This is a genomic window from Mycobacterium alsense (genome assembly GCF_002086635.1).
Lineage (GTDB): Bacteria > Actinomycetota > Actinomycetes > Mycobacteriales > Mycobacteriaceae > Mycobacterium > Mycobacterium alsense.
In genome coordinates, this window is the sequence record NZ_MVHD01000032.1 from 1 (window position 1) to 55511 (window position 55511).

At 69.0% G+C, this 55511-nt stretch carries 59 protein-coding genes, 1 tRNA gene and 3 pseudogenes; 34 read left to right on the top strand and 29 right to left on the bottom strand.

From position 1 onward, the window contains the following. The 5 genes and pseudogenes from BST11_RS17245 to BST11_RS17265 form a co-directional block, all read right to left on the bottom strand. A pseudogene (locus BST11_RS17245) lies at nt 1-200 on the bottom strand (MCE-family protein MCE1A); the annotation flags it as partial. Nucleotides 201-386: 186 nt separating this feature from the next. Then, nucleotides 387-1007: a hypothetical protein gene (locus BST11_RS17250; protein WP_083139142.1), complete on the bottom strand. Its 621-nt coding sequence runs from the start codon at nt 1005-1007 to the stop codon at nt 387-389. A gap of 38 nt (nt 1008-1045) precedes the next feature. Then, nucleotides 1046-1552 (bottom strand): hypothetical protein, encoded by a 507-nt coding sequence (locus tag BST11_RS17255; RefSeq protein WP_083139143.1) that lies wholly within the window; start codon nt 1550-1552, stop codon nt 1046-1048. Nucleotides 1553-1571: 19 nt separating this feature from the next. Beyond that, nucleotides 1572-2579: a phosphotransferase family protein gene (locus tag BST11_RS17260; RefSeq protein WP_083139188.1), complete on the bottom strand. Its 1008-nt coding sequence runs from the start codon at nt 2577-2579 to the stop codon at nt 1572-1574. A gap of 38 nt (nt 2580-2617) precedes the next feature. Next, on the bottom strand, nt 2618-2965 hold the full coding sequence (locus tag BST11_RS17265; RefSeq protein WP_083139144.1) for a nuclear transport factor 2 family protein: 348 nt from the start codon (nt 2963-2965) through the stop codon (nt 2618-2620). Nucleotides 2966-3065: 100 nt separating this feature from the next. Here BST11_RS17265 and BST11_RS17270 point away from each other — a divergent pair, with 100 nt between their 5' ends. Then, nucleotides 3066-4013 (top strand): class I SAM-dependent methyltransferase, encoded by a 948-nt coding sequence (locus BST11_RS17270; protein ID WP_083139145.1) that lies wholly within the window; start codon nt 3066-3068, stop codon nt 4011-4013. Here the strand turns inward: BST11_RS17270 and BST11_RS17275 are convergent. Next, nucleotides 4010-4867 carry a glycoside hydrolase family 25 domain-containing protein gene (locus tag BST11_RS17275; RefSeq protein WP_083139146.1) on the bottom strand — a complete coding sequence of 286 codons (858 nt, stop codon included), beginning with the start codon at nt 4865-4867 and terminating at the stop codon, nt 4010-4012. The two genes, BST11_RS17270 and BST11_RS17275, sit on opposite strands and share 4 nt — an antisense overlap. Nucleotides 4868-4981: 114 nt before the next feature. On the opposite strand from BST11_RS17275, the gene BST11_RS17280 reads away from it, so the two are divergent. From BST11_RS17280 to BST11_RS17295, 5 genes and pseudogenes are all read left to right on the top strand, one after another. Further along, nucleotides 4982-5392, top strand: coding sequence for an MmcQ/YjbR family DNA-binding protein (locus BST11_RS17280; RefSeq protein WP_083139147.1), 411 nt, complete (start codon nt 4982-4984; stop codon nt 5390-5392). Between the two features lie 109 nt (nt 5393-5501). Next, a pseudogene (locus tag BST11_RS17285) lies at nt 5502-5728 on the top strand (hypothetical protein). Nucleotides 5729-5749: 21 nt separating this feature from the next. Then, nucleotides 5750-5905, top strand: a complete 156-nt coding sequence (locus BST11_RS27970; RefSeq protein ID WP_165608027.1) for a DUF6131 family protein — start codon at nt 5750-5752, stop codon at nt 5903-5905. Between the two features lie 146 nt (nt 5906-6051). Then, on the top strand, nt 6052-6756 hold the full coding sequence (locus tag BST11_RS17290; RefSeq protein ID WP_083139148.1) for a response regulator transcription factor: 705 nt from the start codon (nt 6052-6054) through the stop codon (nt 6754-6756). Continuing rightward, on the top strand, nt 6734-8251 hold the full coding sequence (locus BST11_RS17295; RefSeq protein ID WP_083139149.1) for a sensor histidine kinase: 1518 nt from the start codon (nt 6734-6736) through the stop codon (nt 8249-8251). The genes BST11_RS17290 and BST11_RS17295 overlap by 23 nt, the downstream gene beginning before the upstream one ends. 2 nt (nt 8252-8253) lie before the next feature. On the opposite strand, the gene BST11_RS17300 is transcribed toward BST11_RS17295, so the two are convergent. Then, nucleotides 8254-8730 (bottom strand): lipoprotein LpqH, encoded by a 477-nt coding sequence (locus tag BST11_RS17300; RefSeq protein WP_067316485.1) that lies wholly within the window; start codon nt 8728-8730, stop codon nt 8254-8256. Between the two features lie 183 nt (nt 8731-8913). On the opposite strand from BST11_RS17300, the gene BST11_RS17305 reads away from it, so the two are divergent. Beyond that, the gene (locus tag BST11_RS17305; protein ID WP_244897690.1) at nt 8914-10809 is read left to right on the top strand and encodes an alkyl/aryl-sulfatase; all 1896 of its coding nucleotides are present in this window, start codon (nt 8914-8916) and stop codon (nt 10807-10809) included. 7 nt (nt 10810-10816) lie between these two features. Here BST11_RS17305 and BST11_RS17310 read toward each other — a convergent pair whose 3' ends face one another. Genes BST11_RS17310 through BST11_RS17335 form a run of 6 tightly spaced genes read right to left on the bottom strand, consistent with a single transcriptional unit; the run spans nt 10817 to nt 16218 of the window. Then, the gene (locus tag BST11_RS17310; RefSeq protein WP_083139151.1) at nt 10817-11788 is read right to left on the bottom strand and encodes an NADPH:quinone oxidoreductase family protein; all 972 of its coding nucleotides are present in this window, start codon (nt 11786-11788) and stop codon (nt 10817-10819) included. Continuing rightward, a complete protein-coding gene (locus tag BST11_RS17315; protein WP_276033891.1) occupies nt 11788-12414 on the bottom strand; it encodes a TetR/AcrR family transcriptional regulator in 627 nt (208 codons plus the stop codon). Before BST11_RS17315 ends, BST11_RS17310 begins: the two co-directional genes overlap by 1 nt. After that, nucleotides 12404-13687, bottom strand: a complete 1284-nt coding sequence (locus BST11_RS17320; RefSeq protein WP_083139153.1) for an acyl-CoA dehydrogenase family protein — start codon at nt 13685-13687, stop codon at nt 12404-12406. The genes BST11_RS17315 and BST11_RS17320 overlap by 11 nt, the downstream gene beginning before the upstream one ends. A gap of 15 nt (nt 13688-13702) precedes the next feature. Then, nucleotides 13703-14467, bottom strand: a complete 765-nt coding sequence (locus tag BST11_RS17325) for an SDR family NAD(P)-dependent oxidoreductase (protein WP_083139154.1) — start codon at nt 14465-14467, stop codon at nt 13703-13705. 1 nt (nt 14468) lies between these two features. Beyond that, entirely contained in the window at nt 14469-15515 is a 1047-nt protein-coding gene (locus BST11_RS17330) for a phosphotransferase family protein (protein ID WP_083139155.1), read from the bottom strand. Between the two features lie 58 nt (nt 15516-15573). Further along, nucleotides 15574-16218, bottom strand: coding sequence for a class I SAM-dependent methyltransferase (locus BST11_RS17335; RefSeq protein WP_083139156.1), 645 nt, complete (start codon nt 16216-16218; stop codon nt 15574-15576). Between the two features lie 79 nt (nt 16219-16297). Here BST11_RS17335 and BST11_RS17340 point away from each other — a divergent pair, with 79 nt between their 5' ends. Both BST11_RS17340 and BST11_RS17345 read left to right on the top strand, forming a co-directional pair. Continuing rightward, nucleotides 16298-16906 carry a histidine phosphatase family protein gene (locus tag BST11_RS17340; RefSeq protein ID WP_083139157.1) on the top strand — a complete coding sequence of 203 codons (609 nt, stop codon included), beginning with the start codon at nt 16298-16300 and terminating at the stop codon, nt 16904-16906. Nucleotides 16907-16941: 35 nt separating this feature from the next. Further along, on the top strand, nt 16942-17994 hold the full coding sequence (locus BST11_RS17345; RefSeq protein ID WP_083139158.1) for a phosphotransferase family protein: 1053 nt from the start codon (nt 16942-16944) through the stop codon (nt 17992-17994). 91 nt (nt 17995-18085) lie between these two features. Here BST11_RS17345 and BST11_RS17350 read toward each other — a convergent pair whose 3' ends face one another. Next, nucleotides 18086-18424, bottom strand: a complete 339-nt coding sequence (locus BST11_RS17350) for a LapA family protein (protein WP_067316466.1) — start codon at nt 18422-18424, stop codon at nt 18086-18088. Nucleotides 18425-18537: 113 nt separating this feature from the next. Here BST11_RS17350 and BST11_RS17355 point away from each other — a divergent pair, with 113 nt between their 5' ends. From BST11_RS17355 to BST11_RS17375, 5 genes are read left to right on the top strand one after another with little or no spacing between them, the layout of a single operon-like run. Next, nucleotides 18538-19491 (top strand): ABC transporter substrate-binding protein, encoded by a 954-nt coding sequence (locus BST11_RS17355; RefSeq protein ID WP_083139159.1) that lies wholly within the window; start codon nt 18538-18540, stop codon nt 19489-19491. After that, nucleotides 19488-20579 (top strand): ABC transporter ATP-binding protein, encoded by a 1092-nt coding sequence (locus BST11_RS17360; RefSeq protein WP_083139160.1) that lies wholly within the window; start codon nt 19488-19490, stop codon nt 20577-20579. The genes BST11_RS17355 and BST11_RS17360 overlap by 4 nt, the downstream gene beginning before the upstream one ends. A 2-nt stretch (nt 20580-20581) precedes the next feature. After that, complete coding sequence (locus BST11_RS17365) at nt 20582-21277, top strand: ABC transporter permease (protein ID WP_083139161.1); 696 nt, start codon at nt 20582-20584, stop codon at nt 21275-21277. Continuing rightward, a complete protein-coding gene (locus tag BST11_RS17370) occupies nt 21274-22044 on the top strand; it encodes an ABC transporter permease (protein WP_083139162.1) in 771 nt (256 codons plus the stop codon). The genes BST11_RS17365 and BST11_RS17370 overlap by 4 nt, the downstream gene beginning before the upstream one ends. Before the next feature lie 4 nt (nt 22045-22048). Beyond that, nucleotides 22049-22648 (top strand): putative glycolipid-binding domain-containing protein, encoded by a 600-nt coding sequence (locus tag BST11_RS17375; protein ID WP_083139163.1) that lies wholly within the window; start codon nt 22049-22051, stop codon nt 22646-22648. On the opposite strand, the gene BST11_RS17380 is transcribed toward BST11_RS17375, so the two are convergent. Continuing rightward, on the bottom strand, nt 22611-23549 hold the full coding sequence (locus tag BST11_RS17380; protein WP_264010396.1) for a prephenate dehydrogenase: 939 nt from the start codon (nt 23547-23549) through the stop codon (nt 22611-22613). The genes BST11_RS17375 and BST11_RS17380 overlap by 38 nt on opposite strands. 137 nt (nt 23550-23686) lie before the next feature. Here BST11_RS17380 and BST11_RS17385 point away from each other — a divergent pair, with 137 nt between their 5' ends. The 3 genes from BST11_RS17385 to BST11_RS17395 all read left to right on the top strand — a co-directional run bounded on the left by BST11_RS17385 (nt 23687) and on the right by BST11_RS17395 (nt 24785). Next, complete coding sequence (locus BST11_RS17385) at nt 23687-24208, top strand: tRNA adenosine deaminase-associated protein (protein ID WP_083139165.1); 522 nt, start codon at nt 23687-23689, stop codon at nt 24206-24208. Continuing rightward, complete coding sequence (locus tag BST11_RS17390) at nt 24208-24666, top strand: nucleoside deaminase (RefSeq protein ID WP_067316509.1); 459 nt, start codon at nt 24208-24210, stop codon at nt 24664-24666. Before BST11_RS17385 ends, BST11_RS17390 begins: the two co-directional genes overlap by 1 nt. 29 nt (nt 24667-24695) lie before the next feature. Continuing rightward, nucleotides 24696-24785, top strand: a tRNA-Ser gene (locus tag BST11_RS17395). A 94-nt stretch (nt 24786-24879) separates the two neighbouring features. Here the strand turns inward: BST11_RS17395 and BST11_RS17400 are convergent. Continuing rightward, nucleotides 24880-25581: a M15 family metallopeptidase gene (locus BST11_RS17400; RefSeq protein WP_083139166.1), complete on the bottom strand. Its 702-nt coding sequence runs from the start codon at nt 25579-25581 to the stop codon at nt 24880-24882. A gap of 48 nt (nt 25582-25629) precedes the next feature. Between BST11_RS17400 and BST11_RS17405 the strand changes: the two genes are divergently transcribed. After that, nucleotides 25630-27123 (top strand): serine hydrolase domain-containing protein, encoded by a 1494-nt coding sequence (locus BST11_RS17405; protein ID WP_083139167.1) that lies wholly within the window; start codon nt 25630-25632, stop codon nt 27121-27123. 3 nt (nt 27124-27126) lie between these two features. On the opposite strand, the gene BST11_RS17410 is transcribed toward BST11_RS17405, so the two are convergent. Both BST11_RS17410 and BST11_RS17415 read right to left on the bottom strand, forming a co-directional pair. Further along, nucleotides 27127-28284, bottom strand: coding sequence for a glycoside hydrolase 5 family protein (locus tag BST11_RS17410; protein WP_083139189.1), 1158 nt, complete (start codon nt 28282-28284; stop codon nt 27127-27129). A gap of 219 nt (nt 28285-28503) precedes the next feature. Further along, nucleotides 28504-28893 (bottom strand): hypothetical protein, encoded by a 390-nt coding sequence (locus BST11_RS17415; RefSeq protein WP_083139190.1) that lies wholly within the window; start codon nt 28891-28893, stop codon nt 28504-28506. A gap of 129 nt (nt 28894-29022) precedes the next feature. On the opposite strand from BST11_RS17415, the gene BST11_RS17420 reads away from it, so the two are divergent. Beyond that, nucleotides 29023-29409, top strand: a complete 387-nt coding sequence (locus BST11_RS17420; protein ID WP_083139191.1) for a DUF2237 family protein — start codon at nt 29023-29025, stop codon at nt 29407-29409. Here BST11_RS17420 and BST11_RS17425 read toward each other — a convergent pair. Next, nucleotides 29399-30307: an IclR family transcriptional regulator gene (locus BST11_RS17425; protein WP_083139168.1), complete on the bottom strand. Its 909-nt coding sequence runs from the start codon at nt 30305-30307 to the stop codon at nt 29399-29401. The genes BST11_RS17420 and BST11_RS17425 overlap by 11 nt on opposite strands. 55 nt (nt 30308-30362) lie before the next feature. Here BST11_RS17425 and BST11_RS17430 point away from each other — a divergent pair, with 55 nt between their 5' ends. The 5 genes from BST11_RS17430 to BST11_RS17450 all read left to right on the top strand — a co-directional run bounded on the left by BST11_RS17430 (nt 30363) and on the right by BST11_RS17450 (nt 37711). Next, nucleotides 30363-31643, top strand: a complete 1281-nt coding sequence (locus BST11_RS17430; RefSeq protein WP_083139169.1) for a sulfotransferase family protein — start codon at nt 30363-30365, stop codon at nt 31641-31643. 9 nt (nt 31644-31652) lie between these two features. Beyond that, on the top strand, nt 31653-32897 hold the full coding sequence (locus tag BST11_RS17435; protein WP_244897687.1) for an MBL fold metallo-hydrolase: 1245 nt from the start codon (nt 31653-31655) through the stop codon (nt 32895-32897). A gap of 8 nt (nt 32898-32905) precedes the next feature. Next, on the top strand, nt 32906-33388 hold the full coding sequence (locus BST11_RS17440) for a VOC family protein (RefSeq protein ID WP_142276411.1): 483 nt from the start codon (nt 32906-32908) through the stop codon (nt 33386-33388). Between the two features lies 1 nt (nt 33389). Next, complete coding sequence (locus BST11_RS17445; protein ID WP_083139171.1) at nt 33390-34337, top strand: LLM class flavin-dependent oxidoreductase; 948 nt, start codon at nt 33390-33392, stop codon at nt 34335-34337. A gap of 77 nt (nt 34338-34414) precedes the next feature. Continuing rightward, nucleotides 34415-37711, top strand: a complete 3297-nt coding sequence (locus tag BST11_RS17450) for a helix-turn-helix transcriptional regulator (RefSeq protein WP_276033890.1) — start codon at nt 34415-34417, stop codon at nt 37709-37711. Here the strand turns inward: BST11_RS17450 and BST11_RS17455 are convergent. The 4 genes from BST11_RS17455 to BST11_RS17470 are packed head-to-tail and all read right to left on the bottom strand — an operon-like array spanning nt 37670 to nt 41066. Continuing rightward, nucleotides 37670-38593 (bottom strand): PfkB family carbohydrate kinase, encoded by a 924-nt coding sequence (locus BST11_RS17455; RefSeq protein ID WP_083139172.1) that lies wholly within the window; start codon nt 38591-38593, stop codon nt 37670-37672. The two genes, BST11_RS17450 and BST11_RS17455, sit on opposite strands and share 42 nt — an antisense overlap. A gap of 36 nt (nt 38594-38629) precedes the next feature. Continuing rightward, nucleotides 38630-39226 (bottom strand): TetR/AcrR family transcriptional regulator, encoded by a 597-nt coding sequence (locus tag BST11_RS17460; protein ID WP_083139173.1) that lies wholly within the window; start codon nt 39224-39226, stop codon nt 38630-38632. Next, a complete protein-coding gene (locus tag BST11_RS17465) occupies nt 39223-39996 on the bottom strand; it encodes an SDR family NAD(P)-dependent oxidoreductase (protein WP_083139174.1) in 774 nt (257 codons plus the stop codon). Before BST11_RS17465 ends, BST11_RS17460 begins: the two co-directional genes overlap by 4 nt. Continuing rightward, nucleotides 39993-41066, bottom strand: coding sequence for an NAD(P)H-dependent amine dehydrogenase family protein (locus BST11_RS17470; protein WP_083139175.1), 1074 nt, complete (start codon nt 41064-41066; stop codon nt 39993-39995). The genes BST11_RS17465 and BST11_RS17470 overlap by 4 nt, the downstream gene beginning before the upstream one ends. An 89-nt stretch (nt 41067-41155) precedes the next feature. Here BST11_RS17470 and BST11_RS17475 point away from each other — a divergent pair, with 89 nt between their 5' ends. The 5 genes from BST11_RS17475 (at nt 41156) to BST11_RS17495 (ending at nt 46144) form a co-directional block, all read left to right on the top strand. Further along, nucleotides 41156-42013, top strand: a complete 858-nt coding sequence (locus BST11_RS17475) for an SDR family NAD(P)-dependent oxidoreductase (protein WP_083139176.1) — start codon at nt 41156-41158, stop codon at nt 42011-42013. Nucleotides 42014-42119: 106 nt separating this feature from the next. Then, the gene (locus BST11_RS17480; protein ID WP_083139177.1) at nt 42120-43475 is read left to right on the top strand and encodes a WS/DGAT/MGAT family O-acyltransferase; all 1356 of its coding nucleotides are present in this window, start codon (nt 42120-42122) and stop codon (nt 43473-43475) included. Between the two features lie 3 nt (nt 43476-43478). Next, nucleotides 43479-43973, top strand: a complete 495-nt coding sequence (locus BST11_RS17485; protein ID WP_083139178.1) for an NUDIX hydrolase — start codon at nt 43479-43481, stop codon at nt 43971-43973. Nucleotide 43974: 1 nt separating this feature from the next. Beyond that, entirely contained in the window at nt 43975-44880 is a 906-nt protein-coding gene (locus tag BST11_RS17490; protein ID WP_083139179.1) for a haloalkane dehalogenase, read from the top strand. A 31-nt stretch (nt 44881-44911) separates the two neighbouring features. Next, entirely contained in the window at nt 44912-46144 is a 1233-nt protein-coding gene (locus BST11_RS17495; protein WP_083139180.1) for a cytochrome P450, read from the top strand. Between the two features lie 11 nt (nt 46145-46155). On the opposite strand, the gene BST11_RS17500 is transcribed toward BST11_RS17495, so the two are convergent. Then, nucleotides 46156-46524 carry a hypothetical protein gene (locus BST11_RS17500; protein WP_083139181.1) on the bottom strand — a complete coding sequence of 123 codons (369 nt, stop codon included), beginning with the start codon at nt 46522-46524 and terminating at the stop codon, nt 46156-46158. Between the two features lie 42 nt (nt 46525-46566). Then, nucleotides 46567-47016, bottom strand: a complete 450-nt coding sequence (locus BST11_RS17505; RefSeq protein ID WP_083139182.1) for a hypothetical protein — start codon at nt 47014-47016, stop codon at nt 46567-46569. A gap of 176 nt (nt 47017-47192) precedes the next feature. On the opposite strand from BST11_RS17505, the gene BST11_RS28175 reads away from it, so the two are divergent. Both BST11_RS28175 and BST11_RS17515 read left to right on the top strand, forming a co-directional pair. Then, entirely contained in the window at nt 47193-47897 is a 705-nt protein-coding gene (locus BST11_RS28175; RefSeq protein WP_211284730.1) for a DUF2510 domain-containing protein, read from the top strand. A 367-nt stretch (nt 47898-48264) separates the two neighbouring features. Next, on the top strand, nt 48265-48669 hold the full coding sequence (locus BST11_RS17515) for a hypothetical protein (protein WP_211284731.1): 405 nt from the start codon (nt 48265-48267) through the stop codon (nt 48667-48669). Here the strand turns inward: BST11_RS17515 and BST11_RS17520 are convergent. Next, nucleotides 48660-49733 carry an ATP-dependent DNA ligase gene (locus tag BST11_RS17520; protein WP_083139183.1) on the bottom strand — a complete coding sequence of 358 codons (1074 nt, stop codon included), beginning with the start codon at nt 49731-49733 and terminating at the stop codon, nt 48660-48662. The two genes, BST11_RS17515 and BST11_RS17520, sit on opposite strands and share 10 nt — an antisense overlap. A 37-nt stretch (nt 49734-49770) precedes the next feature. Between BST11_RS17520 and BST11_RS17525 the strand changes: the two genes are divergently transcribed. Continuing rightward, nucleotides 49771-50820, top strand: a complete 1050-nt coding sequence (locus tag BST11_RS17525; RefSeq protein WP_083139194.1) for a DNA polymerase domain-containing protein — start codon at nt 49771-49773, stop codon at nt 50818-50820. On the opposite strand, the gene BST11_RS17530 is transcribed toward BST11_RS17525, so the two are convergent. Further along, nucleotides 50811-51620, bottom strand: a complete 810-nt coding sequence (locus BST11_RS17530) for a rhomboid-like protein (RefSeq protein ID WP_244897688.1) — start codon at nt 51618-51620, stop codon at nt 50811-50813. The genes BST11_RS17525 and BST11_RS17530 overlap by 10 nt on opposite strands. Nucleotides 51621-51812: 192 nt before the next feature. Here BST11_RS17530 and BST11_RS17535 point away from each other — a divergent pair, with 192 nt between their 5' ends. After that, the gene (locus tag BST11_RS17535; RefSeq protein WP_083139184.1) at nt 51813-52649 is read left to right on the top strand and encodes a mycofactocin-coupled SDR family oxidoreductase; all 837 of its coding nucleotides are present in this window, start codon (nt 51813-51815) and stop codon (nt 52647-52649) included. 11 nt (nt 52650-52660) lie between these two features. After that, a complete protein-coding gene (locus BST11_RS17540; RefSeq protein WP_083139185.1) occupies nt 52661-53863 on the top strand; it encodes a cytochrome P450 in 1203 nt (400 codons plus the stop codon). A gap of 1 nt (nt 53864) precedes the next feature. Here BST11_RS17540 and BST11_RS17545 read toward each other — a convergent pair whose 3' ends face one another. Both BST11_RS17545 and BST11_RS17550 read right to left on the bottom strand, forming a co-directional pair. Further along, complete coding sequence (locus BST11_RS17545) at nt 53865-54467, bottom strand: TetR/AcrR family transcriptional regulator (protein WP_083139186.1); 603 nt, start codon at nt 54465-54467, stop codon at nt 53865-53867. After that, nucleotides 54464-55303 (bottom strand): annotated as a pseudogene (locus BST11_RS17550) (HpcH/HpaI aldolase/citrate lyase family protein). The gene BST11_RS17545 and the pseudogene BST11_RS17550 overlap by 4 nt, the downstream one beginning before the upstream one ends. Between the last annotated feature and the right edge of the window lie 208 nt (nt 55304-55511).

Consider the following 55511-nt stretch of genomic DNA (forward strand, 5'->3'; position numbering starts at 1 on the left):
TAGGTGACCTTCGAACCCGGATCCATCACCAACCCAGCCCGCGACGCCAGCATCGACAGCTGGGTCTTCGCCGTGAATGCCCCGCGAAATTGCAAATACACCAAGACCATGATCACCGCCAGGACGATGAACACGCCGGCCGTGATCCAGCGGTACGGCGGTTCCCGCGACGGGTTGATCCGCGCCGCGAGGTTGGTCATGGTGTCTCAATCTAACCGGTTCCAGCGGTAGCTGCGCGGTTTGGCCGCTGCACCTCGCGGGGGGCCCGCGCGGCGACGGGTCGAGCCTCGACCGTGAGAATCCCGCCCGGCATTCACACCCAAAGCCGTGCGCTCACACCCAAAGCCGCGCGCTCACACCCGAATCCGTGAGCGCACACACCGCGTTCACATCGAAGCCCAGTCGTCCCACGACCCGGGGAAGTCGAGAGCCGTGCGCGGGATCTGCGCGGTGCCGACGATCTCGCGGAAGTGATCTTGCCAACCCCACCAGAGGCAGATGTGAAAGACGTGCTGGTACCAGCTGAGTTGGTAGCCGTCGGGGATGACCTCGCCCTTGTTCTCCGGCGAGAACACGGCGACGGCCAACAGGCCGATCACGGCCGAGGCGGGAAGCTGTATCTTCCCGGAACGCCAGATCTGCACGCCGAGGGGGCGGGGGCCGGGCGGGGTCAGTTCGAATCCCTTCGGCAGTTCGTCTTCGTGGCCGTGCCCCGAGCGGTGCACGCCGTAGAGGACGTCGGCGACGTCGGGGCGGCCGTCGGGCAGGTCCGACTTCGCCGCGACGGGAAAGCGGCTCCGGTCGAAGTCGATGCCCGGCGCCGCCATCGCGCCGAAGATGTCCAGGGAGTCGCGGATGGTGCGTTTGAACCGGGTCGCCACCCCCTGCTGCGGGTAGCGCTTCTTCGCGGTTCCGTCGACGGAGTTGCAGGCCTGACCCATCGCCGCGTCCCACTCGCGCCGCTCCCAATGGTCGAGCGAGCGCCTGACCGCGTCCCCGACGTCCACGCATGGAGGTTATCCACCGGGTCGCCGGCGTGTCCCGGCTATGGGCGTGGTTGGAACGGCCCCCAACGCGGCGGGATGGTCACCGTCTGGGTGACCGTGCTGGTTTCGGTGCTCGGCGAGGCGGTGACCGTGCTCGGCGGGACGGTCGTCGTCGGGGTGTCGGTGCTCGGCGGCGGGGCGGTCTCGGTGACCGTTTCGGTCGGCGCGTTCCCGCCGCCTCCGCCCCCATGGTGGCGGGGCGGCGCCGCGGTCGTCGTCGTGGTCGTCACCACCGAGGAGGACGTGGTGGGCGCCGTCGTCGTCGTGGCCGGGGCGGGCGTGGGCGGCCCGGCCACCAGCTTGATCACCGCGTACGCCGCGAGACCGAGCACGATCACCCCGACCGCGCCGGCGGCGACGAGCGCCCACGGGCGGCGATACCACGGCGCCGGGGGCTCGGGAGGGGAGCCGTAATCGCCGTAGTCGCCGTAATCCCCGTAACCGCCGTATCCGGCGGCGCGGGTCGGCTCCGAGTAGTAGTCGGGGTTCTCGGGGGAGGGCGGCACGGGGGGAGATGGTAGCCGGTCAGGCTTGGTTCTCGATAAGCGTCAGCGCCCGCTCGAAAAGATGCACCGTGGCCGCGTGCAGCTGGTCGCCCACCTCTTTTTCGGCCTGGCCCGCACAGGCCCGGGCCAGCGTGCCCTCGATCACGATCCCGAGCTTGAAGCAGGCCAGCACCGTGTACCAGGTGATGTGCGAGAGGTCGCGGGTGGTGTTGGCGGCGTACCGCTGGAGCAGGTCGTCGGTGCTGGCCAGCCCGTCCTGGCCACCCAGGGCGTGGCTGAAAACGCTGGACCCGTCGGGCTGGCGCCAGGTGGCCAGCAGCCAGCCCAGGTCCAACAGGGGATCGCCGATCGTGCACATCTCCCAGTCGACGATCGCGACCACCTCGGGCCCGGTGCGCGAGAACATGACGTTGGCGGCGTGGTAATCGCCGTGCATGATGCCGGGTGTCCAAACCTCCGGGCGGCGCCGCTCCAGCCAGGACGCGACCTGCTCGACCCCCGGGATGTCGGGCCCGGGGTAGTTCGCGTACTGCCGATAGGAGTCCAGCTCGCCGAGCCAGCGCGGCACCTGACGTTCCAGAAAGCCCTCCGGTTTGCCGAAGTCGGCCAGGCCGACGGCGACGTGGTCGACGGCGCCGAGCTTGGCCAGCGCATCGGCCATCGACAGGCCCATTTGGAAGCGCACCCCGGCATCGCCCGCGTGCAACGGCGGCAACCCCTCGCCGGCGTTGAACCCGTCGACCGGTTCCATCAGGTAGAAGACGGCTCCCTGATCCGAGCCGAGCACGCTGGGGTCGTCGCAGGTGGCGATCAGGTGCGGGTGCGGCACGTCCGAGCCGGCCAGCGCCGCAAGGACTTTGGTTTCCCGCAGGATCACGCTGTTGCTGCGCGGGCGCAGGTGCCGCGGCCCCCGCCGCAGCACGTAGGGACGCCCGGCCCGGGTGAAGCGCAGCATGACGTTCTGCGTTCCGCCGGTGACGTTGGCGACGTCCTCCAGGGGTCCCTCGCCGAGGCCCTGCTCGGACATCCATGCCGCGACGGCTTCGAGGTTGACGTGCTCCACGTTCAGCCCCTGGGATGCGGGGTGTAGCGGACGGTTTGGGCCCGGATCACGCCGTCGCCGAACAGGAAGGTGTCGACACCGTCGTCGACGCGGTTCACCGCCGAATCGGCGGCCCACTCGAGAAACAGCACCTCGCCTTCGAAGATCTGATTCTTCAGGTCCCACTTCGCGTTGGGCAGCTCGCCGCGCAGCTTGGCGAAGGCCGCGCGTATGCCGTCCCTGCCGCGCACGGCCCCCGCGGGCGTGATCAGCACGGAATCGTCGCCATAGTCGGCGACGATCTCGTCGAGGTTTCCCGCGGCCAGCGCCTCCCCGTGGTGGGCGAATACTTCCTGCGGTGTGCGCGTCATGCCAGCAGCCTAGGTCACCGGCGGCGGGCGGCCGGCGCCGCCGGAGGCTGGAACAATAGGCAGCGGAACTAACGGACTTCGGGCATGGAAGGACACGGCGATGCCGCGCACCGACGACGATTCCTGGGACATCACCCAAAGCGTGGGCGCCACCGCCCTGGGTGTCGCCGCGGCGCGCGCCGCCGAGACCGAGAGCGAGGATCCGCTCATCAACGACCCGTTCGCGCGGGTGTTCGTGGACGCCGCGGGCAAGGGCATGTGGAGCATCTACGCCGATCCCAAGCTGCTGGCAAAGGCCGCCGAACTCGAACCGGAGGTGGGGGCGCGGATGCAGCTGATGACCGATTTCATGGCCACGCGCACAGCCTTTTTCGATGAATTCTTTCTGGGCGCCGCCGATGCCGGCGTTCGGCAGGTGGTCATTCTGGCCGCCGGCCTTGACGCGCGCGCCTGGCGGCTGCCGTGGCCCGACGGCACGGTGGTCTATGAGCTGGACCAGCCCAAGGTGCTGGAATTCAAGTCCGACACGCTGCGCCGGTACGGCGCGCAGCCGAAGGCCCGGCTGGCCAACGTGCCCATCGACTTGCGCCAAGACTGGCCGAAGGCGCTGCACGAGGCGGGATTCGACGCGTCGCAACCGGCGGTGTGGTCGGCCGAGGGGCTCGTCCGCTACCTGCCGGCGCGGGCCCAGGACCTGTTGTTCGAGCGCATACATTCGCTGAGCGCCCAGGGCAGTTGGGTGGCCTCCAACGTGCCCGGCGAGAATTTCACCGACCCCGACCTCGTTCGCCGTCAGCGCGAGGACATGCGGCGCATGCGGGCCGCGGCCGCCAAGCTGGTCGACGTCGAGATCGCTGATCTCGACGACCTCTGGTACGCCGAGGAGCGCACGCCGGCCGACGCGTGGCTGCGTGAGCGTGGCTGGGAGGTGTCGACCGCGACCTTCCCCGAGCTCATGGCCCGCTACGGACGCAGCATCCCGGACGGCACCCAGAGCCTGATGCCGCCGACGCTCTTCGTGTCCGCGCAGCGCAGGGTGGCGAGTTAACTTGAGCCGGAAGCCGTTTCGGCGTCCGCCTGTGACCCAGCCCGGGATTCCAGGTCCTTCTTTATCGCCGCGAGCGCGTCGACCGGGGTGAGGTCCTGGCCCTGGCTGTTCCGGCCGAGTTGGGGCCAGCCGGCCCCGTTGGGCCCCCGCAGCTGGTCCCAGATGTCGCGGACCTTGCTCAACAGTTCGGCCTGCTCGTCGTCGGTGAGTGCCATCAACCATCCTCCGTTCGCCGTGATGCCGCACGCGGCCGCAAACTGTTGTGGGGTCAGCCCGTCGGCGGAGTTCATGTCGCAACGGCCGAACGGCGGACAGCCCTGCGGCAGGTTGGGACTGAAACCCGTGCCGTCGGTGTACTGATGGGCGACTTGGCCCGGAAGCTTCGGGTTGGACCCGTAGCCGGCTCCGATGACCCGCAGGCCCGGGGGGCGCGTGCGCCACATGTTGAAGAAGTCATAAGCGTTGGCGTAACCGATGATTCGCGCCGCAGAGCCTGCGTAGTCGGCCAGGTTCCAGTACAGTGCGTTGATCCACTGGGATCCGTCGCCGGGTGGATTGCCGCCCGCTTCCACGTCGAGCATCAGCGCGACGCGCGGGTGCAGGCCACCGCCGGCGTCGATCATCGAGCGCACGGTGTTGGCGTTGTCCAGCCAATTCGGGCGTACGTAGGTGTAGACGATGCCGAACGTCAGGCGCCCGCTGTCCAAGGCGCCGCGCATCCACGCGTAGTTGGACGCGAAGTTGTGATCGCGGTAGGTCCCGTCGCACACCCGAATCGAAAGGACCCGGTACGGGTACGAATCATTCACGGGCACTTGGTATTCGGAGACATCGGCGAACAGGGTATCGGTCATGACATCTCGCCTCGATCTTTTTTGTGGGCGCGACGCATCTCAATCCCCCTTTACCACAACGCCGCTCGCCATGTTACAGGCCCCCGGCGGCCTTCGAACGGTAATGTCGAGGGCATGGCTGATCGGCCTGCCCGGGTGAGCGACGTGCATCGGATCGCGGCGTCGATGCCCCACGTCAAACGCTTGGACGGCCCGAAGGGCAATCCGATCTACCAGGTGGGCGGGAAGTCGTTCGTGTTCTTTCGCACCCCCCAGCCCGACGCGACCGATCCGGACACCGGGGAACGCTACACCGACGTGATCATGCTCTGGGTGGAGTCGGAAGGCGACAAGCTGGCGCTCGTGCAGGACCCGGCGTCGCCCTTCTTCACCACCGGGCACTTCGACGGGCACCCGTCGGTGCTGGTGCGGGCCAGTCGGTTGGCGGAGATCAGCACGACCGAACTGGCCGAGTTGATCCAGGACGCCTGGTTGTCCCGGGCATCGAAGAGGCGCGCCGCGGCTTGGCTCGCGGATCATTCCTAGCCCGGGTTATCGCGGGGCGCGGGATACCGCGCATCAGCCTGGTTTAGGCATGCGTCAAATGGGTAAAGCTAGCCGCACGAGAAACCCTCTCGAACACAGTGGAGGTCACATGCGTGGTCGCGGAATAGTCAGCGCGATTGTCCTGGTGTGGCTAGTCGTAGGAGTCGTTGCCGCGTGGCAGCGAGGCTACTTCAGAATGACGAAACCAGTTGTGCCTCAGCGGGAACCGTTGCCGTGACGGTGATCGCCGGGCCGTTGAATTACGCGGGTGTCAACCCCAAGGTGAAGGACTGCCATTTGCCTCAACCCAGCTCGATGCAATCGATCGCCCTATAACCCTCAGCAAAGGAAGTTGAAATGATCATCTTAGGAATTGTCCTGCTGGTACTGGGATTCATATTCCACATCCCCATATTGACCACGATCGGCATCATTCTGCTCGTCATCGGTGCCATCCTGTGGATCCTCGGCTCTGTCGGCCGACCGGTCGCCGGCAGACGGTACTGGTACTAGTCGCCGGGTAACGGGGTCGCGTGACTGGCTCGCCAGTCACGCGGCCTTTTCACAGGACACGCAAAGGATTGCCATAGCGATGCCCCAGCCGGGCGCGGATACTGGACCCTGTGACACAGCCCCGAGCGTCGGTGGAACGGGTTGTCATGTGTCGTGCCGACGGCAACCCCATCAACGTCCTCGTCGTCGACGACGAGCCGGTTTTGGCCGAAATGGTGTCCATGGCCCTGCGGTACGAGGGCTGGAACATCTCCACCGCCGGCGACGGGTCGGCTGCCATCGCCGCGGCCCGGGCCCAGCGGCCCGACGTGGTGGTGCTCGACTTGATGCTGCCCGACATGAGCGGGCTCGATGTGCTGCACAGGCTCCGCGAGGAGAACCCGCAACTTCCGGTGCTGCTGCTGACGGCCAAGGACGCGGTGGAGGACCGCATCGCCGGCCTGACCGCGGGCGGCGACGACTATGTGACCAAACCGTTCAGCATCGAAGAGGTGGTGCTGCGGTTGCGGGGGCTGCTGCGCCGCACCGGGGTCACGACGGTGGACAGCGGCGCCCAGCTGGTGGTCGGGGACCTGGTGCTGGACGAGGACAGTCACGAGGTAACCCGCGCGGGGGAGCCAATCTCGTTGACCTCCACCGAGTTCGAGCTGCTGCGATTCATGATGCGCAACTCCAGGCGGGTGCTGAGCAAGGCGCAGATCCTGGACCGCGTGTGGAGCTACGACTTCGGCGGCCGCTCCAACATCGTCGAGCTCTACATCTCCTACCTGCGCAAGAAGATCGACAACGGCCGCGAACCCATGATCCATACGCTGCGCGGCGCCGGGTATGTCCTCAAGCCGGCCCGCTAGGACGCGGCGGGTCTGGTCACTTCGGCTCCGGCTGTTGGTCGGCCAGATCGTCATACTCGCCGTCGTGTGCGTCGGCATCACCGCCGCGACCGAGCTGGCGTTGCTGCACCACCTGGTGGCACAGCTCGACGGACAGCTGGCGGGCACGTCCTACCGCTCGGCGCTGATGTATCCCGAACCGAAACGTCCGGGCTGGCACCATCATGACTCGCACTACTATTCGCGGCCCGGCCCGGGCCCGCGCTTCCTCGACGCTCCGGGCCAGCCCGCGGGGATGGTCGCCGCGGTGATCAGCAAGGGCAAGGCCGTCGACGTCGGCTACCTGACCAGCGCGGGTGCGCGCGCCGCGTTGACCCCGACCGCGCAGGCGCAACTGGAACGCATCGCCGGCAGCCGCAAGCCGGTGACGGTCAACCTCGACGAACTCGGTCGCTACCGCGTCGTTGCCGCCCCGAGCCGCAGCGGGGGTGACGTCATCGTCACCGGCCTGTCGATGGCAGGCGTGGACGCCACGATGATTCGGATGCTGGTCATCCTCGGGGTCGTCACGGTGATCGCGCTCGTCGCGGCGACCAGCGCCGGCGTCGTCATCATCAGGCGGGCGCTCGCGCCGCTGCGCCGGGTCTCGCAGACGGCCAGCGAAGTCGTCGAGCTGCCGTTGGATCGCGGGGAGGTCGAACTGCCGGTGCGGGTGGCCGAATCCGACGCGAACCCCTCCACCGAGGTCGGTCAACTCGGGTCGGCGCTCAACCGGATGCTCGACCACATCGCTGCCGCGCTGTCGGCGCGGCAGGCCAGCGAGACCCGGGTGCGCCAGTTCGTCGCCGACGCCAGCCACGAGCTCCGCACGCCGCTCGCCGCGATCCGGGGCTATACCGAACTGACCCAACGGATGGGCGACGACCGCGAGGCGGTGGCGCACGCGATGAGCCGCGTGGCCTCCGAGACGGAGCGGATAACCCGCCTCGTCGAGGACCTGCTCCTGCTGGCCCGCCTGGACTCCGGCCGGCCGCTGGAACGCGAAGCGGTTGACCTGTCCCGGCTGGCCGTCGACGCGGTCAGCGACGCGCACGTCGCCGGACCGGATCACCAGTGGGAGCTCGACCTGCCCGAGGAGCCCGTGGTCGTCACCGGCGATGCGGCGCGATTGCACCAAGTTCTGACGAATTTGCTTGCCAATGCGCGCATTCACACCGCCGCCGGCACCGTGGTGACGACGCGGCTGAGCACCGAGCCGGCGCACAGCGTGCTACAGGTGATCGACAACGGGCCCGGCATTCCGGCGGCGCTGCAATCCGAGGTGTTCGAGCGGTTCGCCCGCGGCGACACCTCGCGCTCCCGCAAGGGCGGCAGCACCGGGCTGGGTCTGGCGATCGTGTCCGCGGTCGTCCGCGCGCACCACGGCACGATCACCATGGACAGCGCACCCGGTCACACGGAATTCACGGTGCGGTTGCCACTCAACGGGTGGCAACCGCCCGCGTCATCGAACTGAGGCTAGGAGCAAGTCACGTCGATTTCGAACGGCTTGTTCACCGGTTGCATGGGATTGGCCATGTCGACGCCGGTGGCGGTTCCCTTGATCGTGTACTTGTTGCCGTCCTTGGTTGCGTTGGCGTTGCCCTGGCCGGAACCCTGGGCATAGGCCAGCGTCACGCCGTTGACGTTGCCGAGCCCGACGGACTTCACCGTGTTGTCGCCGGTGAGCACGGCTGAGATGCCGGTCGCGGCGCCACCGATCGCGATCGTCGTGTCGCCGCCGACCGTCGTGCAGACGACCGAACCGGTCACGTTCTGGTTCTTCCCGTCGATGATCACCGTCGGTCCTGCTCCACCGCCCCCGCCCGTCGCGACCGAAGTGCCGGCCGAGGACGTCCCGGAACCGCTCGTAGTCGACTTGTTGCTCGAACACCCGGAAATACCGGCGGCCAGAATTGCTGCTCCAGCCACTGCGACAGTCAGTCCACGCTTCACCTGTTCTCCTTACCCGATCGTTGCGGTCCTCTGCATCGAGAACCGTCAAGGCAGTATGCGGGTTTGCTTAGTCGCGCAAAAGAGGTTCAGCGAAAATTCTTTCCGAGCGGTCAACGCGGCCGTGGGAGATTTGCCCAATAACGGGTTGGAAATATCATCGCGGTTCGCTCCGCCCCCCGGCGCATTGGTGGCAAGGTATTTCCGGTGGAACACAAACCCCCTTCCGCGGTCATCGAATCCGCCCATCGCGACCGCGCCCTGCCGTTCGACGACACCCGCGACTTCGACGACGCCGATCGCGGCTTCATCGCGGCCCTGTCGCCGTGCGTGATCAAGGCCGCGGATGGCCGCGTGGTGTGGGACAACGACGCCTACTCCTTCCTCGACGGTGACGCGCCGACGTCCGTGCATCCCAGCCTTTGGCGACAGTCCATCCTGGCCGCCAAGCAGGGCCTCTACGAAGTGGTTCCGGGCATCTATCAGGTCCGCGGGTTCGACATCTCGAACGTGACCTTCGTCGAGGGCGACACCGGCGTCATCGTCATCGATCCGCTGATCTCCACCGAGGTCGCCGCGGCCGCCCTGGCCCTGTATCGGGCCCACCGCGGCGGCGACCGGCCGGTCGTCGCGGTCATCTACACCCACAGCCACGTCGACCACTTCGGCGGTGTGCTGGGCGTTACCTCCCAGGCCGACGTCGACAGCGGTGCGGTGACTGTGGTTGCGCCGGAAGGCTTTACGGCACATGCGGTTCAGGAGAACGTGTATGCGGGACCGGCGATGCTGCGACGCGCGACCTACATGTACGGCTCGCTGCTGGACCGAGGACCCCGCGCCCACGTGGGGTGCGGGCTGGGCCAGGCCGCGTCCACCGGCGAGGTGGCCCTCATCGTGCCGACACTCGACATCCGAAGGACCGGTGAGCGGCACGCCATCGACGGCGTGGAGATCGAGTTCCAGATGGCGCCCGGCACCGAGGCGCCGGCCGAGATGCACTTCTACTTCCCGCGCTTCCGCGCGTTGTGCATGGCCGAGAACGCCACCCACAACCTGCACAACCTGCTGACCCTGCGCGGCGCGCTGGTGCGTGACCCGCGCGCGTGGTCCGGCTATCTCACCGAGGCCATCGACGCGTTCGCCGATCGCACCGACGTGGTGTTCGCGTCGCACCACTGGCCCACGTGGGGGCGGGAGCGCATCCTGGAATTCCTTTCGCTGCAACGCGATCTGTACGCGTACCTGCACGACCAGACGCTGCGGCTGCTCAACCGGGGGTACACCGGCGTCGAGATCGCCGAGATATTCCAGATGCCGCCGGCCCTGGAACGCGCCTGGCACGCGCACGGGTATTACGGGTCGGTCAGCCACAACGTGAAGGCGGTCTACCAACGCTATATGGGCTGGTTCGACGGCAACCCCGCCCGGCTGTGGCCCCACCCGCCGGAGGCCCTCGCGCCCCGCTACGTCAACGCCATGGGCGGCGTCGACCGCGTCGTAGAGCTCGCCCGGGCGGCGTTCGATTCCGGTGACTTCCGTTGGGCGGCAACGTTGCTGGATCACGCCGTCTTCACCGACAGCCAGCACGCCGCGGCGCGCGCCCTGTATGCCGACACGCTCGAACAGCTGGCCTACGGCGCCGAGAACGCCACGTGGCGCAACTTCTTCATGAGCGGCGCCGCCGAACTGCGCGACGGAAATTTCGGCACCGCGGGCCAAGTCACCTCTCCGACAATGCTCTCCCAGCTGACGGCCGAACAGATCTTCGACAGCCTCGCCATCCGGGTCAACGGCCCGCGCAGCTGGGACCTCGACATCGCCGTCGACATCACGCTGGCCGACGCGGGCGCCAACTACCGGCTCACCCTGCGCAACGGCGTGCTCGTCCACCGCCGAGCGGCGGCCGACCCGTCGAGTGCGGCCGTTACGGTCAAGGCGGACGGAAAGTTTCGGCTGCTGGCCGCGGCCATCGGCGACTTCTCCTCGCCCGGGCTGGAGATCTCGGGCGACCAGGCGGCGCTGCGGGCGTTCCTCGGCGCGCTAGACCAGCCCGACCCGAAATTCAACATCGTCACGCCGTAGCGCCAAGTCAGGCGACGTCGATGACCACCTTGCCCAACACCTTGCGCTCCGCGACGTGTCGCAGCGCGGCCGGGGTTTGGGCCAGCGGGAACCGCGCGCCGATGTAGGGCCGGACGGTGCCCGCGGCGAACATGTCGTCCAGTTCACGCATGTCGCGCGCGGCGTCGTGGGGACGGTCGGCCATGAAGGTGCGGATCTCCATGCCGCGCAGCGTGATTCCCTTGAGCAGGACCAGGTTCAGCGGGATCGACGGAATCGTGCCGGACGCGTAGCCGAGGGTGATGAACGTCCCGCCGCGCGCCAGGCCCCGCAGCGCGGGCTCCGCATACGGCCCGCCCACCGGGTCGAGGACCACGCGGGCGGCGTCGCCGGTGAGCTCGCGGATGCGTGCCTTGAGGTCCTCGCGGTCGTAGTCGACGGTGGCCTCGGCGCCGCGGCGCCGGCACAGCTCGAGCTTTTCGGCGCTGGACGCCGCGGCCAGCACCCTGGCCTTCATCGCCACCGCCAAATCGACGGCCGCCAGGCCCACGCCACCGGCGGCGCCCAGCACCACCACCCAATAGCCTTGTGCGACTTCGGCGATCGAACGCAGCGCGTGATAGGCGGTGCGGTACGTGACGCCGAAGGCCGCGGCCGACGCGAAGTCGGCGCCGTCGGGTATGAGCGCCGCCGATGCCGCGTCGAGCAGCGCTTGCTCGGCGAACGCCCCGGTCGGGGTGGTCGCGACGACCCGCTGGCCGGGACGGAAGCCGGCGCCGTCGCCGACGGCCACCACCTCACCGGCGAGCTCGCTGCCCGGCGTGAACGGCACCGGAATCTTGACCTGATACTTGCCGGCGATCAGGAGCACGTCGGGGAAGTTGACGGCCGCGGCGCGCACCCGGACGACCAGCTGGCCGGGGCCGGGAACCGGATCGGCGACATCCTCGACCACCAGGTCGTCGGGGGTGCCGTAGGAGTGGCAGACGACGGCGCGCATCACCCGACCCCCAACCCGCGCAAGCAGAACCGCACCAGGTGCGCGATGTCGTCGGGTCCGGGCCGGTCGGCGGATCCCACGTAGCTCCGCATGGCCGCGGCGGTGCAACGGAACACCGCCTCGACGTCGCGATCGACATCGGTGCTGCCCAGCGCGGCGACGGGCTCGATCAGCAGATCCCGCAGCGGGCGCATCATCTCCTGGTCGGCGGCGCGCCAATTGGTCGCCGCCGACATCTGCCCGGCCGCCGCGCGGCTCATGCTGATCAGGTGCGGGTCGGCGACCTGTGCGAGGGTGCCCTCGATCCAGCGCGCGACCTTGTCCTGCGGCCGGGATTCCTTGTCCATCTGGTGCCGCAGGTAGGACACGACGATGGCCACGCCGCGTTCCATGACCGCCAGGATGAGATCGTCCTTGCCGGCGAAATAGCGATAGAACGCCTTGTTCGACGAGCCTGCCTCGGCGACGATGTCGCTGACCCGGGGTGCCTCGGGCGCGACCCGTTCCATCACCCGCACCGCCGCGGCCAGGATGCGTTCGACTTCCTCGGTCGCCTCCCGCTGACGGTCGTCGAGGGCGCGCTCGACCGCCGCGGCGACCCTGCTGTTGACCTTGCTAGAAGTCAACGAGCTCACCGTATTTGGCGCGGACGGCCGCCCGCCGGACGTCGAGCATCTCGCTGGGCCAGTCGCCGTCCTCGGCGTCGTAGCCCTTGAGCAGCATCCGCGCCAGATTGACCTTGTGCGCCTCGGTGGGTCCGTCGGCCAGCCCGAGCGCGATGCCGCCGAGCAGCACGTTGACCAGGGGCAGCTGGTCGGTGAGGCCCAGGGCGCCGTGGACCTGGATGGCGCGCAGCGCAATCGATTTGAGCACTTGCGAGGCGAGGATCTTGCAGGCCGCGATTTCGGCGCGAGCGCCGCGCTCGTCGCCGTTGTCGATCAGCCAGGCGGCGTGCAGCACGGTCAGCCGGAACGGGATCAACTCGGTGTACGAGTCGGCGACGAACTCCTGCACCAGTTGCTTGTCGGCCAGCGGGCTGCCCTGCGTGAAACGGCTTTTCGCGCGCCGCGACATCATTTCGACGGCGCGCTGCGCCATCCCGATCGAGCGCATCGCGTGGTGCAGCCGACCGCCGGCCAGCCGGGTTTGCAGGATCAGAAAACCCTGGCCGGCCTCACCGAGCAGCGCGTCGGAGGGCACCCGGACGTCGTCGTAGCGCACCAGCGAGTGCCCCGGTTCGTGCGGGTCCGCGCCGACGAGGTGGTGGTTGGCCTCCAGGTTCAGCCCCGGGGTACCGGCCGGGACCAGGAACGTCGAGGCACCCTGGTGAACGGGCACGTCGGGGTCGGTGATGGCCACGACGATGAAGAACGAGGCGACGGATGCGTTGGAGGAGAAGTACTTTCGGCCGCTGATGACCCAGTCGTCTCCATCGCGGACCGCGCGGGTGGTGAAGACGCGGGGATCGGAGCCGCCTTGGGGCTCCGTCATCGAGAAGCACGAGAAGATCTCCCCGGACAGCAGCCCGGCCAGGTAGCGGTCCTTCTGGTCCTGTGTCCCGAACCGCGCGATGATCTCCGCGTTTCCGGTGTCGGGGGCCTGCGTGCCGAACACGATCGGCGCCCACGGGCTGCGGCCGAGGATCTCGTTGATCAGCGTCAGCTTGACCGCGCCGAAGCCCTGGCCGCCCAGTTCCGGCCCCAAATGCGGTGCCCACAAACCGTTGTCGCGAACCCGCTGCTTGAGCGGGTCGACGATGCGGCGCCGCTCGTCGTTGAGCGGCAGGAACTCGCAGCCCGGGAACAGCACCTCGAGGGGCTCCACTTCTTCGCGGACGAACTCACGGACCCAGTCCAGCTTCTTTTCGAACTCCGGTTCGGTGGAGAAGTCCCAGGACATCGAATGCTCCCGTCTCTAAGGAATGCCGCCGTCGGCGCGCAGAATGGATCCGGTGGTGAAGCTGGACGCGTCGGAGGCGAGAAACAGTGCGGCACCGATGATTTCACGCGGATCACCGGCGCGCTGCAACGCGAGATGCCCAAACGGCTTGCCGTTGGCCTGGTCGAGGTTCCACGACTTGCTCACGTCCGTCAGGAACGGTCCCGCCATCAACGTGTTGACCCGCACGGCGGGTCCGAACGCCTTGGCGAGGGCTTCGGTCATGGCGTTGAGGCCGGCCTTGGCCGCAGCGTAGGGGATGATGTCGGGGGTTGGCCGTAGCGATCCGGCCGTGCTGACGTTGATGATCGACCCGCGCCCGGCCGCGACCATCCGCTCGCCGACCAGAGCGGATAACCTGAAGGGTCCCTTGAGGTTCAGGTTGACCACCGCGTCGAACAGCTTCTCGGTGACCTCGGTCAGCTTGTCGTACAGCGGCGACATCCCCGCGTTGTTGATCAGCGTGTCGACCTTGCCGAACCGTGCATAGGCGGCCTCGACCAGGCCGTCGAGCTGATCCCAGCGCCCCACGTGCACCTGGTAGGGCAGGGCCGAACGGCCCGTCTCGGCCTCGATCTCCTTGGCCGTGGCGGTGCAGTTGTCCATGTTGCGGCTGGCGACCACCACGTCGGCGCCGCAGCGGGCGGCGGCGAACGCCATCTCGCGCCCCAGCCCACGGCTGCCGCCGGTGATGAGAACCACCCGGTCCGTGAGGTCGAAAAGCTTGTCCGCGTAGCCCATCTCAGCGCCCCCCGGCGGGCAGACTCCGGGCGAGCTCGGCCGCCGTCGCGATGAGCTGGGGGATCATCGCCCCGAACGCATCCTGGATTTTGGGATCGACCTTTCCGCTGCGCACCCCGGCCGCGTAGGTCTTCTCCAGGACGATGCCCAGCTTCCAGTTGGCCAGCACCAGGTAATAGTCGATGTTCTCGGTGGAAAGCCCGCTGATCTCCTCGTAGTGCGCCAGCAATTCGCTGCGCGCCGGCATGCCCCGCATGTCCAGGTAGAACCCGTCGGCGCGGGGCTCCTCGCCGTCGTAGCCCAGCAGCGCCCACGCGAGGTCCAGCAGCGGGTCGCCGACCGTCGTCATCTCCCAGTCCACGATCGCGGCGAGGCGCGCCGGCTGTCCGTGCGCGAACATCACGTTGGCGAACTGGTAGTCGCCGTGCATGATGCCCGGGCGATAGCTCGCCGGGCGGTTGTTGCGCAGCCAGTCGGCGGCCTCGTCGAGCCCGGGCAGCTCGCGCACCTTGTAGGCGTCCAAAAACCGCAGCCAGCGATCGACCTGTCGTTCGTGGAAGCCGTCCGGGCGGCCGAAGCCGTCCAGCCCTTGCGCGCGCCAATCCACCCGGCCGAGCTTGGCGGCCCCCTCGACGAGTTGGAACGCCAGCCCGCGGCGGGCCGCCAGGTCGGTGTCGAACGGCGCCTGCCACCCGCCGTCCATCGGGCTCCACCCGTCGATCGCCTGCATCACGTAGAACGGCATGCCCAGCACGCCGCCGCTGTCGTCGGCGGCGATGAGCGCCGCGTGCGGCACGTCGGTGCCGCGCAGCGCCCGGACCAGCCGGATCTCCCGCAGCAGGCCGTCGATGCGGGCCGCGTCGGCGCGCACGCCGGGCATCCGCAGCACCATCCGCTCGCCGCCCCGCCGGATCAGGTAGAGCGTGTTCTGCGAACCGCCCTTCAGCTGTTCCAGGACCGGTTGTTCACCGCCGCCCGGCGCGTCGCTCGCATCGAGCCAGCGACCGAGGACGCCCGCGTCAAGTTGGGTCTCGCTGACATCGGCCATAGCCTGCACACCCCGCTCTCCGTGCAGAGAATAGCATTCTCCGCGAGCGGGGAAATTGTCACGGCTTGTGGGCGCTGAGCAGGAGGCCCGGCGCCATGAAGTGGCCCTCGTCGTCGAATTCGACGTTCGGCGGGGCGCCGGCCGGGGCGTTGCCGTAGACCTTCGCGGGGCGGACGTCGTCGACGTGCCACAGCTCCGCGACCGCGCCGCGCAGCTCGGTTTCGGTGAAGCCGTGCGGCCCGCCGTCCCGGTGGCCCAGCGCCCCGGCCGCGAACGCCAGGATGTAGAGCGCCGCCCCCGGCGCGGCGGCTCGGAGGATCGACCGCAGGTAGTCCGACCGTCTCTCGGGAGGCAGGGCGTGGAACAGCCCGCTGTCGAGGATCGTGGCGAAGCGGCCGTCGTAGCCCCGGAAGGTGGTGACGTCGGCCTGCGCGAAAGTCGCTGTGGTCACGCCTTGTTCGGCGGCCGCCGCGGCGGCGGCCTCGACCGCGGTGGCACTGGCGTCCAGGCCGACGACCGTGTGCCCCCGCGCGGCGAGGGCGAGTGACAGAGCCGCGTGGCCGCAACCGGCGTCCAGGACATCGCCGCGGATCTTGCCCTGCTCGATCAGGGCCGCCAGCTCGGGCTGCGGGCGCCCGATGCTCCAGGGCGGCGGCGCCGCTTCCCGGTAGACGGCGTCCCAATCCCTGTTCGGCTGGGTCATCTCTGCTCCTCGAGATCGGCGACGCGCGGTGCGATGAGAAACTGGCGCTGCCCACCATCCGACGACGGGAACCACGAACATGCAAGTGCTGCTGGTCCGGCATGCGCTGCCGCTGCGCAGCCAACACGGCGAGGGCTCCGATCCCGAGCTGTCGGAGGAGGGGCGGGCGCAGGTGGAACGCTTGCCCGAGGCGTTGGCCAGGTTTCCCATCGCGCGGGTGGTCAGCAGCCCGCAGCGCCGGGCCATCCAGACCGCCGAACCGGTCGCGGCCGCGCGCCGGCTGCGCGTCGACATCGACGAGCGGTTCGCCGAATACGACCGCGACCTGCCGGTGTACATCCCCGTCGAGCAGATCAAGGCGGAGCGACCCCAGGAGTGGGCGCGCATGGCCCAGGGGCATCTGCCCAGTGCGGTCGACGAGGACGCGTTTCTCGCCCGCGTGCGCGCGGCCGTCGACGACCTCGTCAGGGCCGCCGAGCCCGAGGACACCGTGGCGGTGTTCAGCCACGGCGGGGGGATCAACGTCCTGCTGCACCAGATCCTGGGCACGAGGCGCTTGCTGTCCTTCCCCGTCGATTACGCATCGGTGACGAGGTTGCTGTTCTCCCGGTCCGGCGAGGCGACGGTGGCGGGGGTCAACGGGGTCGAGCATGTGTGGGATTTGTTGCCGCGAAACCAGCGGTGGTGATCGTGGCCGGCAACGGCGGTGGTAAATAAGTTCGGGTGACTTCAGTTGACCGTCTCGACGGGCTCGACCTGGCCTCGCTGGACCGGTATCTGCGCTCGCTGGGCATCGGGCGCGACGGCGAACTGCGGGCCGAGTTCATCTCCGGTGGCCGCTCGAACCTGACGTTCCGGGTGTACGACGACGCGACCAGCTGGCTGGTGCGCCGCCCGCCGCTGCACGGGCTGACGCCGTCGGCGCACGACATGGCCCGCGAATACAAGGTGGTCGCCGCGCTGCGCGACACTCCGGTTCCGGTGGCGCGCGCGATCGCGTTGTGCGAGGACGACGCGGTGTTGGGCGCGCCGTTCCAGATCGTCGAATTCGTTGCCGGACAGGTGGTGCGCCGGCGTGCCCAGCTGGAAGCGTTCAGCCACACCGTCATCGACGGCTGCGTGGATTCCTTGATCCGGGTGCTCGTCGATCTGCACAGCGTCGACCCGAACGCCGTGGGGCTGGCCGACTTTGGCAAGCCCAGCGGTTACCTGGAGCGCCAGGTGCGGCGCTGGGGTTCGCAGTGGGAGCTGGTGCGGCTGCCCGACGACCACCGCGACGCCGACGTCCAGCGGCTGCATTCGGGCCTGCGCCAGTCAATTCCGGAGCAGAGCCGGACCTCGATCGTGCACGGCGACTACCGGATCGACAACACGATCCTGGACGCCGACGATCCGACGCGGATTCGCGCCGTGGTGGACTGGGAGCTGTCGACGTTGGGCGATCCGCTCAGCGACGCCGCCCTGATGTGCGTCTATCGCGACCCCGCACTCGATCTGATCGTCAACGCCCAGGCAGCGTGGACGTCGCCGCTGCTGCCGACGGCCGACGAGCTGGCCGACCGCTACTCGCTGGCGGCCGGACTGCCGCTGGCGCACTGGGAGTTCTACATGGCGCTGGCCTATTTCAAGCTCGCCATCATCGCCGCGGGCATCGACTTTCGCCGGCGCATGTCGGATCTGGCAGAGGGGAAGGGCGACACGTCGGAGCACCAGCCCGAGGTCGTGGCGCCGTTGATCTCACGCGGTCTCGCGGAGCTCGCCAAGCTGCCCGGCTGAGCGCGTCCGGCGGCGTCGCGTGTGCCGCCCGGGCTTCACACCGAAAGCCCAGGTTTCACACCGGACGCCCAGGCTTCACCCGTCCTGGCCTTCAGCGCGGGGCCGCGGCGTGACTCTTCTTCGCCGCCCGGCGCAGCTGCAGGATTCGTGCGGTGCCCACCGCCACGGTGATCAGGCCGCCGACCACGGCGGACAGCAGGATCGCCACGCCGAGCGGCAGGGTCCACCGCCAGCCGAAGAACGCAAACCGCGCCGAATCCGTGTTCTGGGCTATGAAGATCAACAAAAGGATCAGGATCAGGAAGCCGGCGATCAGCGATGTCCACAGGGCACCGGCACGGGTGAACCCGACGGCCGGGTCCTTGGACTTCGCGCCGGCGCGGGCAGCGGGGGGATGCGGGTCAGGCGAGGCAGGGGATTGGCCGCTCATAGTGTCATCTTTGTCCCTTCCTGCGCAGATTGAAACAATTCGACCAAAACCGCACCCGCCAAGTGCCGCGCCGACGGCGGCGCCCCACCGGTTCTGCCGTTAGTGTCGGCGGTATGAGGATGCTGCCGCGCGTGCATCGCGCGACCGTCCACGTGGCTGTGTGGCTGGCGACGCTGAGCCTGGTGATGGCCTGCAGCAATCCCGATCCGCTCGGGGCGGAGGCCCGCAGCCCGAAATCCATCGTCGTCGGCTCGGCAGACTTCCCGGAATCGGAGATCGTCGCCGAGATCTATGCGCAAGCCTTGCAGGCCAACGGCTTTGAAGTGGGCCGACGGATGGGTGTCGGCAGTAGGGAAACGTATATCCCTGCGCTCAAGGATCATTCGATCGACCTCGTGCCCGAATACATCGGCAACCTGCTGCTGTATTTCGCGCCCGACGCCACGGTGACGATGCTCGACGCCGTCGAGCTGGAACTGTACAAAAAGCTGCCCGGTGACCTGTCGATCCTGACGCCCTCACCGGCTTCCGACACCGACACCGTCACCGTCACCAGCGGCATCGCCAGCGACTGGAAACTGAAAACCATCGCCGACCTGGCGGCGCACTCGCCCGACGTGCGATTCGGGGCACCCTCGGCGTTCCAGAACCGCCCGTCGGGCCTGCCGGGACTGCGGCAGAAGTACGGGCTGAACATCAGCCCGGGCAACTTCGTCGTCATCAACGACGGGGGCGGCGCGGTGACGGTGCGCGCTCTGGTGGAGGGCAGGGTGACGGCCGCCAACGTCTTCAGCACGTCGCCGGCGATCCCGCAGAATCACCTGGTGGCGCTCGACGACCCGGAGCACAACTTCCTGGCCGGCAACATTGTGCCGCTGGTGAATTCGCAGAAGAAGTCGGACCGTCTCAAGGACGTCCTGGACGCGGTTTCGGCCAAGCTGACCACGTCGGGCCTGGCCGCGCTCAACGCGGCGGTGTCGGGCAACTCGGGCGTCGACCCCGACGAAGCGGCACGGGACTGGGTGCGGGACAACGGCTTCAACCATCCGATAGGCCCACGGCGTTGATCGTCTTCGACGACGTCAGCAAGGTCTTCGCCGACGGGACCGCCGCCGTGGACCGGCTGAGTCTGGAGGTTCCCAACGGGGAATTGACCGTCTTCGTCGGGTCCTCCGGCAGCGGCAAGACCACCGCGCTGCGGATGATCAACCGGATGATCGAGCCGACATCCGGCACCGTCACGGTCGACGGGGCCGACGTCGCGCGCGTCGACCCGGTGCGGCTGCGCCTGGGGATCGGCTACGTCATCCAGCATGCCGGGCTGATGCCCCACCAACGCGTGATCGACAATGTCGCGACGGTTCCGGTGCTAAAAGGGCAGTCCCGCAAGGCCGCCCGCAAGGCCGCCTACGAGGTCCTGGAGCGCGTCGGGCTGGACGCCAAGATCGCCACGCGCTACCCGGCGCAGCTCTCCGGAGGCGAACAACAGCGCGTCGGTGTGGCCCGCGCGCTGGCCGCCGACCCCCCGATCCTGCTGATGGACGAGCCGTTCTCGGCCGTCGACCCCGTGGTGCGCGTCGAGCTGCAGAACGAAATACTGCGTCTGCAAAGCGAATTGCACAAAACCACGGTCTTCGTCACGCACGACATCGACGAGGCGCTCAAGCTCGCCGACCGGGTGGCGGTATTCCGCGGCGGGCTCTTGCAGCAATACGACCAGCCGGCGCGGCTGCTGTCGCGCCCGGCCAACGATTTCGTGGCGCGGTTCATCGGGCTGGGCCGCGGCTATCGATGGCTGCAGCTCATGGACGCCGCGGGGTTGCCGCGCCACGAGGTCGAGCGGATCGCTCGGGACAGCGTCCGCGACAGCGGGTTACCGGACGGCTGGGCCGTGGTGGTCGACGGCGCGGGCACCCCGCTGGGGTGGATCGACGCCGAGGGCGTGCGCCGGCACCGCGCCGGTGCGCCGCTGTCGGACAGCATGAGCGGCCTCGGCTCGCTGTTTCGTCCGGACGGCAATCTCAGCCAAGCGCTGGACGCGGCGCTGTCGTCGCCCTCGGGGGTCGGCGTCGCCGTCGACGACGGGGGCAAGCTCGTCGGCGGCGTGCTGGCCGAGGACGTGCTGGCCGCGGTGGAAGCTCGGCGCGGGGCCTGACCATGCACTACCTGTTCAGCCATCTCCACGAGGCCTGGGCCCTGACCGTGATCCATCTGCGGCTGTCGCTGGTGCCGGTGCTCATCGGGCTGGCGATCGCGGTCCCGCTGGGTGTGCTGGTGCAGCGGGCGCCGATCCCGCGGCGGCTGACGACGGCAACCGCAACCGTGGTGTTCACCATCCCGTCGCTGGCGCTGTTCGTGGCCCTGCCGATGATCATCGGCACCCGGATCCTCGACGAGGCCAACGTCATCGTCGCGCTGACGGCATACACCGCCGCGCTGCTGGTGCGGGCGGTGCTCGAGGCGTTGGACGCGGTGCCGGCCCAGGTGCGCGACGCCGCGACCGCGATCGGCTACCCGGCGATCAAGCGGATGCTGAAAGTCGAACTGCCGCTGTCGGTTCCGGTGCTGATCGCCGGGCTGCGCGTGGTCGTGGTGACCAACATCGCGATGGTCTCGGTCGGTTCGGTGATCGGCATCGGCGGCCTGGGCACCTGGTTTACCGAGGGCTACCAGACCGACAAGAGCGACCAGATCGTCGCCGGCATCATCGCGCTGTTCGTGCTGGCCATCCTGATCGACGCGCTGATCGTGCTGGCCGGCCGGATGGCCACGCCGTGGGAGCGCGCCGGGCGAACCCCCGGCCGCCGGTCGGTGCCGGCCCCCACCGTGGGCGGAGTCGGCGGCGCGCGATGAACTTCGTGCAACGGGCGCTGTCCTACCTGCTGACCGTGGACAACTGGACCGGTCCGGTCGGGCTGGCGGCGCGCATCCTCGAGCACCTCGAGTACACCGCCATCGCGGTGGGCGCGTCCGCGCTGATCGCGGTTCCGGTGGGGCTGCTGATCGGGCACACCGGCCGCGGCGCGCTGCTGGTGGTGGGCGCGGTCAATGGCCTGCGCGCCCTGCCGACGCTGGGCGTGCTGCTGCTGGGGGTGTTGCTGTTCGGGCTGGGCCTGGGCCCTCCGCTGGTCGCCCTGATGCTGCTGGGGGTGCCGTCGCTGCTGGCCGGCACCTATGCGGGCATCGCCAACGTCGAGCCGACGGTCGTCGACGCCGCGCGGGCGATGGGCATGACGGAGACCCAGGTGCTGCTGCGCGTGGAGCTGCCCAACGCGCTCCCGCTGATGCTGGGCGGGCTGCGCGGCGCGACCCTGCAAGTGGTCGCCACGGCCACGGTCGCGGCCTACGCGAGCCTCGGCGGGCTGGGCCGCTACCTGATCGACGGGATCAAGGAGCGCCAGTTCCAGCTCGCGCTGGTCGGCGCGCTGCTGGTGGCCGCGCTGGCGCTGATCCTCGACGGCCTGCTGGCGTTGGCGGTGTGGGCGTCGGCACCCGGCACGGGCCGCCTGCGCGGCCGGTCACCCGGGTCGTGGTGGGGACTCGCCGGGCGGCGCGACCGCGTGATGCCGACCGCACTTCGGGACAAACCCGCCGCCGCCGATGGCCACGTCTTACGGTAGATGTGTGAACGCAGCCCCCTCTGATCCCGCCCGACGTGTGTGGCAGGCGATGCTGACCTGGCGCGCGCCGGACGTCTCTCGCATGGAATCGGTACGAATCCAGTTGTCCGGCAAGCGGATCAGGGCCAATGGGCGCATCGTGGCGGCGGCCACGGCGACCCATCCGGCGTTCGGCGCCTACTACGACGTGCAGACCGACGAGGCCGGAGCCACCAAGCGGCTCGGATTGACCGTGACGCTGGCCGAGCGGGAGCGCGTGTTGTCCATCGCCCGCGACGAGGAAAACATGTGGCTGGTGACCGACCACCAGGGGGAGCGGCGGGCGGGGTACAACGGCGCGCTCGACGTCGACGTCGTGTTCAGCCCGTTCTTCAACGCGCTGCCGATCCGGCGCCTCGGGCTGCACGAGCGGGCGGACATGGTCACGCTGCCGGTGGTCTACGTGAACGTGCCCGACATGTCGATCACCGCGGCGACGGTCAGCTACACCAGCGAGGGGCGCCTGGACGGGATCAAACTGCGCTCTCCCGTCGCCGACACCGCCGTCAGCGCCGACGACGAGGGGTTCATTGTGGACTATCCAGGCTTGGCAGAGCGGATCTGATCACCGCGCCCGCCCGGCCCGCCGCCGCCAGTTCTTCGCGCCAGTTCTCCGCGCCGATGACCGTGGTGAAGATGTCGGAGCGCGGGAAGCTGTCGTAGCGCGTTCGCGCCGCGTGGCCCTCGTCGACGAGCTCGGCCACCGAGTGGTGGGCGGCCAGCGATTCGCGGGCGCGGGTGAGCAACTCGACCACCCGGTCGAGCGCCGGCAGCACCTGCCCGGCGTTGCCCTCGCACATCGCGCGCACCAGGTCCGGGGCGGTGCCGGCGACCCGGGTGCCGTCGCGAAACGACCCCGCGGCCAGCGCAAAGGCCAGGGGCACTTCCGCGGCGGTGACGGCCAGCGCCTCGGCGAGCAGATGCGGCAGGTGGGAGATGGCGGCCGCCGCGGCGTCGTGCTCGTCGGATTTGGCCGGCACCACCAGCGCACCGCAGTCCAGCGCCAGCGTCATCACCATCGACCACACCGTGGGGTCGACGTGGTCGTCCACGCTGACCACCCACGGAGCCCTGGTGAACAGCCCGGCGTAGCCCGCCGCCCATCCCGAATCCGCGGTGCCCGTCATCGGGTGGCCGCCGACGAAGCGGTCCAGCAGCCCGGCCGCGGCGACCTCGTCGAGCACCGCGCTCTTGACGCTGGTGACGTCGGTCAGCGGGCAGTTGGGTGCCAGCTCGGCGACGTGGGCGAGCATGCCCGCCAACGCCGGCATCGGCACGGCCAGCACGATCAGCGCGCCGGTGTCGGCGGCGCGGGTCAGGGTCTGGGTGAGATCGATGGTGGCGTCGAAGCCGTCGGCGGCGGCGGCGTTGGCGCCCTCCACCGACCGGTTGTAGCCGAACACCTCACGGCCGGCCGCCTTGGTGGCCCGCATGATCGAGCCCCCGATGAGGCCCAGCCCGAGCACGCAAACGGGTGTCTGGGAAACGGGACGGGCCACAGTCCAAGGTTGGCATAGTCTCCGCTCGGCGGCGCCTTCAGGTGCCCCGGTGCCCGCACGTTCTTCTGGTCAAGATGCCAGGTCAGCGACTAGCGTAGGCGCCCATGGGAGCACAGCGGGCGTCAGCGCAAGGCCCGTCCGCGGACACGCCGGACGGCTTCGGCGTTGCGGTCGTGCGGGAAGAGGGCAAGTGGCGCTGTTATCCCATGTCCCCCAAGGCGCTGACGAGTCTCGGCGCCGCCGAGACCGAGCTGCGCGAGCTGCGCAGCTCGGGCGCCGTGTTCGGGCTCCTCGATGTCGACGACGAGTTCTTCGTCATCGTCCGTCCGGCGCCGTCGGGCACCCGCCTGCTGCTCTCGGACGCGACGGCGGCGCTGGACTACGACATCGCCGCCGAGGTGCTGGACAACCTGGACGCCGACATCGACCCGGAGGACCTCGAGGACGCGGACCCCTTCGAGGAGGGCGACCTGGGGTTGTTGTCGGATGTCGGGCTGCCCGAGGCGGTGCTGGGCGTCATCCTCGACGAGTCCGACCTCTACGCCGACGAGCAGCTGGGTCGCATCGCCCGCGAGATGGGCTTCGCCGACCAGCTGTCGGCGGTGATCGACCGCCTCGGTCGGTGATCGTCGCCGACGAAGACCTGATTCGCACCGCGCTGTCGGTCGCCGCGACGGCGGGTCCCCGCGACGTCCCGATCGGGGCCGTGGTCGTCGGCGCCGACGGGACCGAACTGGCCCGGGCGGTGAATGCCCGTGAGGCCCTTGGCGATCCGACCGCGCACGCCGAAATCCTGGCGATGCGGGCGGCGGCCGGCGTGCTCGGCGACGGGTGGCGGCTGGAGGGCGTGACGCTTGCCGTGACCGTCGAGCCGTGCACGATGTGCGCGGGCGCGCTGGTCCTGGCCCGCGTCGCGCGGCTGGTGTTCGGCGCCTGGGAACCCAAGACCGGCGCCGTCGGATCCCTGTGGGACGTGGTCCGCGACCGTCGGCTCAACCATCGCCCGGAGGTGCGCGGCGGGGTGCTCGCGCGGGAGTGCGCGGCGCCGCTGGAGGCGTTCTTCGCCCGCCAGCGATTGGGGTGAGCGGCCACCGGTTCGGTAAGCTGCCTGGCGGTGGCGTGTCCGAGCGGCCTAAGGAGCACGCCTCGAAAGCGTGTGACGGCTAACACCGTCCGAGGGTTCAAATCCCTCCGCCACCGCCAAAAACATCTCGTATGCGAGCCGTTACGAGGGCGATCGTCACCGCGGTTGTCTCCGTGCTCGCATGGGCCGCCCGGCGGGCAGGCCCTCGCTTCATCACCGCTCGAAGTGCTGGTAGTCGACGGGACTCGTCCAGTCGCCGCCCCACCGCCAGCCGCGGTCGGTGAAGGCGCGCACGGCCGCGTCACCGCGATGGAAGAGCCCGGGGTCGGTGCGGCCGCGATCCAGGTAGGCCGCGGCGTTGTGCGGTTCGAAGGCGCCGCCGGGGTAGACGCACGGATTGACAAGCGGATTGAGGTCGATGGCCCGGCCGTAGGCGTGCGGCGACCATTCGGCGCTTCCCGGGATGCGCCGGCAGTTGAACGCCGACGTGTTGTTGTCCTCCATGGACAGCTCGTCGTCGGCCGCGGGATAGCCGTCGACGGTGCGGATCTTCTCGATGGGGACGCCCCGTCGGTAAAGCTGCTCGAAGATCGCGATCACGTCCGGCGCCACGTCCTCGTGCACGATCAGCTCGCCCCGGTGCGTCCGGCCGTCGAAACCCAGGTGGTCGACGGCCACCCGTCGCAGCCGCGCCGGTTCGACCGGGCAGCCCGGGCGCCAGCTCGCGCCCAGTTCGGCCGCTGTGATCGGCGCAGCGGTCGCCGCGGCCGGCGCGGCAGCCGCGCTGACCGGCGACGACACGGTCGTCGGCGGCGATGACCGGATGGCAACAGGCGCCGGCGCGCACGAGCACTGCAGCAGCACGACACCGGTCGTGAGCGCACCAAGCCCTCGCCTCAGGGGCCTAAGGTTCATCGACTGTCGACGCTATCTCAGCCCCAACCGCCGACCTACCCTTGCGATATGCCCGTCGCCGTCGTGGCCGTCCTGCTGAGCCTGGCCACCCTCTTCTCGGCGGGCTGTGCGGCGTCGCACCCACCCGTTAGCGGCGCGATGCAGCCAACCCAGCCAACCCAGCCAACCCAGCCGGCCCGGGCGCGGCCGGCCCTGCCGCCCAGCGCCGACTTCCCCAAAGTCTCCAAGCTGATGAACGACGCGGTCGACGCGCGGCGGCTACCCGGTGCCGTCGTGTTGATCGGACACGCCGGCAACGTCGTCTTCCACCGGGCGTACGGCGCGCGCAAGCTCGCCGGCGAGCCGGGACTGGACGGATCGCCCGCGCCCGCCGAGCCGATGACCGAGGACACGATCTTCGACATGGCGTCGCTGACGAAGTGCCTCGGGACGGCGACGGCCGTCATGCAGCTCTACGAACAAGGCAGGATTTCCTTCGACGATCCCGTGCAGAAATATTTGCCGGAATTCAACGCGGACAACGATCCCCAGCGCGCCAAGGTGACGGTGCGGATGTTGTTGACGAACACGTCCGGCGAAGGGATCGACGTCAGCCTCGCGGAGCCGTGGGGACTGGGCGCACCCGACAAGGCCGAGGGCATCCATCGCGCGCTCACCACGCCGCTGCAGACGGCTCCCGGTCAGGTATTTCGCTACTCCGACATCAACTACATCCTGCTGGGCGCGCTGCTCGAGAAACTCACCGGCGAGCCGGAAGACGTCTACGTCCAGCAACACGTGTTCGCGCCGCTCGGCATGGCCGACACCCATTTCCTTCCGGCGGCCAAAGCGTGCGGTCCCCACACGCTCCGGGGCGCCGCCGTCGCCTGGGCCCCGGGGCCACAAGTTCCCGCCGCCTGCCCCCCGGACTCGTGGAGCACCGAGCTCTTGGCGCGCGTCGCCCCCACCGCGCATGACGAGGAAGGCAGGGCGGATCCCGGGACGAACCCCGATTACGACCGCCTGCTTCGGGGCACCGTCCATGATCCGACGGCCCGCCGGATGGGGGGAGTGGCCGGAAACGCCGGTGTGTTTTCGACCGCGCGCGATGTCGGCGTCTACTCGCAGGCCCTGCTGGATCGGCTCGCCGGGCGACCGAGCGACTTTCCGCTGCGGCAGGCGACTCTCGAGTTGATGACGGCTCCGCAGCAGCCCGGCCATACGGACCAACAAGTCGAAGCGGCGAACGACGCGGCGCGACAAGCCATCCGAAGGGCGCCCAGGTTCGGCCCGAGCTATCCGGCGATCCCCGGACAGAACCTGTTCGGCTTCGGCTGGGACATCGATACGGGCTATTCCAAGCCGCGAGGCGTGGCCTTTCCCGTCGGCAGCTTTGGCAACACCGGCTTTACCGGGACCTCGCTCTGGGTTGACCCGGGCTCGAACACGTACGTGGTCTTGCTCTCGAACTCGATCCAGGTGCGCGGCAGCACCCCGATCTCGGACCTGCGGGGCGACGTGGCGACGGCGGCGGCACAGGCCCTGGGCCTATACGGCCATTAGGTTTCAGGTGGGCTGCCCCCCGGCGAGGCTGCGGGCCGCCTGAAATTCGCTGTCCCGGTAGGGCCGCCCATCGGGCTGCAGCAGGTCGTGAAACCACACCTTCGGGGGCGCCGAGTACGGGTGATCCCACGAATCCCACGGGAAGTAGGTCTGCGTCTTGCCCGCGACCAGGCCCCAGTTGTACGCGCCGACGTTGTGGCGCTTGGCCACCGGCAGGATCGCCTCGATGGTGCTGCCCTGGGGCCGCGCCATGTACTCCGTGCACAGGATCGGCCGCCCCATCGGCGCCAGCTCGGCGATCCGCGCCTCGAAGCCCGCGGGTTCGGCATAGGAGTGGAACGTGATGACGTCGGAGTTGTTCAGCTGGATCGCGCTGATCGCGCTGCGGCCCGCCGGCTCGCCCCAGTCACCGCGCCACACGCCGCTCGTCAGCGGCTGGCTGGGATCCACGGCACGGGCCCAGCGGAACACCTGGGGGAGCAGCTCGGCGACGAGCGCCTGCTTGTCCTTCCGCTCCACCTTTTGATACTGGCGCGCGGGATTATCGGGCTCGTTCCACAGGTCCCATCCCAAAACGCGTGTGTCACTCCGGAATTGGGTCAGGATGCTGGTGACGTAGCCCTGTAGCACGCGGACGTAGCGGGGATCGCCGAGGCGTTCGGCGCCCGGACTCTGCACCCACCCCGAGTTGTGCACCCCCGGCCTCGGCGCGCGCTGCGGACCCAGCTTGGGCAGCGGGTCCCAACAGGAGTCGAAGAAGACGAACATCGGCTTGATGCCGTGGTTCGAGGCGATGCCGACGAACTGGGCGAGTCGGGTCTGAAACCCCCGGGGGTCCTGGGCCCAGAGCTGGTCATGGAGAAAGACCCGCACGCTGTTGAAGCCGTACACTCGGGCCCAGCCGAGCTCGGTGTTGATCCGCCGGGGGTCGTAGGTGCCGGGCTGAAACATCTCGAGCTGGTTGATGGCGTTGGCAGGGATGTAATTGGCCCCGACGAGCCAGCCCTGCGCCTGATACCAGCGGTTGGCGCGGTCGGCCGACCACCGGGTTACCTCGCCGGAGGATCGGGGCGCCGGCTCCGCGGACGCACGCGGTGCGTGGGCCAGGGCCGTGCCCGCCGCCAGCAGCAAGGGGATTTTGAGGGCCGTTCGACGGTGCACGAACTGAAGATAGATTTCGCGGACCGCTGTCCCCCGCATTTGGCCAGCGAGTCGCGCCAGCTAATACCCGCACAGCAAATTGTTATCTTGTTGTGACCTACCGGCATTCGCGCTCGCGGCCGAGCCGGTCGCCACGCTGCTATCGTAGTGTGTTGCGGCCCTTGGGATGCGCACGGTCGGGCCCTAAAGTCCTTGTGCGCGTGGTGAAAACGGGCCCGCTCAGATGTCGAAGGACGGGGGCGTCCAGCCACCTACCAGAAGCGGCAACGAGACCGCCGAATCCCCACACGTGATGTCGATCGTCCAGCGACCGTCCTCGGGCAACCGGGCGTCTATCTCGAAGAAGGCAAACCCCGGGAATTCGCCGAGGGAGGCTTCCGGCACCTCGAACCACTTGTATTGCGGGGCGCCGTCAAGGCCCGGGGGCCTGATCTCCACATCGACACGCCGCTCCGAATCGTCGCCCTCGGGATGCGTCAGCACCACGAGGACAAATCGGGCGAACCGGTCGGGCCCGACCGTGAATTTGGAAACCACGCCGCCCTGCACGTTCAATTTGTTGTCGACCGTCGCGGCCGCTTCCGCCAGGAAGGCACCGGTAAGTTTCACACGCAAAAAATACCGCGCGGCGGGCTCGTCCACCACCGATTGACGCCGCCGGTGACGGTCGGCAGCAAATTTGCTGGGATGCGGATGAAAAGCTTCTCCCTGCGCGCCCAACAGGACGATACTGAACGAGTGCCCGATCGCAATGTTCTCGGCGGCCCGCTGGAACCGTGCGGCACGGACCCACTCACCGGTTTCTACCGCGACGGCTGCTGCTCGACCGGCCCGGAAGACCTCGGCCGGCACACGATCTGCGCGGTGATGACCGCCGAATTCCTGGAGCACCAGCGTTCCATCGGCAACGACCTGCTGACGCCGGTTCCCGAGCTCCGGTTCCCCGGCCTCCTGCCCGGCGACCGCTGGTGCGTCACCGCCCTGAACTGGCTGCGGGCCCATCACGACGGGTGCGCGGCGCCGGTGGTGCTGGCGTCGACCCACGAGCGCACCCTCGAGGTGGTTCCCCTGGAAACGCTCCAGGAGCACAAGGTCGACGTGCCCGACGACCTGGCTAACTTGTAGAGCCCGCGACCTGCGCCTCGATCCGTCGCGCGGCGCCCCGGACCCGCTCGCCCAGCCGCTCGACCGAGGCGGCCGGGAGGTCGGCGAACGGAGCGGCGCTGACCGACATCGACACGACCCCGTCCTCGTCGACGACCGGGGCCGAAATGGTGGCGACGCTGTGCGCGCCGTCGTCGGTCAGCTCGGCGCGCAGGACGTCGATCACGGTGAGGTCGGCGAACGCGCGGGCGAGCCGCGCGGCGATGGTATCGGGTGCGGTGGGTTCCGCTTCGCCCCCGAGGGCGCGCAGCGCCGTGTACACCCCGACGTATTCGCGGGTGAGCCGCTCGACCGCGTACCCACGTTCCCGAATCTCGTTGAGCACCAACGTCATCCGCCGAGACAGCGCCGCGGAGGGCCTCCCGATGCCCTCCAGCCAGGCGCGCCGCGCGCCGGGCGAGCTCCAGGCAACGTAGTCGCGGCCGAACGGCGCCACCAGCGGCAGGCGCAACCCGCGCTCGATGCGCATCCCCGAGCCGGACTCGCCGGCACTGTCGACGACGACGAGGGTGTTGGCGTCGCGGCGCGCCAGAAACACCTGCGTCGCCGTGGATTCGGCGAGCTCCTGCAGGATGCCGTGAAACATCCGGTCGCTGGCGGGCCTGGCCAGCGACGCGATGGCGGGACCGCAACAGTAGGCCGCCGTCGCATCGTCGCGCACCACCCAGCGGTGGGCGACCAGCGTCGTCAGGATCGCATGGCCGGTGGCCCGGCTGATACCGAGCTCGCGGGTTATCTCGGCGAGCGAAAACGCCCGCGCCGGCTGGGAGCCCAACAACCGCATGATCGCGACCACGCGCTCCGTCGGCGGCGACGTGGGTTGACGTTGGGTCTCCACCGGGTCTAGCGTCTGTGTCACATTTCGAACACTACGTCGAATATTCGACACAGTAAATGTTCGAGGAGGCGGTCGCTTGAGCGCTGCGGGTCCCGGCAGCACCGGCGTGGGGGACCTCGACTTCGACGACCTGACCGCGCCCAGGCTCACCGACGTCCAGCGCCAGATTCTGGAATTCACCGAGGCCAGGCCGGTCGAATTCGACATCGACCGGATGCTGGCCGAAGCCGTCGAGCAGGCCGGCGGGGCCACCGACCTGGACGACACCGACGGGTTCGGCGACCGGCTGACCGCGCACGTGGCGGCGATCGAGGCCGACGAGGGCCTGACCCAGCTCACCCGCTCGTCGCTGCGCCAACGGGTGGTCCGCCTGCTGCGCAACCGGCTCTCGCTGACCGACCTCCTCGAGCGGTATCCCGAGATCGAGTCGATCCCCATCGCGAAGCCCTTCATCGTGGTCGGAATGCCGCGGTCGGGCACGACGCACCTGGTGAACCTGATCGCCGCCGACCCGCGGCGGCGCGCCCTGCCCTACTGGGAGAGCCAGGAACCTATACCCGCGCCCGGGCAGGGTCCCGGCATCGATGGGATCGACCCCCGCTACGCGCGGGCCAAGGCCGAGCACGATGCGCTCATGGCGAGCGCCCCGGTGGTGGCCGCCATGCACGACCGGTTCCCCGAGGCGATCGAGGAGGAGGTCGAGCTCCTCGACCTCGATCTGGCCGGCTACGTCCTGGAATGGCATGCGCGCGTGCCGGATTGGCGCGACTACTACCTGGAGCTCGACCAGACCCGGCACTACGCGTACCTGAAGAAGGTGTTGCGCGCGCTGACGTTCCTGCGCGGCCCGCGCACCTGGGTCCTCAAGAGCCCGCAGCACTGCGAGCAGCTGGGTCCGCTGATGGCGACCTTCCCCGACGCGACGGTGGCCTTCACCCACCGCGACCCCGTCGCGGTGGTGCGATCGGCGATCACGATGATGGCCTACTCGGATCGGTTGCGTCGGCACCGCATCGACCCCGGGTGGCTGCTGGACTACTGGAGCGACCGGGTGCACCGGCTGCTCGCCGCGTGCGTGCGCGACCGCGAGCTGGTGCCGGCCGAGCGCAGCGTCGACATCGACTTCCACCACCTCAACGGCAACGAAATGGCCGTGCTGGAACAGCTTTACCAGCGCGGCGGGGCCGAGTTGACACCCAACGTGCGCGACCGCTTCCAGCGATACCTGGACGGCAACCCACGCGGAAAGCACGGCCGCGTCCGCTACGATCTGCAGCGGCATTTCGGGGTTTCGCCGGACGAGCTGCGCGGGCGCTTCGGCTTCTACTTCGACAGATTCGACGTCCGCCCCGAATGAGGAGCAGCGATGGGCACCCAGGACTTTGACCCCATCTATCGCGGCAGGCCGGGCGCCGACGCCATGCGCCCCGCCTCGGCCGAGAGGGCCGAACAGGTGGCGCCCGGCCTCTGGTGCTCGCCGGGACTGTCGAACTCCTACTTGCTGACCACCGCCGATGGCCGCGTGATCGTCAACACTGGGATGGGATTCGAGGGGCCGCTGCACCGCGCCAACTTCGACGCCGTCGACCCCTCACCGGTGCGCTACGTCATCTTCACGCAGGGCCACGTCGACCACGTCGGCGGCCTGGACAGCGTTCGCGACCCCGACACAAAGGTTGTCGCGCAGGCGAACTGGACCGCGTGGCGCGACGACAACGACCGCCTGATCCCGTACCGCGCCGCCCGCAGCGCGTTCGCCTTCAAGGACACCCTGGCCACGGGCGTCCAGGCCATTCAGCGCCGCCTGGGCACCAAGCGCCTGCCGGCCCAGAGCGTCCCGGTCGTCGATGTGGAGTTCGAGGACACCCTGAGCCTGGAGCTCGGCGGCCGGCGCATGGAGTTGATCTCCGTGCCCGGCGGTGAAACCACCGACTCGCTGGTGGTGTGGCTGCCCGACGAGGGAATCTGCCTGTGCGGGAACACCTTCGGCCCGGTGTTCGGCCACATCCCCAACCTGGTCACCATGCGGGGCGACCGGTACCGGGACGCCCTGACTGCCGTCGCGTCGGTGGAGCGGGTGCGCGCGCTGCGCCCCGAGCTGCTGGTGACCGGACACTTCGACCCGATCGCGGGCCAGCAGCGCATCGAGGCCGAACTGACCCGGCTGCGCGATGCGCTCCAGTACATCCACGACGAGACCGTGGCGGGGATGAACGCCGGCAAGGACGTCCGGACCCTGATGCGTGAGATCACCCTGCCGCCGGAATGCGAAGTGGGCCAGGGCTACGGCAAGGTCGACTGGGACGTGCGCGCCGTCTGGGAGAACTACTCGGGCTGGTTCCACCACCGGTCCACCACCGAGCTGTATCCGGTCGGGTTCGACGCCGTCGCCGCCGACGTGGTGGAACTGGCCGGCGCCGACGCCCTGGTGGAACGCGCGCGCGCCCACCTCGAGGCGGGACGGCCACTGCACGCCATCCACCTCGCCGAACTCGTCCCGGAAGGGCACGCGGGGGCGCGGGAGGTTTTGACGACGGCCCATGAAACGCTGTTGGCCGACAGCACAAATTTCTGGGAAAGCGCCTGGCTCAGAAACCAACTGGCGAGGTAAGGACACATATCATGGGATTCGCACTGCGCCCCGAGGACTTCTACCACACCGGCGTCGTCGTGCCCGACCTCGACGCCGCGATGGCCCGCCTCGGCGCGCTGGCCGGCTACCGCTGGATCAGCCCGCTCTCCTACACCCTGCCCTTCCGCACCGCCGAGGGAACCCGTGAGCTCACGTCGCGGTTCGTCTACTCGCTGCAGGCCCCGCACGTCGAGCTGATTCAGGAGGTGCCGGGGAGCCCGTGGACGGCGGCGCCCGGGAACTCCGTGCACCATCTCGGCTACTTCACCGACAGCCTCGCCGAGACCGCCCGCGCGCTGGAGGACAACGGGTTCACCTTCGAAGCCACCGCCGACGTCAGCCCGCCGGGCCTGGCGCTGTTCGCCTACTACGTCGACACGGCCGGCACCCGCATCGAGATCGTCGACCGCGCGCTGTTTCCCGACTTCCCCGCGTTCCTGCGGGCGGCCGCCGCCCAACAGGAAGCTTGACGTGTTGCTGACGGTGCTGCGCTTCAACTTTGCGTCGCCGCACGGCAATCCGCGCACGCAAGGCGAACTGCTCACCTCTGCGCTCGAACTGGCGCAGTGGGGTGAGTCCCGCGGCATCACCTCGATCAGCGTCGACGAGCACCACGCGACAGGGCACGGGTGGAGCTGTAACCCGATCATGGCCGCGGCGATGTTTCTGGCCCGGACCACCACGCTGATCGCCAGCGTGGACTGCGCGCTCGGACCGCTGTGGAATCCGGTCAGGCTCGCCGAAGACATCGCGCTCGTCGACAATATGAGCCGCGGCCGGCTGCACACCACCGTCGGCCTGGGCTACCGCACGGTCGAATATGACTCTCTCGGAGTCGATTTCGGCCGACGCGGCCAGCTGATGGACAACCTGATCGAGAACATGCTGTCGGTCTGGTCCGACACCGGGACGTGGACCCGCCCGCACCCCCCGCTGTATGTCGGTGGGGGCGTGCGCGCCACCGCGCGGCGCGCGGTGCGTTTCAAGCTGCCGCTGAGCCTGGCCGATCACCTGCCCGACATCGCCGCCTACTACCGCGAGCTGTGTGCCGAGGCTGGTATCAAGCCGCTCATCATCATGCCCGGGCCCATCAATCGCGGAATGGTCTTCCTGCACGAGGACCCCGACCGGGCCTGGGCCGAACTGGGTGACCACATCCTCTGGGAGGCGGTCACTTACGGCGAATGGTCGACCGACCAGCGCTCGTTCATGCACCTGCCCGGGGTCGCCACGCTGGACGAGGTCAAGGCGTCGGGACGATACCGGTTCCTGACACCCGAGCAACTCATCGACGAAGTCCGCGGCGCCGACCAGTACGGGCCGCTGGTCATGCACCCGCTGGTGGGCGGGATGCCCGTCGACGAGGCGTGGAAGTCGGTCCAACTGCTCACCGACAGGGTGCTTCCCGCGCTGAGCTGATGCCTGGCACGACCACCGCCGCGATATCAGACATTTTGCTGATGTTCTGCGAGCTGCGTCGCCGCATGCTGGCTAGCATGAGCGAGGCGAAGTGGAGCGACCTGGCCGTGAGCGAGCTTCCGACGGGAACCGTGACGTTGCTGCTGGCAGACGTCGAGGGATCTACGCGGCTGTGGGAGACCCAACCCGACGACATGGCCGTTGCTATGGCGCGCCTGGATCAGGTGCTGACGGACTTGGTGGCCGCCCACGACGGGGCCCGCCCGGTTGAGCAGGGCGAAGGCGACAGCTTCGTGATCGCTTTTGCTCGCGCCTCCGATGCGGTGTGCTGCGCGCTGGATCTGCAGCGGGCGGCGCTGGCCCCGATCCGGCTGCGCATCGGGATCCATACCGGCGAGGTGCGGCTGCGCGAGCCAAATGATCGGACCAACTACATCGGGCCCACGATCAATCGCACGGCCCGGTTGCGGGACCTGGCCCACGGCGGACAGACGGTGTTGTCGGGCGCGACCGAGCTCATGGTGGTCGACCAGCTGCCGCCCGACGTCTCGCTGGCCGACCTCGGCAGCCACCCGCTGCGCGACCTGCCCCGGCCCGAACGCGTGATACAGCTCTGCCATCCCGATCTGCGTAACGAATTCCCGCCGCTGCGAACCGCCAACACCGTTGTCGTACGAAACCTTCCGGCACAGCTGACGAGCTTCATCGGTCGCCATACGGAAATCAGAAATCTACGGGAGGCGCTGGCCGGTAATCGGCTGGTAACGCTGATCGGAATCGGAGGCGCGGGCAAGACGCGGCTTGCCGTTCACGTCGCCGCCGATCTGGCAGAAGAATTCGGTGACGGTGTCTGCTACGTCGATTTGGCTCCGATCACCCATCCGGATGTCGTGCCGGTCACGGCGGTTCGAGCGTTGGGGCTGCCCGACCAGCCCGGCCGGTCGACCATCGAGACGCTGCAGCAGCATCTTCGCGACCGGCACATGCTGCTCGTGGTCGACAACTGCGAACACCTGATCGACTCCAGCGCCGCGTTGGTGGCTGGTCTCCTCGCGGAGGTCCCGAGGCTGACGGTCCTGGCGACCAGCCGCGAACCGCTGGGTGTCACCGGCGAGGCGATGTGGCAGGTACCGTCGTTGTCGCTGGCCGACGAGGCCGTCGACCTGTTCGCCGACCGCGCCCGGCTGGCCAAGTCGGACTTCGCGTTGAGCGACGACAACAGGGCCGCGGTCGCCGAGATTTGCCGGCGTCTCGACGGGATGCCGTTGGCGATCGAGCTGGCCGCGGCGCGCGTGCGCGCCTTGTCGCTCGACGAGATTCTCGGCGGCCTGCACGACCGCTTCCGGCTGCTGACCGGCGGCTCGCGCATGGCGGTGCGCCGGCAACAGACGTTGCAAGCATCGGTGGATTGGTCGCACGCCCTGCTCACCGACACCGAGCGCATCCTGTTCCGCCGCCTAGCGGTATTCCTGGGTGGCTTCGATCTCGACGCCGCGCAGGCGGTCGCGAGTGCGGACGGGGTCCAGCGCTACCAGGTGCTGGACCAGCTCACCCTGCTCGTCGACAAGTCGCTGGTGGTCGCCGAAAACACCGGCGGGAGAATGCGATACCGGATGCTCGAAACCGTGCGCCAGTATGCGCTGGAGAAGCTGGCCGAGTCCGGCGAGGCCGATGCCGTCCGGTCGCGTCACTGCGACCACTACACGTCGATGGCCGCACTCCTCGATGCGCCCGCGCGTACCGACTATGCGGAGCGCCTCACTCAGGCGGAAGTCGAGATGGACAACCTGCGAAGCGCACTGGGGTGGAACCTGGAGACGTCCGATACCGGGCGCGCGCTGTCGCTCGCGTCCTCATTACAACCACTGTGGCTCACGAGATTACGTGCGCTTGAGGGCCGGGCGTGGTTCGATACCGTTGTCGCCGAAAGCGATTTGAACGATCTCGAGGTGCCCGCCGCGGTGCGTGCCCGCGCCCTCGCCGACACCGCCGTTTTGAACATGTTCGTCGGCGGCAGTATCGATCTGGCCGAGCGTGCCCTGGCGATTGCCCGCGAACTCGATGACCCGGCCCTGCTGGCGCGGACGCTGACCGCCTGTGGCTGGATCGCGGGCAGCGTCGACTACGACGCGGAGGCGGCCGGACGGTACTACTCCGAGGCGGTGGTTTTCGCCCGGAGGCTCGACGATCGATGGAGCCTGAGCCAGATCCTCGCCTGGCAGGCCAACACCTGGGTGAGCGTGGGTGACCCGATCGCGGCCCGCGCGGCCGGTGAAGAAGGTCGTGATATCGCGGATGCGATTGGCGACCGGCCCAATTCGCGGATGAGTCGTTTGTACCTCGCGTGGGTGCAGTTGATCGAAGGCGACGTAGCCGGGGCCGTTGCCGGGTTCCGAGCCGTCGTCGCCGAGTGCGAGGCGGATCACGACGAATTTCTCAAACCGATCGGCGGGATGGGTCTGGCGATTGCGTTGGCACACCACGGTGACGTCGATGCCGCGCGCGCCGCGGCCGACAAGGCATTCGAGAGCGCGTCGGGCAGGGATGAGATCTTCCAAGGGATGGGCCACGCGGCGTCGGCGGTGGCGGCGCTGGCCGCGGGCGAGATCGGCGCCGCCCATGACTCGAGCGAGCGGGCCTTCCAACTCATCGGTATGGCCCAACCCCAGATGGCCGTCGTGCAACGTGCGTTCAACTCCATCGAAGTGGCACTGGCGGAGGGTGACCTCGCGCCGGCGCGCCGTTGGGCCGACGAAGCCATCGCGATGGCGTCGGGATGGCATCTGGTGGTGGCACTAGCGGCCCGCTCTCGCGTCGGGATTGCCGAAGGCGACCCGGAAGGAGCCGAACGTGACGCGCATGATGCGCTGGCGGGCGCAGCCAGTGCGGGGGTTTATCATCCGGTCCCCGGCATCATTGAATCCCTCGCCGATCTGGCCCGAGACGTCGACGCTCGGCGAGCGGCCCGCCTTTTCGGCGCGGCCGAGGCGTTCCGGCAGCGCAACGGGATAGTGCGGTTCAAGCTGCATCAGGCCGGTTACGAGGCCGCGGTTGCGGCGCTGCGTGATGCGATGGACGACAAGGAGTTTGAGACCGCCTGGGCCGAGGGCGCCGCGTTAACCGTCGAAGAGGCCATCGCCTACGCGCAGCGCGGGCGCGGTGAGCGCAAACGCCCGAGCAGCGGGTGGGAGTCGCTGACGCCGGCCGAACTCGACGTCGTCCGGCTGGTGTGCGAAGGCCTCCCGAACAAAGACGTCGCCACCCGGCTGTTCGTTTCACCCAAGACCGTGCAGGCCCACCTCACCCACGTCTACACCAAACTCGGCGTCGGCTCACGTGTCCAGCTGGTTCAAGAGGCCGCCCGGCGATCCTGACAGCGCGGTCAGGTCCGGTCGCCCGCCGAGGCGCTGGACCGTCGAGCCGGCGGCCGCCGCGGCGAGGCCACCGGCCCGCCGCGGGTCGGCGCCCGCGCGCAGGGCGGCAATGAGTCCGGCCACGAACGCATCCCCGGCGCCGGTCGGGTCGACGACCTCCGCGTCGGCGAATTCGAACAGCGCGCTGCCGTTCTTCCACACCACCAGGTCGCCGACGCCCGGGACGGCCAGCGCCACCAATTCCGGTCCGCGGCCCAACAATTCGCGGCCCAACGCCTCCGCCTGCTCCAGCGTGCCGACCTCCTCGCCCGCGATCAGCGCGGCTTCGGTGGAGTCGGCCCGCAGCACGTCGACCGACGCCAGGAGGTCGGTGCGAACGTCCTTTGCGGGCACCCCGTCGGCGACCACGCGTTGGCCCCTCTCACGGGCCCGCCGCGCCGCCGCCAGGGCCGTCGCCGGCGGCTGCTGCAGCTGGATCGAGACGGTGTCGGCGTCGTCGAACAGGGGCGCCGCCCGCTCGAGGTCGGCCACCTGAACGAGCGAGCCTTCCGGCACGTCCTCGATCAGCATGCGTTCCGGCGAGACCAGATCGATCAGCAGCGCGGTCGTGCCGCGCCGCACGACCCCACGCGTGTCGATGCCGTCGTTGCGCGCCTGCCGCAGCACGACCTCTCCCGCGATGTCATCGCCCACCACGCCGATGAGCGCGACCGGCACCCCCAGCTGGGCCAGGCCGACGGCCTGGTTGGCGCCCTTGCCGCCGAGCAGCTCGTCGCGCCGCAGGACCGCGGTGGGCTCATTCGCCGACGGCGGCCCGTCGGTGCGCAACACCAGGTCGCGCCCGATCTGGCCGATCACCACGACGCCCTTCGGGATGCTCATAGGGATACTGTGCCCGGCGGGCCGCCATGTCACACGTCACTTTTTTCGTCTCCAGTGCGGGCTCTTGACGGCCGCCAGCGCCTCGGTGACATAACGATCCAACGGCCATCGGTTGCGGGATTGCCGCACCCACTGCTGGAACCCGAAATCCGCTGCCGCGAAGGCGATCTGCACCAACAGGCCGGGCCGGATGTCGACGTCGGGGTTGGCGCCCATGCGCTCGGCGATCAGCTTGATCGCCCGGTCCTTGTCGGCGGGACGGTGCAGGGTGACCTTGTCGAGCAATCCAGGCGCGACCAGCAGGGCCTTGCGCCACTCCTCGCAGTCGGCCCGGTCGAACGAGCGGGTCCGCGTGACGATCGCGTTGATCAGCGCGGCATCGGGTGACTCGCCGGCCGGACGGTCCTCGAGGAGGCTGACGATCGCGGCGCCACCGTAGCGCACCGGCGCCAGCAGCAGCTCCTCCTTCGCCGGCACGTGCCGGAAGAGGGTGCGCGCCGAAACGCCTGCCGCCGCGGCGATTTCCTCGGTGGTGACGGCGTCGTACCCGCGCTCGATGAACAGCCGGAACGCGGCGCGCCTGATGTCGGCGCGGACCTGCGCGCGCTGACGATCGCGCAGCGACTCCGTCACCGGAAGCAACCGATCCCGCCGTCGACGTGGATGGTCTGCCCGGTGATGAACGTCGCGTCGGCGCCGAGCAGGAACGCCACCAGAGCGCCCACGTCGGTGCGCACGTCGCCGATGCGTTTCATCGGGACGCGCCGCACCGCCTTCGCGTAGTCGTCGGGCGCGAACTGTTTCCACAGTTTGACGCCGTCGGACTCCGCGAACGGGCAGATGACGTTGACACGGATGTTGTCGCGCCCCCATTCCAGCGCGGCGACCTTCGACAACCCGCGGATGCCTTCCTTGGCGGCGGCGTAACCGCCCCACCTCGGCTCGCCGCCGGTGCCCGTCCCCGAGCCGAGGTTGACGATCGACCCGCCGCCGGCCTCGACCATCACGGGATGCACGGCCTGCATGAGCAGGAACGTCGCCCGGGGTCCGACCTCGTAGCCCAGCGCCAGGTCCTCGGTGGTGATGTCGACGAAGGCCTTGGGCTCGTTGGTCGCTATGGCGTTGTTGACCAGGCCGTGCACGGCGCCGAACGCGTCGACGGCGGCCGCGACGATCCGCGCGGCGCTGTCCGGGTCGCGCAGGTCGGCGACCAGCGTGGTGACGGCGCCGGCCGCCGCGAGTTCGGCGCCGGTCGTCGCGAGCAGCTCGTCCTGGATGTCGACCAGCAGCACCGACGCCCCGCGTTCCAGCAGCGCGGCGGCGGCGCCCTTGCCCACGCCCTGCGCGGCGCCGGTGACGATCGCGACGTGCCCGCGCAGCGAGTCGGGGTGGCTGTACGTCATGCCGTTACGGCCAGATTGCGCGCCGGGCGGCCGGCGAACAGCGGCAGATCGAGGTAGGTCTTGATGCCCGGTCCCGCGGCGCAGACGTCCGGGATGGCGTTGACGCAGTGGTTGGCGGTGGCGACGACGCCGGGATTGCGTCGCAGCCCTTCGGCGATCGACGGCGGCTGCAGGCCCTTGAAGGTGAGGCTGACGGTAGGGTCGCCGGTGATCTCGACCTCGAAGCGTTCGCCTCGCTCAGCGAAATTCCAATCGGGGTCTAGGTTTTCCTCGCCCATCAGCCAGTTGACCGCCGCGGTGATCACGGGCTCGCCGTCGGCGAGCGCCTGCCAGCGGAAGCGGCGCGCGGCCACGGTTCCCGCGGTGATCGGGAAGGGGTCGTAGTCGATGTCGGAGGTCGCCACGGCGATGTCCTGGATGGTCCTGATGTTGGGGTCGATGCGAAAACCCATGTGGTCGGCGATCATTCGCACCGACATCTTGAATCCCGACTCGAGCAGGCTGGCCATGGGTCCTTGCACGGCCTCCTCGGGGGTGCCGCCGAAGCCCATGATGTGGCGCACCACGTCGGGGGCGTTGTAGGTGCGGATGTCGGAGAACTCCTCGGCGCGCACGTGAGTGACCGCCGACGACAGCGAGGACACCATGAGCGGGAAGCGCTCGGTGATGCCGCCGGGGTGGATCCCCGAGCCGTGCAGGGTCACTCCGTTCTCGACCGCGGCGTCGGCGATGGCCTGATGGCGCGGGTTGCTCAGGTCGGGGTAGACCCACCCTACCGGGGTCACCACGTTCTTGCCGGACCGCAGGATTGCAAGGACCTCTTCGTCATTGGGCACCAGCGGGCTGTACACGACGCAGTCCGCGTCGAGCGCGAGCACCTCGTCGACGTCGGTGGTCGCCTTGACGCCCAGGGGAGCGGCCCCGACGATGTCGCCGACGTCGGCGCCGTTTTTGCTCGCGGTGTGCACCCAGCACCCGGCGAGCTCGAGCCGCGGGTGGTTCAGCACGCATTCGATGGCCGCCTTGCCGACACCTCCTGTGGCCCATTGGATGACACGGAGCTTGCTCATGGCCGACCTCCCGCACGCCTTTACATCCCACCAATGAGATGGCACCGTATGACTACCTGTCAGTGACTGTCAACTAGGAAGGTCGGCCGATGGGCGTGCTCGACGGCAAGGTGGCGATCGTCACCGGAACCAGCCGCGGGGTGGGCGTCGGCATCGCCCACGAACTGCTGCGGGCCGGCGCCACCGTCATCGGCTGCTCGCGTTCGCCGCTGGACACCATCCCCGGCATCGAAACCGACTGGGCGCCGCGCGCCTCGCAAAAGGTCTGCGACCAAGGCGACTACCGCTCGATCGATTCGTTCGTCGCCGACGTCGTCGCCGCCCACGGCCGCGTCGACATCCTGGTGAACAACGCCGGCGGCACGGTGCCCGCGCCGCACGCCGAAAGCATTCCCGAACTCGTGCAACGCATTCAGGGCGCGCCGGAAAGCGCCGACGACTATGAGCGCACCGCGCTGTTCCACGCCTACGCCGTGCAGATGAACCTGATCGGCCCGCTGTGGTTCGCGATCCGCGCCTACCGGCAGATGCGCACCCAGGACGGTGCGGGCTGCATCATCAACATCTCCAGCGGCGCCGGGCACCCCGCGGGGTCGCCGACCCTGGTCTCCTACGGCGCGGCCAAGAGCGGGCTCAACCACCTCACCCGCTCGCTGGCCGAGGAGTGGGGGCCCGCCGTGCGGGTCAACTGCATCGCACTGGGCCCGACGATGACCGAGAACTTCCGGTCGTTCGTGCTGCCCAAGGACGACCCGAGTGGCGAAAAGTATTTCGCCGCCGTACCGTTGCGCCGCGCGGGAGAGCCGGCGGAGGTGGGCCGGGTCTGTGTCTTCCTCGCGAGCGGCGACGCGGACTTCGTCAACGGCACCACCATCGAGTGCGACGGGGGCATGCTGCCCGGCGTGCTGTACGACGCGGGCCTGAAGACGATCACCGACCTGCTGTAGCCGCCCGCCGGGCCCACTGTGAATTCCGCGACGCCTCCCCGGCGTGTCGCGCCGCGATTTTCACACTCGACGCCAAGAAGGTTTGTCGTGGGGGTCTAATGGGTGGATGGAACTGATGACGCCCACCGACGCGGTCTTTCTGCTGGGAGAATCGCGTGAGCACCCCATGCACGTCGGGGGCCTGCAGCTCTACGAGCCGCCCCCGGGCGCCGGCCCGGAGTTCGTCCGGGAGTTCACCGAAGCGATGCTGGCCAACAACGAGTTCCAGCCCACATTCCGTAAACACCCCGCGGCGATCATGGGCGGGATCACCCCGATGGCATGGTCCTACGACGACGAGGTCGATGTCGACTACCACGTGCGGCGCTCGGCGCTGGCGTCGCCGGGCCGGGTTCGCGAGCTGCTCGAGCTGACGTCCCGGCTGCATACCGGCCTTCTCGATCGCCACCGCCCCCTGTGGGAACTGTATGTGGTGGAGGGTCTGAGCGACGGCCGGTTCGCCATCTACAGCAAAATGCATCACGCGCTGATCGACGGCGTTTCCGCGCTCAAACTGATGCAGCGCACGTTGTCATACGACCCCGACGACCGCGAGGTCCGCGCGGTCTGGAACCTGCCGAAGCCCACCCGCGCGCTCAGCCCGGTGTCCCGCCTTGGTTCGCTGGTGAAGACGGCGGGATCCGTTGCGGCGCTTGGCCCGTCGACGGTGTCGCTGGCACGCGCCGCGCTGCTCGAACAGCAGGTGACGCTGCCCTTCGGCGCGCCGCGCACCATGCTCAACGTCAAAATCGGCGGCGCCCGGCGGTGCGCCGCGCAGTCGTGGTCGGTGGACCGCATCAAAACCGTCAAGCGGGCCGCGGGGGTCACCCTCAACGACGTCGTCCTGGCGATGTGCGCGGGCGCCCTGCGCTACTACCTGCTCGAGCAGAACGCGCTGCCCGACACCCCGCTGATCGCGATGGTCCCGGTGAGCCTGCGCAGGGAGGACGAGGCCGACGCCGGCGGCAACCGAGTCGGGGCGATCCTGTGCAACTTGGCCACCCACACCGACGATCCCGCGCAGCGGCTGCAGACCGTCAGCGAGTCGATGCACAAAAACAAGCGGGTGTTCTCCCAGCTGCCCCGCGTCCAGGCGCTGGCTCTTTCGGCGTTGAACATGAGCTCGTTGGCCCTGGCGGCGGTCCCGGGTTGGGTGTCGTCCACATCGCCGCCCTTCAACATCGTCATCTCCAACGTGCCGGGGCCGCACGAGCAGATGTACTACGGGGGAGCGCGGCTCGACGGCAACTATCCGATGTCCATCGCGATGGACGGGCAGGCGCTGAACATCACTTTGGTCAGCAACGCCGGCAACCTCGAGTTCGGGCTGGTCGGCTGCCGCCGCAGCGTTCCGCACCTGCAGCGCCTACTCGCGCACCTGGAGTCGTCGCTGAAGGACCTGGAACGCGCCGTCGGGGTCTGAGCCTTGACCCCGCCCAGGCGCCTCAGCGCCGGCGCGCTGCTGTACCGGGCCCGCGACGGCGTGGTCGAAGTCCTGATCGCACACCCGGGCGGCCCGTTCTGGGCCCGCAAAGACGAAGGAGCATGGTCGATTCCCAAGGGCGAGTACACCGAGGGCGAGGACCCCTGGACGGTGGCGCGGCGCGAATTTCACGAGGAACTCGGGCTGCCCGTGCCGGACGGGCCGCGCACGGACCTCGGCGCGTTGCGGCAACCCAGTGGCAAGGTGGTCACCGTGTTCGCCGTTCGGGCCGACCTCGACGTCACCGACACGCACAGCAACACCTTCGAAATGGAGTGGCCGAAGGGCTCGGGCAGGATGCGGGAGTTCCCCGAAGTCGACCGGGTCGGATGGTTCGCGGTCGCGCAGGCGCGCACCAAGCTGCTCAAGGGCCAGCGCCCATTCCTCGACCGATTGATGGCCCACCCCGCCTTGGCGGAACTACACGAAGGGACCTGACATGCAAACGTTGCGCACCCCCGACGAGCGATTCGACGATGTGCCCGACTTTCCTTATGCCCCAAGGTATTGCGAGATCCCCGACGGTGACGGCGGTACGCTGCGGGTCGCGTGGGTGCAGGACGGCCCGGAAGACGCCGACCCGGTCCTGATGCTGCACGGCGAGCCGTCGTGGTCGTACCTGTACCGCAAGATGATGCCGATACTGGCCGCCGCCGGTCATCGCGTCATCTGCCCCGACCTGGTCGGGTTCGGTCGTTCCGACAAGCCCACCCGCCGCGAAGACCACAGCTACGCCCGCCACGTCGAATGGATGAGGACCGTCGCGTTCGACGTCCTCGACCTGCGCGACGTGACCCTCGTCGGCCAGGACTGGGGCGGCCTGATCGGGCTGCGGTTGGCCGCCGAGCATCCCGAGCGGTTCGCGCGCCTGGTCGTCGCGAACACCGGGCTACCCAACGGCGAGCAGCCGCTGGCCGACGTCTGGTGGCGCTTCCGGGAGGCCATCACGACGGCCCCCGAGCTGAACATCGGCTGGTTCGTGCAGGGCGGTTGTCGCCAGCAGCTCAGCGACGAGGTGCGCGCCGGCTACGACGCGCCGTTCCCGGAAGACGCGCACTGCGCGGGGCCGCGGGCGATGCCCGGACTGGTGCCGACCTCCCCGGACGACCCCGCCGCGGCGGCCAACAAGGCGGCCTGGGCCAGGCTGTCGGTGAGCCCGACGCCCATGCTCGTCGCCTTCAGCGACGGCGACCCGATCACCGGGCCGATGGCCGCGATCTTCCAGCGCGAGATGCGTGGCGCGCAGGGCATCGAGCACCCCACCATCCACGGCGCGGGACATTTCCTGCAGGAGGACGCCGGCGAGGAACTGGCCCACCACATCGTGGAATTCCTGCGCCGCTGAGCCCGCCGGAGGCCGCGGGCAGAATGTGGGCATGACGAGCGCACCCCCGCAAGCCGAAGCGCAGGGCCTGCTGCTGCAGCTGCTCGACCCGGCCAACCGGGCCGACCCGTATCGGCTCTTCGCGCAATTCCGCGAGCTCGGCCCGCTGCAGCTGCCCGAATCCAACTTCGTGGTGTTTTCGGCCTACCGGGACTGCGACGACGTGCTGCGGCACCCGTCGTCGAGCAGCGACAACGCCAAGTCGACCGTCACGCGCCGGCAGCTGGCGGCCGGCGTGGTCCAGCCCCGGCAATTCCCGACCGGGTTCCTGTTTCTCGATCCGCCCGATCACACGCGGCTGCGCAAGCTGGTCAGCAAGGCGTTTTCGCCGAGGGTGGTGACCGCGTTGCAGCCCGAAATCACCGCGCTGGTAGGCGGATTGCTCGATCGGATCGCCGACCGGGGCGCGTTCGATGTCGTCGCCGACTTCGCCCACCCGCTTCCCGTGGCGGTGATCTGCCGGCTGCTCGGTGTGCCGCTCGACGATCAGTCGAGGTTCAGCCACTCCTCGGCGGTGCTGGCGCAGTCGCTGGACCCGTTCTCGACGATCACCGGCGTCCCCGAGGAGGTCGCGGCCGAGCGGCGGCGGGCCAGCGCGTGGCTGCGCCAGTACTTCCACGCGCTGATCGACCGGCGCCGATCACGGCCCGGCGACGACCTGCTGTCGGGCCTGATCGCGGTGGAGGAATCCGGGGACCAGCTGACCGAGGAGGAGATCGTCTCCACCTGCATCCTGCTGCTCATCGCCGGGCACGAGACCACGGTGAATCTGATCGGCAATGCCATCTTGGCGATGCTGTGCAACCCCATCCACTGGGCCGCCCTGGCCGCCGACCCCGGACGCGCACCGCTGATCGTGGAGGAGACGCTGCGTTACGACCCGCCCGTGCAACTGGTCGGGCGGGTCGCGGCCGACGACATGACGATCGGCGACGTCGAGGTGCCGGCGGGGGACGTGATCATGCTGCTGCTGGGTGGGGCCCAACGCGATCCGGCCGAATTCGACCGGCCGGATGCCTTTGACCCGGACCGGGGGACCTTGCGCCACTTGGGTTTCGGCCGCGGAGCGCATTATTGCCTGGGCGCGCCGCTGGCGCGGCTGGAAGCCGGGGTCGCGCTGTCGGCGGTGGCGGCACGCTTCCCGGACGCCCGCCTGGCCGGCGAGCCGCGCTACAAGGAGAACGTCACCCTGCGCGGCTTGGCGGAGTTGACGGTGGCTGTGTGATCAGGACGTAACTAGCCACGCTCCCACGGCGCGGTTTCGTCCATCTTCTTGTAGTACTTCGCCAGGTGGCTTTTGACGCGGTCGACGTCGGTCTTCGGCAAGTCGATGCCGCCGCGGGCGCCGCCCATGATCGCGCCGGCGATCATCACCCCCCGCGGAACGGCCTTGAGCTCGCCGCCGATGACGTCGGCGAACAGCAGCTTGTAGGCGGTGAAGTTGTCCTTTTTGTCGCTGTCGTACCAGATGTGGGCGTCCCGGTACTTCTGATTCGGTTTGTCCTGCGCGCCGGCCCACTTGCGGACGCGCTTTTCGGCGGCGCCGCCGTCCCACTTGCGGTCGCGATCGGCCAACGGCAGGTCTTTGAACGCTGTTACTGACATCTTTTCCGCGTGCCCGCGTCGGGCCCCGGATAAACGTGTGTTCTAGCCGTTGCTGTCGGCGCTTTCGCCCGTGCCGTCGGCCGGCGCCGGTGCGGTCAGCACGATCGAAATCGGTATGGGCGTGGCCATTTCGATCTTTCCGTGCTCGTCGTAGTAGGCGCCGATGGTGTATTCGCCTTCGGTTTCGACCAAGAACGCGAGGTCTTTGGTGAAGCACCGGTACTTGGAGGGCCGGTCGGCTTCGTCGGGCCAATGCCAGGTTCCCGTGAGGCTGCCGCACGGGTTTCCCGCGGGGTCCTTGCACACGACGTAAAGTTCCGGGTCGTAATCCCCGCCGGCGCGCGCGTGCACGACGAGAACGAGCGGAACCCTTGCCGTCAAAGGGAGTTTCTCGACCTGGTAACAGGCCATGGGTATGTGCGTGGCATGGATCGCGCCGTTGTCGTCGAGCCCGGCGGTGCCCGACACGAAGAGGGCGGCGATGTGCAGCATCACGACAGCTTAAAGGTGTCGGTCTGGGAAACCGAAAAAGCCACCGCGCCCGGTTCGGCACCGGCGTTATGATTCGCGCCAAGGAAATTCCAAGGCATTCGCGGCATTGTTCGTCGTGATTCGCCGCTAAGCGGTGCCCGCCCGCGGCCCACGACCGCCCGAGGGGAGACAGCGATATGACGACTCCGCCGTCGGCGCCCGATTGGTATCCCGACCCGAGCGGCAAGCCCGGGATGATGTATTGGGATGGCCAACAATGGCACACCGCCCCGCCCGCCGACCAGCCTCCCCGGCCGACCCCGACGACGCCGCGGCGCCCGGGGCGTCCCGCGCTGATCGCCGCGCTCGTCGTGGCGCTCGTGGTCCTGGCCGGCGTCATCGGCGTCACCGGCTTCCTGCTGCAGCACAGGCACCCGTCCCCGGCCCCGGCCGCGCAACCCGCACAACCCGCGCAGCCCGCGCAACCCACGTCGTCGGCGGTTTCCTCGGCCCCCGCCCCGGCTCCCGGCGTCGGAGCGCAGGAGTTGGCCCCGTTCCTCGGAGAGTGGGGCGGCGGTCATTCGGGGCGGATCGAAATCCACCCCGACGGCAGCGGGCGTTGGAGGTATCCCGATGTTTCGACGTGCCCGGACGCGCCGCTGGCCGGCTGCGGCGTCATCGGGACCGCGGACTTCACGCTGACCTCGGTCACCGACGGCACCGCGAAGGGACGCGTCACCGCCAGCTCGAACCCGGTCTATGCCTCCGTGGGCGGGCCGGTGACCATCGTCCAGGGCAAGAGTTGGCAGGGCACGGGGGTCGTTCTCAAGGTGAGCATCGGCAGGATGAGGGGCTGGAATTTCTGCAACGACACCTCCCCGCACAACTGCGCCGAGAGCTGAATTCGCCCGCGGGAAACCCGGAATTCTGCAACCAGAACGCCCGGAACATTCTTTTTAATCTGCGCGCACACCCGCTCGGCACGAATTGCACCGTGAAATCGGTCGCTCGTGGGTTCGGCGATAAAAATTCTGACGCAATCGGTAGCGGAACTCACCGCAAGAATTTCGCAAGCGGCCGGGCATAACTTACCGCGCATCGGCGACGAAAGGCTTTGCGATGGGCGGGACCGGCGGCACCACTTTCGGGCGCCCTCGTGGCCGAACTCGTTCAGGTACGCCGTCGAACTTGGGACCGGTAGCCGCGCGGGTGATGTCCACTCGCCGGTGATGCGGCCCGTCCGCACAGCTCCGACATGAAAGGGCGATCATGCACAACGTTCGTTCAACGAGTCGACGGATTGCGCGGCTAGCCGCGACGGCGCTGGTGGCCGGCGGCCTGGGTATGGGCCTGGCCACGGGCACCGCCGGGGCCCTACCCGGTCCCGTGCCGCTGGACGCCTGGCCGGGCTGCCCCAACGACCACCCCGAGGGCCCGTGCCACTGGTGCCCGGGACAACCGTTGCCGCCGACCGGCAACCACGTCACCAACCCGGTGATCTGGGACAACAACATCTGCCACACGTACTACTACGTCTACTTCGGGCAGGGCAACGTCGCCCAAAACATCTGGGACGGCGAGAATCCGCCGCCGCCGCCCCCGCCACCGCCGCCCGGCCTCATCAACAAGGACAACTGCCAGCAGATCCTCGGAATCTTCTGCCCTCACGCCTGAGGCCCCAGGCCCGGCACGATGTCGCCGAGGCTGAAGGTGACCGGCTGTTCGAGCTGTTCGTAGGTGCACGAACGGGGATCGCGGTCGGGGCGCCACCGGCTGAACTGGGCCGTGTGCCGGAAACGCGGACCCTCCATGTGGTCGTAGCGGACCTCGACGACCCGTTCGGGCCGCAGCGGCACGAACGAGAGATCCTTGCCGGCGTTCCAGCGCGAGAATTCGTTTTTGCGCGGCGTTCGTTCGCCGGCCTCGTGGGCGGCCCAGTTCCACGGGTGATCCTCGAAAGTGGTGACCAGCGGCTGCATTTCGGCGAACAGCCGCCGCCGCTCGGCCATCGGGAACGCGCCGATCACGCCGACCGACGCGAGCCGGCCGTCGTCGGTGTAGAGACCCAATAGCAGCGAGCCGATCGCCTCGCCGCCCGATTTGTGCACCCGATAGCCGGCCACCACGCAGTCGGCCGTGCGCTCGTGCTTGACCTTGAACATGACGCGCTTGTCCGGCTGGTAGGTGACGCTCAGCGGTTTGGCGATGACGCCGTCGAGGCCGGCGCCCTCGAACTCCTCGAACCAGCGCCGCGCGGTCTCGATGTCGGTGGTGGCCGGGGTGACGTGGATCGGGGGGCCGCAGCCTTTCAAGGCGTCGACGAGGGCGGCGCGCCGCTCGGTGAACGGGCGCCCGGTGTAGTCGTCGTCGCCGAGCGCGAGCAGGTCGAACGCGATGAACGACGCCGGCGTCTTCTCGGCGAGCATCCGCACCCGGGAGTCGGCCGGGTGGATCCGCTGCTGCAGCGCCTCGAAGTCCAGGCCGTGCTCGGTCGCGACCACGATCTCGCCGTCGATCACGCAGCGCTCCGGCAGCTCGGCCCGCGCCGCGGCGACCAGCTCGGGAAAATAGCGGGTCATCGGGCGCTCGTTGCGGCTGCCCCACTCCACGTCGTCGCCGTCGCGGAAGCAGATCGACCTGAACCCGTCCCATTTGGGCTCGTACGACGCCTCCGGCGGCATCGACCGCACCGGCTTGGCGAGCATCGGCGAGACCGGCGGCATCACGGGCAGGTCCATTGGTTCATTGTGGCCTGCGGCGTGCTGGAATCTTTGTGTGGCTGCTCCAGCGGAAGAAATCGACGTCGACGGGATCGCGGTGCGGGTCACCAATCCGGACAAGGTGTATTTCCCCGCGCTGGGCTCCGGGGGTACCAAGCGACGGCTCGTCGACTACTACCGCGGCGTGGCGGTCGAAGCCGGCGGTCCGATGCTGACGGCCCTGCGCGACCGGCCCACCCATTTGCAGCGTTTCCCGGACGGCATCGACGGCGAGGAGATCTACCAGAAGCGGGTGCCGCAACACCATCCCGACTACCTGGAGACCTGCCGGGTGACCTTCCCGTCGGGGCGCACCGCCGACGCGCTGAAGGTGACCCACCCGTCGGCGATCGTGTGGGCGGCGCAGATGGGCACGGTCACGCTGCACCCGTGGCAGGTGCGCTGCCCGGACGTCGAGCACCCCGACGAGCTGCGCATCGACCTGGACCCGCAGCCCGGCACCGGGTTCGAGGAGGCGCGCGCGGTCGCCGTCGGCGTGCTGCGGCCGCTGCTCGACGAACTCGGACTGATCGGATATCCGAAGACGTCCGGGGGCCGCGGCGTCCACGTGTTCTTGCGTATCGCCACCGACTGGGACTTCGTCGAGGTGCGCCGGGCCGGCATCGCCCTGGCCCGCGAGGTGGAGCGCCGCGCGCCCGACGCGGTGACCACGTCGTGGTGGAAGGAAGAACGCGGCGAGCGCATCTTCATCGACTTCAACCAGAACGCCCGCGACCGCACCATGGCCTCGGCGTACTCGGTGCGGCGCACGCCGATCGCGACCGTGTCGACGCCGCTGACGTGGGACGAGTTGGCCGGCGCCGACCCCGACGACTACACGATGGCGACCGTGCCCGGGCTGATGAAAAGCCGGGACGACCCGTGGGCCGGCATGGACGACGTGGCCCAGTCGATCGCGCCGCTGCTGCAGATGGCCGCGGCCGACGAGGAACGCGGCCTCGGCGACATGCCCTACCCGCCGAACTACCCCAAGATGCCCGGGGAGCCGAAACGCGTGCAGCCCAGTAGGGACACCGATCTGAAGAAGGGCAGGGATCAGGCGTAGGCGAACTCGTCCACCGGGGCGAATCCTGTTGGCCGTGCGGGTGTCTCGTAGCGATCGCGGCGGGTTCGCCACGCCCGGCCCGCACCGAAGGCGATCAGCGAGGCGCACAGCCCACCGGCCGTCGCCGGCACCGACGGTCCCGACAGCACGAAATAGCCGAACGCGGCGCCGACGGTGAGCAGGGCGAGGCGCGCGGGCGTCCAGTCGTGCGCGGAAGACGCGCGGACGGACAACGCGATGCCCAGCAGCAACGCCAGGACGTGCCCGACGGCGGTGAAATCCAATCCCGAGGCCGCGATCAGCGCGATGCCGAGCCACCACCCGACCCACGCCGGCCGCCAGCGCGACGGGATCGGGGCCGTCAGCGCCCCCAGCACGCAAACCGCGCCGTAGCTGACGCCCACGTCGCTGGCCCGGGCAATCGAAACGGGCAGCCAACCCGCCTCGACCGCGATAACCAGGCCCACCGCCACGAGCAGGGTGGCCCCGATATGACCGACGGCGAACGTGACGACCAAACCCCTGCCGCGCCAGAGCAATTCGCCCAAGGCCAGCAGGCACGCCAGCCCCGGCAACCACAGATAGGCGCGCCCGCCCTCGTCCACGAACGCGCTGCCGATCAGCGTGCCCAGGTGGCCGTGCGACAGGTTGTGCAGGTTGGTGCTCATGTGGCTCACCGCGACATCGCGCGCATGCGGGCCGAGCGCGGTCAACCCGAGCGAGACCACGCACAGGACAACGGCGTACGCGGCGGTGACGCGCACCGCTGCCGCGCCGCGCCGCAGGTTGGACAGGGCCATAGCTTTACGGTGCGGCCTCGAAGCGAGATCCGCCGCGTCCTTAACTAACCTTTCACACGGGCGTGATGAATCTTCACGTGATGCGCCGGTCGGCACGACCGGCCGATCCCTTGACGAGCTTCCTCCGGTGCTGCTAGACATGGCGTGCGCGGAGAATTGGGCGATCGCCCAAATACTCGAATCGAGGTGGCTATGGCCGGGCGGATGGACGGCAAGGTCGCTCTGGTGAGCGGCGCGGCGCGCGGGCAGGGCAGAAGCCACGCGGTCCGGCTCGCGCGCGAGGGGGCCGACATCATCGCCGTCGACATCTGCCGAAAGTTCGAGGCTTCCCCGGCGCCCGGCGCCACGCTCGAGGATCTCGACGAGACCGCGGGGATGGTCAAGGACGCCGGCGGCCGCGTCGTCACCGCCGAGGTCGACGTGCGCGACTACGACGCCCTGCGGGCCGCCGTCGACGGCGCCGTCGAACAGCTCGGCCGCCTCGACGTCGTCCTGGCGAACGCCGGCATCGGCACGATGGGGGCGAAGCTGCACAATACCGGCGAGGCGCTGTGGCAGGAGATGATCGACGTCAACCTCAGCGGGGTGTGGAAGACGGTGAAGGCCGGCGTCCCGCACATCCTCGCCGGCGGCCGCGGCGGCTCGATCGTCCTGACGTCCTCGGTGGCCGGCGCCAAGGCCTATTCACACATGGGCCACTACGTCGCGGCCAAACACGGGGTGATCGGCCTGATGCGGACGTTCGCGGTGGAACTGGGCCAGCACCTGATCAGGGTCAACGCCGTCCTCCCGACCCATGTGAATTCGCCGCTGCTGATGAACGAGGCCACCTACCGAGCCTTCCGGCCGGAGTTGGAGAACCCCGGGCCCGACGACCTGGCGCCGGTGTGCCAGAGCTTTCACTACCTGCCCATCCCCTGGGTGACACCCGAAGACATCAGCAACGCCGTGCTTTTCCTCGCCTCCGACGAGGCGCGCTACATCACCGGGGTCGCGCTCCCCGTCGACGCCGGCAGCTGCCTGAAGTAAGGAAGGCATCGATGACCGTCACACACGACACCGACGTCTACTACGACCCCTACGACGTGGGCATCAACGCCGACCCGTATCCGACCTACGCGCGGCTGCGCGAAGAGGCCCCGATCTACTACAACGCGCGTTACGACTTCTGGGCGCTGTCCCGGCATTCCGACGTCGAACGGGCGCTTGCCAACTGGGAAGCCTTCTCCAACAAGCGAAGCGACATCCTCGAACTGGTGCAGTCGAAGTTCGACATGCCCGGCGGTGTCATGATGTTCCAGGACCCGCCGGAGCACACCAGGCTCCGCGGGCTGATGTCGCGGGTGTTCACGCCGCGCCGGATGGCAGCCCTCGAAGACCAGATCCGCCAGTACTGCGTCCGGTGCCTGGACCCGCTCGTGGGGTCCGGGGGATTCGACATCATCGCCGAGCTGGCCTCGATGATGCCGATGCGGGTGATCGGGATGCTGTTGGGAATACCGGAGTCCGAACAGGTTTCGGTGCGCGACGCCAACGACGCCAACCTGCGCACCAAGCCGGGTGCGCCCCTGAAGGTCGCCGACGCCGACTCGATCGCCGACGGCCGCATCTACGCCGACTACGTGGAATGGCGATCGAAGAACCCCTCCGACGACCTCATGACGACGCTGCTCAACGTCGAGTTCGAGGACGACCGGGGCGTGCACCGCAAGCTGACGCGCAAAGAGGTGCTGCACTACACGCAGGTGGTCGCCGGGGCGGGCAACGAGACCACCGGCCGGCTGATCGGCTGGCTGGCCAAGGTGCTAGCCGAGCACCCCGACCAGCGCCGCAAGGTGTACGAGGATCGCTCGCTGCTGACCCGCACCGTCGACGAGACCCTGCGGTTCGAGCCCACCGGACCCCACGTCGCCCGTTGGATGGCAAAGGATTTCGAGTGCTACGGCACGACGGTTCCGGCCGGCAGCGCGATGCTGCTTTTGTTCGGCGCCGCCAACCGCGACCACCGCCGCTACACCGATCCGGACACCTACGACATCCAGCGCGACAACATCTCGCACATCACGTTCGGCAAGGGCGTGCATTACTGTCTGGGCGCCAACCTGGCCCGCCTCGAGGGTCGCGTCGCGCTGGACGAGATGCTCAACCGCTGGCCGGAGTGGGACATCGACTACGACACGGCGCAATTGGCGTCGACGTCCACGGTGCGCGGGTGGGAGCGCCTGCGGGTGGTGCTGCCCTAAATCACTTGCGCCGTTTCTTCGGTGTCGGCATCTCGAACCGGTCGAGGAACCGATGGACCAGTGCGACGGCCTCGTCGTGGCCGCCCCTGGTGCCGAGCCCCTGCTCGAGGATGAGGGTGCGCCCGATGGAGGCGATGACGACCGCGAGGCCCGCGGGCGGGAATTCCTCCGGGTCCAGGCCGTGCTCGCGAACGATGAAGTTCAGCGCGGTGATCTGCTGCTCGCGCCACCGCTCCGACCAGGCCGCGATCTCGGCCTGAATCTCCTTGCGGTGGTTGGCAAGTCCCATGAACTCCAGCAACAGCCGGGTGTCCTTGGGCTCGGTGAGGGTGTCCCAGAAGGCGTGCAGTGGGCGATCGGAGGCCAGCGCCCTCTGCTGGCGCTCGAGATACACCGCCGCCCCGCGGCGGAAGACGGCCAGATACAGCTCGTCCATGGTGGGGAAGTAGTAGTGCACCAGGGCCGGTTTGACGCCGGCTTTCGCCGCCACCCGCCGCGACGTGGCCGCGGCGTAGCCCTCCTCGACCATGATCTGGATCGTCGCGTCCACCAGCATGTCGCGCGTGGTGGAGTCCCGTGGCTTGGGTCGTTCGGATGCGGTCATGGTGCGTGGTCCTCCGTAGCGACGGTGTCCGCGCCGGCCCGGCGCAGCACGTTGGCGGCGTGCCTCATGAGGGCGGCGTCGACGAGCTTGCCGTCCCTGCCCAGCGCGCCCACGCCGGCGGCCTCGGCGCGCCGGTAGTCGCCGATCATGGACCGGGCCTCCGCGACCTCCTCGGGCGCGGGCGTGAACACCGCGTTGGCGACCGGCACCTGGGCCGCATGGATCGCCCACTTGCCGTCGAACCCGAGCAGGCCGGCCTGCGTGGCGCTTCGCCGGTAGCCGTCGACGTCGCGGTAGGCCGGGTACGGCGCATCGACGGCGTCGATGCCGGCGGCCCGTGCCGCGGCGAGCACCTGGATCCGCACGGCGTGCCAGAAGTCCCCCGGGTAGTCGCCGGCGCTCTCGAAGTTGCCGTCGACGCGGGACCGCAGGGACGCCGAGAGGTCGCCCGCGCCGAGGATCAGCGCCTCCAATCACGGGCTGGCCCAGGCGATTTCGGCCACGTTGACCAGGCTCTCGACCTCTTCGATGAGAGCCTCGAGGGCGATCGGGCGGGCCAGGTGCAGCTTCGCCTCGAGCTGGGTGAGCAGGACATCCACCCACCAGACGTCGCGCGCCGAGCGGACCTTCGACACGATGACGACGTCGAGCCGGTCGCGCGCGCCGGTGACCAGCTCGACGATGTCGTCGTGACACCACTCGGTTTCGAGGCCGTTGACGCGCACGGCCCGCACCGTCGCGCCCCAGTCGAGACCGGTGAGGGCGCGGACCGCGGTGTGGCGCGCGGACTCCTTGGCCCGGGGAGCACACGCGTCTTCCAGGTCGAGGAGCTCCAGCTGACGTGCTGGCCGTCACCCGGGACCTGGCCGCGCGGGAAATGCGACGCGCCCTGAAAATTGGCGCCGTCGGAGGCCAGGACGATGTCCCCGAGCGGCGGGACCTCGGAATGCATGTTGCAGGGGCCGTTGACGGCGTTGATCATCGGCGCGTCGACGTCGAGCGCGTTGGTGATGAGATGGCGTGCATACCAAGCCTTTTCGTCGA

Excerpts from the sequence above, each read along its gene's own strand:
- BST11_RS17335 (WP_083139156.1), bottom strand. The coding sequence starts at position 16,218 with ATGACCCAGCCGAACAGGGATTGGGACGCCGTCTACCGGGAAGCGGCG.
- BST11_RS17295 (WP_083139149.1), top strand. The coding sequence starts at position 6,734 with ATGTCCTCAAGCCGGCCCGCTAGGACGCGGCGGGTCTGGTCACTTCGG.
- BST11_RS17405 (WP_083139167.1), top strand. The coding sequence starts at position 25,630 with ATGCCCGTCGCCGTCGTGGCCGTCCTGCTGAGCCTGGCCACCCTCTTC.
- BST11_RS17265 (WP_083139144.1), bottom strand. The coding sequence starts at position 2,965 with ATGACGCGCACACCGCAGGAAGTATTCGCCCACCACGGGGAGGCGCTG.
- BST11_RS17520 (WP_083139183.1), bottom strand. The coding sequence starts at position 49,733 with ATGGACCTGCCCGTGATGCCGCCGGTCTCGCCGATGCTCGCCAAGCCG.
- BST11_RS17465 (WP_083139174.1), bottom strand. The coding sequence starts at position 39,996 with ATGACGTACAGCCACCCCGACTCGCTGCGCGGGCACGTCGCGATCGTC.
- BST11_RS17310 (WP_083139151.1), bottom strand. The coding sequence starts at position 11,788 with ATGCGCGCCGTCGTCTGCCACTCCTACGGCACCCCCGACGACCTGGTG.
- BST11_RS27970 (WP_165608027.1), top strand. The coding sequence starts at position 5,750 with ATGATCATCTTAGGAATTGTCCTGCTGGTACTGGGATTCATATTCCAC.
- BST11_RS17355 (WP_083139159.1), top strand. The coding sequence starts at position 18,538 with ATGAGGATGCTGCCGCGCGTGCATCGCGCGACCGTCCACGTGGCTGTG.
- BST11_RS17370 (WP_083139162.1), top strand. The coding sequence starts at position 21,274 with ATGAACTTCGTGCAACGGGCGCTGTCCTACCTGCTGACCGTGGACAAC.
- BST11_RS28175 (WP_211284730.1), top strand. The coding sequence starts at position 47,193 with ATGACGACTCCGCCGTCGGCGCCCGATTGGTATCCCGACCCGAGCGGC.
- BST11_RS17270 (WP_083139145.1), top strand. The coding sequence starts at position 3,066 with ATGCCGCGCACCGACGACGATTCCTGGGACATCACCCAAAGCGTGGGC.
- BST11_RS17260 (WP_083139188.1), bottom strand. The coding sequence starts at position 2,579 with ATGTCCGAGCAGGGCCTCGGCGAGGGACCCCTGGAGGACGTCGCCAAC.
- BST11_RS17495 (WP_083139180.1), top strand. The coding sequence starts at position 44,912 with ATGACGAGCGCACCCCCGCAAGCCGAAGCGCAGGGCCTGCTGCTGCAG.
- BST11_RS17535 (WP_083139184.1), top strand. The coding sequence starts at position 51,813 with ATGGCCGGGCGGATGGACGGCAAGGTCGCTCTGGTGAGCGGCGCGGCG.
- BST11_RS17290 (WP_083139148.1), top strand. The coding sequence starts at position 6,052 with ATGTGTCGTGCCGACGGCAACCCCATCAACGTCCTCGTCGTCGACGAC.
- BST11_RS17450 (WP_276033890.1), top strand. The coding sequence starts at position 34,415 with ATGAGCGAGGCGAAGTGGAGCGACCTGGCCGTGAGCGAGCTTCCGACG.
- BST11_RS17505 (WP_083139182.1), bottom strand. The coding sequence starts at position 47,016 with ATGCTGCACATCGCCGCCCTCTTCGTGTCGGGCACCGCCGGGCTCGAC.
- BST11_RS17540 (WP_083139185.1), top strand. The coding sequence starts at position 52,661 with ATGACCGTCACACACGACACCGACGTCTACTACGACCCCTACGACGTG.
- BST11_RS17365 (WP_083139161.1), top strand. The coding sequence starts at position 20,582 with ATGCACTACCTGTTCAGCCATCTCCACGAGGCCTGGGCCCTGACCGTG.
- BST11_RS17475 (WP_083139176.1), top strand. The coding sequence starts at position 41,156 with ATGGGCGTGCTCGACGGCAAGGTGGCGATCGTCACCGGAACCAGCCGC.
- BST11_RS17455 (WP_083139172.1), bottom strand. The coding sequence starts at position 38,593 with ATGAGCATCCCGAAGGGCGTCGTGGTGATCGGCCAGATCGGGCGCGAC.
- BST11_RS17325 (WP_083139154.1), bottom strand. The coding sequence starts at position 14,467 with ATGGGCTACGCGGACAAGCTTTTCGACCTCACGGACCGGGTGGTTCTC.
- BST11_RS17530 (WP_244897688.1), bottom strand. The coding sequence starts at position 51,620 with ATGGCCCTGTCCAACCTGCGGCGCGGCGCGGCAGCGGTGCGCGTCACC.
- BST11_RS17385 (WP_083139165.1), top strand. The coding sequence starts at position 23,687 with ATGGGAGCACAGCGGGCGTCAGCGCAAGGCCCGTCCGCGGACACGCCG.
- BST11_RS17280 (WP_083139147.1), top strand. The coding sequence starts at position 4,982 with ATGGCTGATCGGCCTGCCCGGGTGAGCGACGTGCATCGGATCGCGGCG.
- BST11_RS17435 (WP_244897687.1), top strand. The coding sequence starts at position 31,653 with ATGGGCACCCAGGACTTTGACCCCATCTATCGCGGCAGGCCGGGCGCC.
- BST11_RS17400 (WP_083139166.1), bottom strand. The coding sequence starts at position 25,581 with ATGAACCTTAGGCCCCTGAGGCGAGGGCTTGGTGCGCTCACGACCGGT.
- BST11_RS17500 (WP_083139181.1), bottom strand. The coding sequence starts at position 46,524 with ATGTCAGTAACAGCGTTCAAAGACCTGCCGTTGGCCGATCGCGACCGC.
- BST11_RS17470 (WP_083139175.1), bottom strand. The coding sequence starts at position 41,066 with ATGAGCAAGCTCCGTGTCATCCAATGGGCCACAGGAGGTGTCGGCAAG.
- BST11_RS17275 (WP_083139146.1), bottom strand. The coding sequence starts at position 4,867 with ATGACCGATACCCTGTTCGCCGATGTCTCCGAATACCAAGTGCCCGTG.
- BST11_RS17350 (WP_067316466.1), bottom strand. The coding sequence starts at position 18,424 with ATGAGCGGCCAATCCCCTGCCTCGCCTGACCCGCATCCCCCCGCTGCC.
- BST11_RS17340 (WP_083139157.1), top strand. The coding sequence starts at position 16,298 with ATGCAAGTGCTGCTGGTCCGGCATGCGCTGCCGCTGCGCAGCCAACAC.
- BST11_RS17320 (WP_083139153.1), bottom strand. The coding sequence starts at position 13,687 with ATGTCCTGGGACTTCTCCACCGAACCGGAGTTCGAAAAGAAGCTGGAC.
- BST11_RS17330 (WP_083139155.1), bottom strand. The coding sequence starts at position 15,515 with ATGGCCGATGTCAGCGAGACCCAACTTGACGCGGGCGTCCTCGGTCGC.
- BST11_RS17490 (WP_083139179.1), top strand. The coding sequence starts at position 43,975 with ATGCAAACGTTGCGCACCCCCGACGAGCGATTCGACGATGTGCCCGAC.
- BST11_RS17515 (WP_211284731.1), top strand. The coding sequence starts at position 48,265 with ATGCACAACGTTCGTTCAACGAGTCGACGGATTGCGCGGCTAGCCGCG.
- BST11_RS17480 (WP_083139177.1), top strand. The coding sequence starts at position 42,120 with ATGGAACTGATGACGCCCACCGACGCGGTCTTTCTGCTGGGAGAATCG.
- BST11_RS17545 (WP_083139186.1), bottom strand. The coding sequence starts at position 54,467 with ATGACCGCATCCGAACGACCCAAGCCACGGGACTCCACCACGCGCGAC.